Source organism: Tahibacter sp. (assembly GCF_032229445.1).
Taxonomy (GTDB): Bacteria; Pseudomonadota; Gammaproteobacteria; order Xanthomonadales; family Rhodanobacteraceae; genus Tahibacter.
Genome location: NZ_JAVTWC010000101.1, coordinates 119,064 through 175,558 on the forward strand (window position 1 = coordinate 119,064; position 56,495 = coordinate 175,558).

The 56,495-nt window shown below is 68.7% G+C and carries 51 protein-coding genes (1 of these 51 only partly in view); 23 read left to right on the plus strand and 28 right to left on the minus strand.

The genetic code is table 11. The features are described 5' to 3' along the window. From RUU78_RS17440 to RUU78_RS17460, 5 genes are all read right to left on the minus strand, one after another. Positions 1-957, minus strand: a 957-nt coding sequence (locus RUU78_RS17440) for a tetratricopeptide repeat protein (RefSeq protein ID WP_313918739.1), incomplete at its 3' end; no start/stop codon positions are given. A 123-nt stretch (positions 958-1,080) separates the two neighbouring features. Further along, positions 1,081-2,079, minus strand: a complete 999-nt coding sequence (locus tag RUU78_RS17445; RefSeq protein ID WP_313918811.1) for an alpha/beta fold hydrolase — start codon at positions 2,077-2,079, stop codon at positions 1,081-1,083. Positions 2,080-2,104: 25 nt separating this feature from the next. Further along, positions 2,105-2,920: a lysophospholipid acyltransferase family protein gene (locus tag RUU78_RS17450; RefSeq protein ID WP_313918740.1), complete on the minus strand. Its 816-nt coding sequence runs from the start codon at positions 2,918-2,920 to the stop codon at positions 2,105-2,107. An 80-nt stretch (positions 2,921-3,000) separates the two neighbouring features. After that, on the minus strand, positions 3,001-3,948 hold the full coding sequence (locus tag RUU78_RS17455; RefSeq protein WP_313918741.1) for a serine/threonine protein kinase: 948 nt from the start codon (positions 3,946-3,948) through the stop codon (positions 3,001-3,003). Further along, positions 3,945-4,382 carry a hotdog fold thioesterase gene (locus RUU78_RS17460; protein ID WP_313918742.1) on the minus strand — a complete coding sequence of 146 codons (438 nt, stop codon included), beginning with the start codon at positions 4,380-4,382 and terminating at the stop codon, positions 3,945-3,947. The genes RUU78_RS17455 and RUU78_RS17460 overlap by 4 nt, the downstream gene beginning before the upstream one ends. A 161-nt stretch (positions 4,383-4,543) precedes the next feature. On the opposite strand from RUU78_RS17460, the gene RUU78_RS17465 reads away from it, so the two are divergent. Next, positions 4,544-5,596, plus strand: coding sequence for a CDP-6-deoxy-delta-3,4-glucoseen reductase (locus tag RUU78_RS17465; protein ID WP_313918743.1), 1,053 nt, complete (start codon positions 4,544-4,546; stop codon positions 5,594-5,596). Beyond that, entirely contained in the window at positions 5,593-6,156 is a 564-nt protein-coding gene (locus RUU78_RS17470) for a DUF2845 domain-containing protein (protein ID WP_313918744.1), read from the plus strand. The genes RUU78_RS17465 and RUU78_RS17470 overlap by 4 nt, the downstream gene beginning before the upstream one ends. 55 nt (positions 6,157-6,211) lie before the next feature. Here RUU78_RS17470 and RUU78_RS17475 read toward each other — a convergent pair whose 3' ends face one another. The 3 genes from RUU78_RS17475 to RUU78_RS17485 form a co-directional block, all read right to left on the minus strand. Continuing rightward, positions 6,212-7,474: a heme biosynthesis HemY N-terminal domain-containing protein gene (locus RUU78_RS17475; protein WP_313918745.1), complete on the minus strand. Its 1,263-nt coding sequence runs from the start codon at positions 7,472-7,474 to the stop codon at positions 6,212-6,214. Then, positions 7,471-8,556 carry a uroporphyrinogen-III C-methyltransferase gene (locus RUU78_RS17480; protein WP_313918746.1) on the minus strand — a complete coding sequence of 362 codons (1,086 nt, stop codon included), beginning with the start codon at positions 8,554-8,556 and terminating at the stop codon, positions 7,471-7,473. The genes RUU78_RS17475 and RUU78_RS17480 overlap by 4 nt, the downstream gene beginning before the upstream one ends. Before the next feature lie 68 nt (positions 8,557-8,624). Then, on the minus strand, positions 8,625-9,404 hold the full coding sequence (locus tag RUU78_RS17485; RefSeq protein ID WP_313918747.1) for a uroporphyrinogen-III synthase: 780 nt from the start codon (positions 9,402-9,404) through the stop codon (positions 8,625-8,627). A 106-nt stretch (positions 9,405-9,510) separates the two neighbouring features. Between RUU78_RS17485 and RUU78_RS17490 the strand changes: the two genes are divergently transcribed. From RUU78_RS17490 to RUU78_RS17505, 4 genes are all read left to right on the plus strand, one after another. Next, a complete protein-coding gene (locus tag RUU78_RS17490; RefSeq protein WP_313918748.1) occupies positions 9,511-9,987 on the plus strand; it encodes a YiiD C-terminal domain-containing protein in 477 nt (158 codons plus the stop codon). Positions 9,988-10,145: 158 nt separating this feature from the next. Next, positions 10,146-10,562 carry a hypothetical protein gene (locus RUU78_RS17495; protein WP_313918749.1) on the plus strand — a complete coding sequence of 139 codons (417 nt, stop codon included), beginning with the start codon at positions 10,146-10,148 and terminating at the stop codon, positions 10,560-10,562. 403 nt (positions 10,563-10,965) lie between these two features. Next, on the plus strand, positions 10,966-11,409 hold the full coding sequence (locus tag RUU78_RS17500) for a rhodanese-like domain-containing protein (RefSeq protein WP_313918750.1): 444 nt from the start codon (positions 10,966-10,968) through the stop codon (positions 11,407-11,409). A gap of 103 nt (positions 11,410-11,512) precedes the next feature. Then, positions 11,513-12,343 (plus strand): ABC transporter six-transmembrane domain-containing protein, encoded by an 831-nt coding sequence (locus RUU78_RS17505; protein ID WP_313918751.1) that lies wholly within the window; start codon positions 11,513-11,515, stop codon positions 12,341-12,343. Between the two features lie 24 nt (positions 12,344-12,367). Here the strand turns inward: RUU78_RS17505 and RUU78_RS17510 are convergent, their stop codons facing one another. The 8 genes from RUU78_RS17510 to RUU78_RS17545 form a co-directional block, all read right to left on the minus strand. Further along, positions 12,368-12,709: a high-potential iron-sulfur protein gene (locus RUU78_RS17510; protein WP_313918752.1), complete on the minus strand. Its 342-nt coding sequence runs from the start codon at positions 12,707-12,709 to the stop codon at positions 12,368-12,370. Positions 12,710-12,728: 19 nt separating this feature from the next. After that, complete coding sequence (locus RUU78_RS17515) at positions 12,729-13,388, minus strand: c-type cytochrome (protein WP_313918753.1); 660 nt, start codon at positions 13,386-13,388, stop codon at positions 12,729-12,731. 58 nt (positions 13,389-13,446) lie between these two features. Then, positions 13,447-13,836 (minus strand): plastocyanin/azurin family copper-binding protein, encoded by a 390-nt coding sequence (locus RUU78_RS17520; protein ID WP_313918754.1) that lies wholly within the window; start codon positions 13,834-13,836, stop codon positions 13,447-13,449. Between the two features lie 88 nt (positions 13,837-13,924). Next, the gene (locus tag RUU78_RS17525; RefSeq protein WP_313918755.1) at positions 13,925-16,480 is read right to left on the minus strand and encodes an MtrB/PioB family outer membrane beta-barrel protein; all 2,556 of its coding nucleotides are present in this window, start codon (positions 16,478-16,480) and stop codon (positions 13,925-13,927) included. A gap of 16 nt (positions 16,481-16,496) precedes the next feature. Next, positions 16,497-17,561 carry a DmsE family decaheme c-type cytochrome gene (locus RUU78_RS17530; RefSeq protein WP_313918756.1) on the minus strand — a complete coding sequence of 355 codons (1,065 nt, stop codon included), beginning with the start codon at positions 17,559-17,561 and terminating at the stop codon, positions 16,497-16,499. A gap of 2 nt (positions 17,562-17,563) precedes the next feature. Then, positions 17,564-18,925 (minus strand): S8 family serine peptidase, encoded by a 1,362-nt coding sequence (locus RUU78_RS17535; protein WP_313918757.1) that lies wholly within the window; start codon positions 18,923-18,925, stop codon positions 17,564-17,566. Between the two features lie 4 nt (positions 18,926-18,929). Then, positions 18,930-19,613: an anti-sigma factor gene (locus RUU78_RS17540; protein WP_313918758.1), complete on the minus strand. Its 684-nt coding sequence runs from the start codon at positions 19,611-19,613 to the stop codon at positions 18,930-18,932. Positions 19,614-19,617: 4 nt separating this feature from the next. Beyond that, a complete protein-coding gene (locus tag RUU78_RS17545; protein WP_313918759.1) occupies positions 19,618-20,244 on the minus strand; it encodes a sigma-70 family RNA polymerase sigma factor in 627 nt (208 codons plus the stop codon). A 163-nt stretch (positions 20,245-20,407) separates the two neighbouring features. Here RUU78_RS17545 and RUU78_RS17550 point away from each other — a divergent pair, with 163 nt between their 5' ends. Next, positions 20,408-21,184: a hypothetical protein gene (locus tag RUU78_RS17550; protein ID WP_313918760.1), complete on the plus strand. Its 777-nt coding sequence runs from the start codon at positions 20,408-20,410 to the stop codon at positions 21,182-21,184. 256 nt (positions 21,185-21,440) lie between these two features. After that, positions 21,441-22,214, plus strand: coding sequence for a plastocyanin/azurin family copper-binding protein (locus RUU78_RS17555; RefSeq protein WP_313918761.1), 774 nt, complete (start codon positions 21,441-21,443; stop codon positions 22,212-22,214). 2 nt (positions 22,215-22,216) lie between these two features. On the opposite strand, the gene RUU78_RS17560 is transcribed toward RUU78_RS17555, so the two are convergent. Beyond that, on the minus strand, positions 22,217-22,411 hold the full coding sequence (locus tag RUU78_RS17560; RefSeq protein ID WP_313918762.1) for a hypothetical protein: 195 nt from the start codon (positions 22,409-22,411) through the stop codon (positions 22,217-22,219). Positions 22,412-22,551: 140 nt separating this feature from the next. Between RUU78_RS17560 and RUU78_RS17565 the strand changes: the two genes are divergently transcribed. From RUU78_RS17565 to RUU78_RS17585, 5 genes are all read left to right on the plus strand, one after another. Then, on the plus strand, positions 22,552-23,772 hold the full coding sequence (locus RUU78_RS17565) for a hypothetical protein (RefSeq protein ID WP_313918763.1): 1,221 nt from the start codon (positions 22,552-22,554) through the stop codon (positions 23,770-23,772). Between the two features lie 17 nt (positions 23,773-23,789). Continuing rightward, the gene (locus RUU78_RS17570) at positions 23,790-26,330 is read left to right on the plus strand and encodes an Ig domain-containing protein (RefSeq protein WP_313918764.1); all 2,541 of its coding nucleotides are present in this window, start codon (positions 23,790-23,792) and stop codon (positions 26,328-26,330) included. Between the two features lie 114 nt (positions 26,331-26,444). Next, positions 26,445-27,872 carry a VCBS repeat-containing protein gene (locus RUU78_RS17575; protein ID WP_313918765.1) on the plus strand — a complete coding sequence of 476 codons (1,428 nt, stop codon included), beginning with the start codon at positions 26,445-26,447 and terminating at the stop codon, positions 27,870-27,872. Further along, on the plus strand, positions 27,872-29,236 hold the full coding sequence (locus tag RUU78_RS17580; RefSeq protein WP_313918766.1) for an O-antigen ligase family protein: 1,365 nt from the start codon (positions 27,872-27,874) through the stop codon (positions 29,234-29,236). Before RUU78_RS17575 ends, RUU78_RS17580 begins: the two co-directional genes overlap by 1 nt. Further along, positions 29,233-29,799: a hypothetical protein gene (locus RUU78_RS17585; protein ID WP_313918767.1), complete on the plus strand. Its 567-nt coding sequence runs from the start codon at positions 29,233-29,235 to the stop codon at positions 29,797-29,799. The genes RUU78_RS17580 and RUU78_RS17585 overlap by 4 nt, the downstream gene beginning before the upstream one ends. 77 nt (positions 29,800-29,876) lie before the next feature. On the opposite strand, the gene RUU78_RS17590 is transcribed toward RUU78_RS17585, so the two are convergent. Further along, positions 29,877-31,046 (minus strand): glycosyltransferase family 4 protein, encoded by a 1,170-nt coding sequence (locus tag RUU78_RS17590; RefSeq protein WP_313918768.1) that lies wholly within the window; start codon positions 31,044-31,046, stop codon positions 29,877-29,879. A 163-nt stretch (positions 31,047-31,209) separates the two neighbouring features. On the opposite strand from RUU78_RS17590, the gene RUU78_RS17595 reads away from it, so the two are divergent. After that, positions 31,210-32,373: a glycosyltransferase family 4 protein gene (locus tag RUU78_RS17595; RefSeq protein ID WP_313918769.1), complete on the plus strand. Its 1,164-nt coding sequence runs from the start codon at positions 31,210-31,212 to the stop codon at positions 32,371-32,373. A gap of 40 nt (positions 32,374-32,413) precedes the next feature. Here the strand turns inward: RUU78_RS17595 and RUU78_RS17600 are convergent, their stop codons facing one another. Then, positions 32,414-33,325 carry an AEC family transporter gene (locus RUU78_RS17600; protein WP_313918770.1) on the minus strand — a complete coding sequence of 304 codons (912 nt, stop codon included), beginning with the start codon at positions 33,323-33,325 and terminating at the stop codon, positions 32,414-32,416. A 109-nt stretch (positions 33,326-33,434) separates the two neighbouring features. Then, the gene (gene speE, locus RUU78_RS17605; protein WP_313918771.1) at positions 33,435-34,286 is read right to left on the minus strand and encodes a polyamine aminopropyltransferase; all 852 of its coding nucleotides are present in this window, start codon (positions 34,284-34,286) and stop codon (positions 33,435-33,437) included. 243 nt (positions 34,287-34,529) lie between these two features. Here speE and speA point away from each other — a divergent pair, with 243 nt between their 5' ends. The 5 genes from speA (at position 34,530) to RUU78_RS17630 (ending at position 40,393) form a co-directional block, all read left to right on the plus strand. Continuing rightward, positions 34,530-36,419, plus strand: a complete 1,890-nt coding sequence (speA, locus tag RUU78_RS17610) for an arginine decarboxylase (RefSeq protein WP_313918772.1) — start codon at positions 34,530-34,532, stop codon at positions 36,417-36,419. A 142-nt stretch (positions 36,420-36,561) separates the two neighbouring features. After that, on the plus strand, positions 36,562-37,572 hold the full coding sequence (locus RUU78_RS17615; RefSeq protein ID WP_313918773.1) for an NAD-dependent epimerase/dehydratase family protein: 1,011 nt from the start codon (positions 36,562-36,564) through the stop codon (positions 37,570-37,572). 90 nt (positions 37,573-37,662) lie between these two features. Next, positions 37,663-38,646 (plus strand): glycosyltransferase family 2 protein, encoded by a 984-nt coding sequence (locus RUU78_RS17620; protein WP_313918774.1) that lies wholly within the window; start codon positions 37,663-37,665, stop codon positions 38,644-38,646. Between the two features lie 2 nt (positions 38,647-38,648). Beyond that, positions 38,649-39,767 (plus strand): mannosyltransferase family protein, encoded by a 1,119-nt coding sequence (locus tag RUU78_RS17625; RefSeq protein ID WP_313918812.1) that lies wholly within the window; start codon positions 38,649-38,651, stop codon positions 39,765-39,767. After that, the gene (locus RUU78_RS17630) at positions 39,764-40,393 is read left to right on the plus strand and encodes a hypothetical protein (protein ID WP_313918775.1); all 630 of its coding nucleotides are present in this window, start codon (positions 39,764-39,766) and stop codon (positions 40,391-40,393) included. Before RUU78_RS17625 ends, RUU78_RS17630 begins: the two co-directional genes overlap by 4 nt. Here RUU78_RS17630 and RUU78_RS17635 read toward each other — a convergent pair. Next, on the minus strand, positions 40,390-41,025 hold the full coding sequence (locus tag RUU78_RS17635) for a LysE family translocator (protein WP_313918776.1): 636 nt from the start codon (positions 41,023-41,025) through the stop codon (positions 40,390-40,392). The two genes, RUU78_RS17630 and RUU78_RS17635, sit on opposite strands and share 4 nt — an antisense overlap. A gap of 329 nt (positions 41,026-41,354) precedes the next feature. On the opposite strand from RUU78_RS17635, the gene RUU78_RS17640 reads away from it, so the two are divergent. From RUU78_RS17640 to ubiB, 3 genes are read left to right on the plus strand one after another with little or no spacing between them, the layout of a single operon-like run. Continuing rightward, positions 41,355-42,338 (plus strand): YafY family protein, encoded by a 984-nt coding sequence (locus tag RUU78_RS17640; RefSeq protein WP_313918777.1) that lies wholly within the window; start codon positions 41,355-41,357, stop codon positions 42,336-42,338. Between the two features lie 12 nt (positions 42,339-42,350). Then, positions 42,351-42,992, plus strand: coding sequence for an SCP2 sterol-binding domain-containing protein (locus tag RUU78_RS17645; RefSeq protein ID WP_313918778.1), 642 nt, complete (start codon positions 42,351-42,353; stop codon positions 42,990-42,992). Beyond that, positions 42,989-44,650, plus strand: coding sequence for a ubiquinone biosynthesis regulatory protein kinase UbiB (gene ubiB, locus RUU78_RS17650; protein WP_313918779.1), 1,662 nt, complete (start codon positions 42,989-42,991; stop codon positions 44,648-44,650). The genes RUU78_RS17645 and ubiB overlap by 4 nt, the downstream gene beginning before the upstream one ends. 6 nt (positions 44,651-44,656) lie before the next feature. On the opposite strand, the gene RUU78_RS17655 is transcribed toward ubiB, so the two are convergent. The 3 genes from RUU78_RS17655 to RUU78_RS17665 form a co-directional block, all read right to left on the minus strand. Beyond that, a complete protein-coding gene (locus tag RUU78_RS17655; RefSeq protein ID WP_313918780.1) occupies positions 44,657-46,153 on the minus strand; it encodes a hypothetical protein in 1,497 nt (498 codons plus the stop codon). 159 nt (positions 46,154-46,312) lie between these two features. After that, a complete protein-coding gene (locus RUU78_RS17660) occupies positions 46,313-47,749 on the minus strand; it encodes an MATE family efflux transporter (RefSeq protein ID WP_313918781.1) in 1,437 nt (478 codons plus the stop codon). Positions 47,750-47,906: 157 nt separating this feature from the next. Then, complete coding sequence (locus RUU78_RS17665) at positions 47,907-49,433, minus strand: hypothetical protein (protein WP_313918782.1); 1,527 nt, start codon at positions 49,431-49,433, stop codon at positions 47,907-47,909. Between the two features lie 188 nt (positions 49,434-49,621). Here RUU78_RS17665 and RUU78_RS17670 point away from each other — a divergent pair, with 188 nt between their 5' ends. Beyond that, positions 49,622-50,314, plus strand: coding sequence for a phospholipase D-like domain-containing protein (locus RUU78_RS17670; RefSeq protein ID WP_313918783.1), 693 nt, complete (start codon positions 49,622-49,624; stop codon positions 50,312-50,314). A gap of 26 nt (positions 50,315-50,340) precedes the next feature. Here RUU78_RS17670 and RUU78_RS17675 read toward each other — a convergent pair whose 3' ends face one another. The 4 genes from RUU78_RS17675 to RUU78_RS17690 all read right to left on the minus strand — a co-directional run. Further along, complete coding sequence (locus tag RUU78_RS17675; protein ID WP_313918784.1) at positions 50,341-50,556, minus strand: hypothetical protein; 216 nt, start codon at positions 50,554-50,556, stop codon at positions 50,341-50,343. Between the two features lie 197 nt (positions 50,557-50,753). After that, positions 50,754-53,459, minus strand: a complete 2,706-nt coding sequence (locus tag RUU78_RS17680) for a serine/threonine-protein kinase (protein ID WP_313918785.1) — start codon at positions 53,457-53,459, stop codon at positions 50,754-50,756. Positions 53,460-53,542: 83 nt separating this feature from the next. Beyond that, positions 53,543-56,284, minus strand: a complete 2,742-nt coding sequence (locus RUU78_RS17685) for a serine/threonine-protein kinase (RefSeq protein WP_313918786.1) — start codon at positions 56,282-56,284, stop codon at positions 53,543-53,545. Between the two features lie 86 nt (positions 56,285-56,370). After that, a protein-coding gene (locus RUU78_RS17690) for an ADYC domain-containing protein (RefSeq protein WP_313918787.1) crosses the window boundary here: on the minus strand, positions 56,371-56,495 show its final stretch. Its footprint extends 655 nt past the window's final position; 125 of the gene's 780 nt are visible here — the last part of the coding sequence; the start codon falls outside the window, past its right edge; the stop codon is at positions 56,371-56,373.

The following is a 56,495-nucleotide window of genomic DNA, read 5'->3' on the forward strand; positions in this document are numbered from 1 at the left end:
GTCGCCGAGCTGGCCGAGCAGTTCGCCCAGTGCCGCCTCGATTGCCACTGTTTCCGGGTGACGCTGCAGGAATTCGCCGTAGAGCTGCAGCGCTTCGTCCTCGCGTGCGGCGGAAACCAGGCAGCTGCCGAGCAGCTGCACCGCGCGCACCTGATCGGGCTGCAGAGCCAGGCCCGCGCGATAGTGTTCGATGGCCTGATCGAGACGGCGCTGGTGGCGCGCCACGTCGCCGAGACCGAAGCGGGCGATGCCCTGGAAGCCGGGTGCTTCGCTGAGCACCGCGAACGTCGCCTGGGCCTCTTCGATCTTGCCGTCTTCGAGCAGCACCTGGCCGAGCAGGTACCGCGCACCGTGCAGTTCGGGCGCCAGGGCCAGCGCATTGCGCGCGGCCTGTTCGCCGAATGCGCGGTTGCCGCGCAGGACCAGGGCGCGGGCCAGCGCGAACTGCATGCCGGCATCCTTGGGCGCGAGTTCGGTCGCGCGGCTCAGGTAGGCCAGCGCCTTGTCGACGTCCCCGTTATCGAGCAGCAGCCGGCCCAGGCCAGAGATCGCGTGGGCGTCGTTCTCGTCGGAACGCAGCGCGGTGCGGAACAGGGATTCGGCCTTGGCCAGGTCGTTGTCGACGATGGCGATGCGCGCAAGGAGGGTGTGTGCGCCGGGCTGGTTGGGATTGCGCCGGATGGTGTCTTCGATCAATGCACGCGCGCCGACACGATCTTGCTCGAGGAAATACAGGCCGGCCAGCTCGAGCGCGACATCGCCGCGGTCCGGTGCGAGGCGGCGCGCATGGTCCAGCAGGCGGCGCGCCTCGGCCAGGTCCTGGCGCTGGCGCCGCAGCAGGCCGAGCAGGTGCAGCGCATCGACATTGTCCGGCTCGCTGGCGAGCACGGCGCGGTAGCCGGATTCAGCCTCGTCAAGACGGCCTTCGGAGTGCAGTCGGGCAAGTTCTTGCAGCATGGGGATCCACTTCGGGGAGAACGGGCGCGCGGGCGCGAGCCGACAATTATGCCGCAGCCGCCGTACTGACGCCCTCGCCTAGGCGCACCTTGCCAACTTCGGCAACGCGCTTGAATCGCCCGGTCAGGCCACGAGCCGGCCCAGCCGCTCGGCGATGAAATCCTCGGTCCAGCTGCGCAGGCTGAAGTCGCGGATGAAGCCGCAATGTCCGCCGGCCGGGGCGATTTCGAGCTCGGTGCTCACGGACAGCTTGAGCTCATGGAAGCCGTCCACCGGGATGATGGGATCGTCCGAGGCGGTCAGGATCGTCGCCGGCACAGCCAGATCGGCGAGCCGGTCACCGGCGATGGAATAGCCGTCCAGGTAAGCGTCCAGGGTGCCGAAGTCGGTGTGCCGCGCGACCATGGTCGCGGTCAGCTGGCGCATCGAGGCACCGAGTTCGGAGCGGCTGAAGCGCGCGGCCTCGGGAAACAGGCGCTGCTTGCGGCGCAGGGATTCGCGCCACTTGAGCATGAAATACGCATGGTAGAACCAGGGCGCGCGCTCGATCGCGCTGAGGATGTCGGGCGGATGCACGGCCGGACAGACCGCGAGCGCGTAGCTCAGCGGCAGCGCGACGGCCGGCGCGCGCAGCGCAACGCGCAGCGCGAAGTTGCCGCCAAGCGAGAATCCGACGAGGGCCAGTTTCTGCGGCGCATAACGGCGCGCGATGTCCTGCAGCGCGCCGATGACTTCGTCGAGGCGGCAGGAATGGAACATCTCCGGATTCAGGTGATGCGTCTGGCCGTGATCGCGGAAGTTGAGCCGGAAAACGTCCCAACCTTCGGCGAGCACCCGCGCGGCGGTATGCAGCAGGTAGCTCGACTGCACGCTGCCTTCCCAGCCGTGCAGCAGCACGACCAGGCCGCGCGCCTGTTCGCGCGCCTGCTGCGGCGAGTGGAAGCCCTGCAGGCGCACGCCGTCGCCGCAATCGAGGATCAGCTCGGTCGACTGCGCCTCGAGTAGCGCGCCCCGCTTGCGGAACAGCCAGCGGCGCATGCCGCTGGAGGCCAGCACGGACTGTATGTGCGCATTGCGCAGCAGGCGGTGAGGGCGGAAATCGGTGGCGCGCACGGGTGGGATGGGCTCGCGGTCGGCAGTGATGGAATCAGTCCTCGGCGGCGCTGCCGCTACGCTCGTTCGTATCGGGCAGGCCGAGTGCGACGCAAATTTCGCTGCGCGCGCGTTCCGCGATCCGGCGGCGGCCTTCGTCGCCGCTGATCGGTATCGGCGTACAGAAATGCACTTCGGCCGTCATGCCGCGGCCGCCGAGCACGCGCAGGAAATTACCGACGAAACTCTCGCCCGGACCGAACGGCACGGCGGGATCCTGGCGGCCGTCGTTGCCGTAGCGCAGCGCAACCGGCTGGACCGGGACCTGTGCGTCGACGGCGACCTGGAAGATGCGCGCATGGAACGTGCGCACGCGGTCGCCCGCGCCCGTGCCGCCCTCGGGGAACACGCCGACCGGCAGGCCTTCGCGCAGCCGCTCGACCACGCGCTGCATGACCGCGGCCAGCGAATGACCGCTGCCGCGCTGGTGGTAGATGGTGCCGGCGCGCGCCGCGAGCCAGCCGATCAGCGGCCAGCGGCCGATCTCGGCCTTGGCCACGAAGCACAGGAAAGCCTGGCTGTGGAGCAGTTCGATGTCGAGCCAGGACACGTGATTGGCGACGAACAGTACCGCGCCCGGATGGGGTTCGCCGAAGCGGCGTATGCGAAATCCGAAGAAGCGTACGAGCCAGCGCGACCACCACGAGGTCATCCAGTGATCGAGGCGCTGGCCGCCGATGCGCAGGCGCGCGCCCAGCGGGTTGATCACGATCAGGGCGAGCGGCAACGCGATCAGCAGATGAACCAGCAGTACCGGAGAGCGCCACAGGTACCGCAACGGGCGCAGGCGATCGGGGCGGGCAGCGGTCACTACGGTATCGGCTGTGGCATTCATCGGCGCAAGGGTAACCAAGCGCGCCAGACTGCGCCAATGAAAGCGCTCTGGCTTCTCTATTCCTGCATCTGCAACGCCGCCTCGTTCAGATCGGCGATGTGCTGTTCCCACCAGCGCGCCTCGCCGACGAAGGCGAAGGCCTGCGGAAAAGCCGGGTCGTGCCAGCGCTGCGCGATCCAGCCGGCCCAGTGCACCTGCCGCAGCGTGCGCAGCGGCTCGACCAGGGTGAGTTCGGCCGGATTGAAATCGCGGAACTCGGCATAGCCTTCGAGCAGGAGGTCGAGGGCGCGCGCATCGGTTGCGAGCATCCACAGATCCTGCACCGCCGGACCCAGGCGCGCATCGTCCAGGTCGACGAAGTGCGGGCCGTGATCGGTCCACAGCACGTTGCCCGGATGGCAGTCGCCATGCAGGCGCAGGCACTGCGGCTGGACCGCGTCGAAGCGCTGCTGCAGCGGCGCGTCCAGCGCGGCGATGGCGCTGCGATAACGTGCCGCCGAGGTCGTCGGCAGCAGCGGAGAGGCCAGCACGGCCGCGGCCGGCGCATGCAGGAACGTGGCGAGGTCGATCGCGCCGCGGGCGGCAAAGCGCTGCCGCGCACCGATGCCGTGGATGCGCGCGATGAGCCGGCCCATCCACTGCAGGTGCTCGGCCGATTCCAGCTGCGGTGCGCGACCGCCGCGGCGCGGATACAGCGCAAGCCGATGCGCGCCGGTCGTGTGCAGGCTGCGGCCGTCGATCAGCAGGGGCGCGACCACCGGTAGCTCGGCCGCAGCCAGCTCGGCCGCGAATGCGTGCTCCTCGGCGATGGCCGCGTCAGACCAGCGCCCGGGCCGATAGAACTTGGCCACGACCGGCGCCGCGTCCTCGATGCCGACCTGGTAGACGCGATTCTCATAGCTGTTGAGTGCGAGCAGCCGGCCGTCGGTGTAAAGGCCCAGCGCCTCGACCGCGGCCAGTACGCGCTCGGGATTCAGGTCCGCATACGGGGCGAGCGCGCTCACGCGCGCCGGTCGCGACGCGGCACGACCGCCATGGTCAGGCGTGCGATGCAGCACAGGTCGTTCACGTCGGTGACGATGCGGATCTCCCAGACCTGGGTCGTGCGGCCGATGTGCAGCGGCGAGGCGGTGCCGGTGACTTCGCCGGACTGCACGGCGCGCAGGTGGTTGGCGTTGATGTCGAGGCCCACCGCCAGTTCCGCCGCCGGATCCAGGCAGAGATTCGCCGCGAGGCTGCCTAGCGTTTCGGCCAGCAGCACCGACGCGCCGCCATGCAGCAGGCCGAACGGCTGGCGAGTGCGCGCGTCGACCGGCATCGTGCCACGCAGGAAGTCCGGGCCGATCTCGGTGAAGCGGATGCCGAGCGACTGTCCTGCCGTGCCTTCGTTCCAGCTGTTCATGGTGGCGAGGTCGGTCTGCTGCTTCCAGAGGCTCATGGTGGGCTCGCGTAGGGAACGAAGCGGCGATTAGACCGGTTCGCAGCGCGCGCCGGAAGGGCAGGGGCCGCCGCTGGCGGAAGCGGCCCGGTCAGGACCTGAGTACCCGCCGGTCACGGCGACGCATGCGACAATCGCGCGTCATTCCGGCGGATCGCTGCGTGAGCCATACCGTTACCCTGCAGGCCAGCGGCAAGCGCTTCGACGTGCAGCCCGGCGAAAGTGTGCTCGAAGCCGCGCAGCGCGCCGGCCTGGCGCTGCCGTATTCCTGTCTCGCCGGCGTCTGTGGCAGTTGCAAGGCCAGCCTGGTCGCCGGCGATGTCACCTACCCGCGCAATCCGCCGGCGGGGCTCAACGCCAGCGAACAGGCGAAGCACCAGGTCTTGCTGTGCCAGGCCTTGCCGACGAGCGACCTGATCCTGCTCGCGCGCGAGGTCGCCTCCGTCGCCGACATGCCACGGCGCGTGCTGGCGCTGACCGTCGGGCACAAGCAGCTGCTCGCCGCCGACGTGATGCAGCTGATCCTGCATCCGCCGCACGGCGAACGGCTGAACCGGCTCGCCGGTCAGTATCTCGACGTGCTGCTGGCCGACGGCAAGCGCCGCGCGTTCTCGATCGCCAACGCACCCGAAGGCGATGCGCGCATCGAACTGCATATCCGCCATGTCGCCGGCGGCGGCTTCACCGGCCATGTCTTCGACGCGCTGCAGCCTGGTGACGTACTGCGCGTCGAAGGACCACTGGGCACGTTCGTGCCGCGCGAGGACTCCGAACGGCCGATGCTGTTCGTCGCTGGCGGCACCGGCTTCGCGCCAGTGAAGGCGCTGATCGAGCATTTCCTGCACCTGGGCACGCGGCGGTCACTGCAGCTGTACTGGGGCGCACGCCGCGCCGAGGACCTGTATCAGGCGCCGCTGCCGCAACAGTGGATGCGGCAGTTTTCGAACTTCCACTATGTACCGGTGGTCTCCGACCCGGAGTTCAGCAATGGCCTGCGCAGCGGCCTCGTTCACGAAGCCGTGCTTGAGGATCATGCGGACCTGTCCGGGTTCGACATCTACATGAGCGGGCCGCCGGCGATGATCGATGCGGGCCGGCGCAGCTTCGTCGCGGCGGGACTGGACGAAGACCGGCTGTACTACGACAGTTTCGACTATGCGCCGGACGTCCTGGCGCACATCCTCAGCAACCGCGCCGGGATCCACGGACTATGAAGCGACTCGCCCTGCTGTGCCTGCTGCTGCTCCTGGCTGCGCCCGCCCATGCCCTGCGCTGCGGCACGCGCGTGGTGGCCGACGGCGATCGCGACTTTGCCGTGCGCGAACGCTGTGGCGAACCGTTCTATGTCGACCAGTTCGCGAGCGTCAGCGTACGCGGCGCGAACGGCCCGCTGGAAACCCAGATCGAGGACGTCTACGACGTCTGGTACTACAACTTCGGCCCGCGCCGGCTCATGGTGCGGCTGCTGTTCCTCAACGGCCGCCTCGAGCACGAGGAAACCCTGGGCTACGGCGTGAACACGCTCGGCGACAGCTGCAATCTCGACGGGCTGACCGCCGGCACCAGCGCCGGCGAGATCGTCGCCTACTGCGGCGAGCCAGCCGGGCGGCGCAACCAGCGCCGGGCCAACGTTCGCCGCGACAACTTCGGCAACGAGCGCTATACGCCGGTACGCGTGGAAGAATGGACCTACGATCTCGGCAGCTCGCGTCTGCTGCGTGTCCTGACGCTTCAGAACGGGCGCCTGCAGAGCGTCGATACCGAGGGGCGCTGACGCGTAAAGGACTGGGAGCACGGTGGAACGGTCGCACCAACCGTTCGTTTAGAACCTAACCAACATCCGGCAAGCGCGGCACGCCGTGTTCGCTGCGCTGCTCGATGACCGCGGCCTTCGTGTCCAGCCCGAGCCGCGGCGCCATGCCGGGCAGCGGCTCGCTCGCCTCGTTGCGCGCCAGGCGCAGGGCGTTGCGGTAGCAGTGCTCCGCCAGCGCATGGCTGCCTTCGCCGGAATGGCAGTCGCCGAGCGCTTCCCAGCTCGCCGCGGTTTCGCTGATCGCGAGCGAGCGCTCGAGGTATTCGCGCGCCTTGCCCCAGAGACGTCCGGCGACACAGAGCCGCCCGAGCGAGACCAGCAGCACGACGCTGTTCGGATGCTGCCGCAGCCAGCCCTCGGCCTGGCGCAGACGCGCGCCGGTATCGGCACCAGCCAGTTCGGCGTAGGCCTGCACCGCGGGTTCGGACCAGTCCTTGCGCAGGTGAGCCTCGATCTCGCTCATGCCAGGCAGCGGATGGCCCAGTTCGGCGATGCGCCGCGCGTAGGCGGCCAGCGCCGCAGGCACGCGCCGCTGGGCACGGGTTAGCCCGGCCCACTGCTCATTGAGTCCGTCGGCGCTGCGCTGCGCGGTCAGGGCCGCGGCCAGCACGCGCGCCTCGAGCGCGGCGAAGGTGGGCGCGGACAGTGCCTGGGTCCGCGCGAGCGGCGCGAGCGCATCCATGGCCGCCTCGGCCTCACCCGTCGCGAGCGCCGCTTCGATGTATTCGACCCAGGCCGCCGGCACCAGCGTGGTGGTGCGCGCCTCGGTGGACAGCAGGCGATACGCCTCGGCGAATTCGCCGCGCTCACGCTTGAGACGTGCCCGCAAGGCCAGCGCCGCGCCCGGCGCGGTCTCGGCCGCTTCGTCGAGTGCCGCATCGGCGCGCGCGGTTTCGCCGAGGGCCAGCGCCGCGCGGGCGGTCGCCAGCATCGCCGGCGCACGCAATTCGCGGTACTGGGTGGCGCGCGCGAGTTCCTTTTCCGCGCGCAGATAGCGGCCCTCGGCCAGCGCGACGAGGCCATTGGCCAGCCGCTCGCGGCTCTTCTTGCGTACGCGGCGAAACCACAGCCGCAGCGGCCAGCGCGCCAGGCGCCAGGCCACGCCGATCAGGCCCCAGAGCAGCAGCAGCGCGACGACCGCAACGACGGCCGTGGTTTCGTAGTTGGTATTGCCCAGGCGCACGAGCACGTAGCCCGGATCGCTCGCCAGCCAGTGATAGCCCACCGCGGCTGCAAGCATGGCCGCCACCAGCAACAGCCCCGCCAGCCAGTACCTCATGGAACCGGCGTCCCATCGACGCGGGGCAGTGCCTGCTGCAGGCCCTGCGCCGTGCGCAGATTGCGCAGTTCCTTCAAGGTCGCGCCCAGCGTCGGCCGAGGCGATGCCGCAGCACTTTGCACGTCGAGGCGGCCCAGCCCGGCAAGTGCCGCGACCACGGACGGGTCATCGGCGGCGAAGCCGTCCGCCAACTGCGCGCGGGCGCGCTTGAGCGCTGCGTGCAGCGCGGCGTCGTTGCGTTCGAGCAGCGCCAGTTCGGCGGCCCGCAGTTCCAGCGCGACGAAATTGCGCAACAAGGCCGGATCGGCGACGGCGCCACCGCCCGGGCCGGTGCGCGTGACGCGCACGAACTGGCCCAGCGCGCGCCACAGCTTCGAATCGGCACCGGCCTCGCGCCGATCCAACGCGGCGGCGAGCGGCAGAGCAGCGACCTGATCGCGCAGCGCGGCGAGTTCCGCCAGCGCTGCGGCTTCGGTCGGCTGGTTCATCTGGTCCAGGCTGCGCAGCTCCACCGCGAGGGTTTCACGGGTGGTCGCGAAGACCGGATCCTGCAGCGCCGCCAGTGCGCTGTCGGCAATGCGGTAGGCGCGCGCCGCGGCGGCCGCGTCGTGAAAAAGTTCGAAGCGCTGCTGCGCGAGGAGCAGCACCATCTCCGCCTCGTTCAGCAGCAGCGCATCGTGGCCGGACAGCCGCCTGTCGGCGAGATTGGAAATCGCGTCCTCGAGGACGCGCGCACGCTCGGACACGCCGAGCACTTCCTCGCGCAAGGTCTTGTTGACGTTTTCGGCATCGGTCAGGCGCTGGCGCAACATCTCGCGCTCGCGCCGTTCGAGCTCGACCGCGCGGCGCAGGCCGTCGACATCGGTACGTGCCAGGGCAATGTCCGTCGCGATCGCATTCCCGCGGCTGCCATCGGCCGCCGTACGCCACCAGGCGACGGCGCCAATGACGACCGCCACCATTGCAAGCAGCAGGGCGATGCCGGCAAGCAGCGGGCGTGGAGCCGGCGTCGATGAAGGGAGCGGCGTCACGGGCGCGGGCGACGACGCCGGCGCAGAGATATCGGGCGTATCCATGTCCATGGGTTCAATCGTACCGAAGATCGGTGCCCGGCGGTCGGCAGACCAACGTCGCGCGCATGACGGCCAGGTTACAAGCGGTGTCGCGCGAGGGCGCGATCGCACGCCCCGGTGAGATCCGCGGCCAGCGCCGATTCAGCAACATGTATACGTGTGAAGCCGTGTTCGCGCGCGAGTCCCGCAAGGCGGTCGCTGCTCACGATGAGCTCGGCAGCACGCAGCGTAAGCACCAGCCCGGCAGGCAGGGCCGTGGCGAGCTGAGCCAGGGCGTAGGCGCTGGTGACCACGACCAGCAACGGCCGCGGTACGGTTTCCAGGCGCGCATGGTGCAGCCGCGTCCAGCGGGGTGGCAGGCGCTGGTAGACCTCGACCAACGCGACTTTCGCGCCGCGCCGACGCAGCGTAGAAGGCAGGCTGTCGCGCCCGCCCGCGGCGCCGATCGAGGCCCAGTGCTGGCCGCGCACGCGCCGCAGGGCCTCTTCGGCGAGAAGACCTTCGCTGTCCTGGCGCCCCTGCGGCTGGATCACCGCGACGACGCCACGACGGCGCAGCGCCGCAGCGGTCGCGCTGCCAACGGCACAGACCCGCAGGCGTTGTGGCAGGCGCAGTGTCGGCAGCAGTTTCCAGGCGAAACGCACCGCGGCCGGACTGACGAAGACCACGCCGTCTCCACGCTGCGCCGCGCGCAGTTCGGCGCGCGCGCGCGCGGCATCGGCGGCGATCCGCAGGCGCTGACCCGGAAGCGAGACGGTTTCCGCGCCGAGGCGGCGCAGCCGGCGGCTCAGGCCGTCGGCACTGCCTGCCGGGCGCGTATTGACCACGCCAGCACCGCGCAGGGGACCAACCAGCACGGCCCCGTTCTGCCCAGGGTTGCCCGGACGGGGCTTATGCGCCTTGCCGCTGGCGACCGCTCGTGGCACCGTGCGCGCCCTGTTCGTCCTGTCTGCTGCGTTGTCCATGACCGATGCCCTGATCCACGCGCTGGAGCGCGAAATCCTCGCCGATATTCCGCTGGCTCGCGCGATGCAGCTGCAGATCGCCGCGTACCAGCCCGATGGCCTGACCTTGCTGGCGCCGCTGGCGCCGAACATCAATGACAAAGGCTGCGCTTTCGGCGGAAGTTTGGCCAGCCTGCTGACCCTGTCGTGCTGGGCGCTGGTCGTACTGCGCCTGCGCGCGGCGGGCGAAGACTGCGACGTGTATGTGCAGGATTCTCAGCTGCGCTATCTCGCGCCAGTCTGGGGTGAGATCCGCGCCGAATCGCGGCTGGCGGAGGGCGAGAGCTGGAACGATTTCTTCGACATGCTCGGCTCCCGCAACAAGGGCCGGTTGCGCATCCTGGCCGGCGTGGCCGACAGTTCGGGCAAGCTCGCGACCACGCTGGATGCGCGTTTCGTCGCGCTGCGCCGCGAGGCCAAGTCCAGCGCGGCATGAAAGCAGTGGAGAGAGGAGAGGAGTGAGAGAAGATCGAGAACCCGCGCTCTCTGTTTTCTCGATCCTCTAACCTTTTTCCTGCCCGTTCCGCTCTTCTTACCTGTTTCCTGAACCTGCTTGCGTCACAATCCGGCGCGACTACGCTACGGGAGAGCTGCATGCGTCGCTGGCTGTTGCTACCGCTGTTACTGCTGTGCCTGTCCGCCGGCACCGCCGAGGCCCGCAGCAAGAAGGACAAGGCCATGGACCAGGTCCTGCTCGACTACGCCGCGACCCTGCGCTGGGGCGGCTTCGAGCAGGCCATCGCCTTCATCGATCCGGCGGTGCGCGAGGCCAAGCCGATACCCCCGCTGGACCTGAACCGCTACCGCCAGGTGCGGGTGAGCTTCTATCACCAGCAGTCGCCGGTGCAGGTCAGCAAGACCGAGATCCAGGTGCTCGCGGAAGTCGGCATCATCAACAACCACAGCCAGAGCGAGCGCACGGTCAAGGACCGGCAGACCTGGCGCTGGGACGAAAAAGAAAAGCGCTGGTGGCTCATGAGCGGGTTGCCGGTGATCGTTGGTCAGGACTGAGGAAGTTCCAGCTCGCCTGCTTCTGTGTCGCGTATCCGATCTGCGTCGTCCAGCACCGCAGCAACTGGAAACGATGCCGCCCATCGGCCGTGCACCAGATCCACAACCACGGCCAACGCTGCGCGCTGGTCTGTCCGGCCCGTTGGGCGTTCAGACAGATCAGAACCTGTGGTTCTGAGCGATCGCTCTTCACCCGGCCCGCTGGGCGTTCAGAACGATCAGAACCTGTGGTTCTGAGCGATCGCTCTTCACCCCCCCTCAACATATTAAGGGGGGCTGCAGAGGCGGTGCGCGGCGCCGGCGCCGCGGACGATTCATGAGCCTTCGATGACGGTGGCCTATGCGCCGAAGGCCGGGTCGCCGATAATCGCGCCCCCCACTGCGTACCGGCTCCGGCCTCTCCATGTCTGAATTCCTGCACCGCCTGCCCGAGTTCATGGGCAACCATCCCATTCTGTCGATGGCGTTCTTCGGCGTCCTCATCGCCGTTATCGCCAACGAATCCACCCGCTGGTTCCGCGGCTACAAGGAACTTACGCCGGCCGAGCTGACCCGGCTCATCAATGCCGAGAACGCGCTCGTCGTCGACGTCTCGGCACCGCCGGATTTCGAGAAAGGCCACATCACGAGCGCGAAGAACGTCGCGATGTCGCAGTTCGATCCCGAGCACAAGGATCTGGGCAAGGTGAAGGAAAAGCCGGTCGCAGTGGTCTGCCGCAACGGCCAGACCTCGGCCCGCGCCGCGTCGCGGCTGACCAAGGCCGGCTTCAAGCGCGTCTACACCCTGTCCGGCGGCGTCGCCGCATGGACCGCGGCCGACCTGCCGTTGATCAAGGGCAAGAAGTAGCCGGCCAGCGTGCTCGATCGGGGGCGGCCGCACTGCCGCGACGATCCTGCCACGCTGCCGCCGCCGATGGCGCCGACCGCTCGACCGGCAACGGAGTCATCGCGTGATCCTTGCTTTCGTCAAGTCACACCTCGGCCGGCTCTCGACCGCGCATGCCGTGTCGACGGCCGGGAGTCTTGCCGGCCAGCTGTATCCGATCGCGACCGCGCTCGCGATCAACGGCGTGCTGGAGCAGCGCTACGCGGCGATAGTCTGGCTCGTCGCCTGCCATGTTGCCGCGCTCGTGCTCGAAGTCAGCGCCAGGATGCTGGACACGCGCGTGTTCGCGCGCCTCTATGCCGACATTGCCGGCACCTTCGTGCGCCGCGCGCACGACGAAGGCGTGGATCCGTCGATCATCGCCGGGCGCAGTGCGCTGTCGCGCGAGTACGTGACCTTCCTCGAACGCGACGTGCCCGCCGTACTGTTCGCCGTCGTCGGGCTTACCGTCTCGCTCTGCACGCTGTTCTGGCTGGACACGGCTATCGGCGCTGCCTGTCTCGTACTGGTGCTGCCGCTGCTGGCGATCAATCGCTGGCTCGCGCGCCGCTCGCTGGCGTTGAACCGGGGTCTCAATGACCGTCTCGAACGTGAAATCGACGTGCTGCGGCGCGGCCGACCCGACGCGGTACGGCGACATTTCCGCGCGCTCGGCGGGTGGCGCGTGCGCCTGTCGGATGTGGAGGCCAAGGCCTTCGGCGCCATGGAGATCGCCGTGATCGCGCTGTTCGTCGTCGCGCTGACGCGGCTGGCGCAGGGCGACGCGGTACGCGCCGGCGATGTCTACGCGATCTTTGCCTACCTGTGGAAGTTCGTGATGGCGCTGGACCAGGTGCCGCAACTGGTCCAGCAGATGGCCAAGTTGCGTGACCTCAACGAACGCCTCGCCCGCTGACGCGCCGCCGTCGCCGTCGCCGAATCAGGCTTTCACCACATAGGCCGAGCACCAGCCCTTGGCAGCGACCGACTTGCCCGGGAACAGCTGGCAAGGCCCGGTCGCGCCAGTGCCCTGGAAGAAATTGCAGTTGGCGCAAAGCTGCTGCGGCGTGTGTTTCGGAAACTTCGTGGTGTCGACCTGGCTGCCGTCGGCCTTGTAGCCCAGCGCCTGCGCGGTCGGGTCGGTTTCCGACAGAGGCACCAGATCGGCCATGGCCGGCCCTGCGATCGCCGCGGTGCCGCACGCGGCGAGCAGCACCAGAAATCGACGGCGTTGCGGCGCGACGCCCGGGTCTTGCTGCGGAGCATTGCCTGTGATGTTCATCGGTAGTCTCCAGTGAAGTTCAGCGTGGTGTCGCGGCGAGCCATGCGGCCAACTCGGCGATTGCTGCATCGTCGAGGTGACGCGCCACGCCGCGCATGAGGAGCGCGTTGCTGGTGTCGCCCGGGCCGCCGTCGCGATACTGGCGCAGACGAGCGACGAGATAGTCGGGCTGCTGCGCGGCCAGCGCCGGGTAGTAATCATAGTGCGCCATTTCCGCGCGCAGCGGATGACCTTGCGCAGCCGGGCCGTGGCAACCCTGGCACGGCGCGATGCCGCGCGACGGATCGCCTTCGCGGAACAGGCGCGCGCCGGCACTGTCGCCCGATGCCGCCCCCGATGCCGGCGTACGCGAGCGCGACGCGAAATAGGCCGCGATGTCGCGCAGGTCCGCGTCACTGAGGTGCTGCACCTGCGGCGTCATCGGCGAGGCCGGATCGGCCCGGCGGCGGAAGCCGTCGAGACTCTGGTACAGATACCCCGCGTGCTGGCCGGCCAGGGCCGGGAACGCGGGAACGACCGCGTTGCCGTCGGGCCCATGGCAGGCGACGCAGACCGCGACCTTGGCCGCACCGGCGACCGCGTCGCCGCGGATCGCGGTGGCGCGTCGCAGGTCGACGAACTCGCCCGCGACCGCGCCCCAGGAGGCCAGCAACAGGGTGAAGGCGCACAGGCGTTTCATCGGCATGCTCCGCACGACACGGGCCGCACCGCGGGATCAGCCGCGGTGCGGCAGCCGGTCAGTCGATTTCGAAGGACTGCAGCGTGACCGGCACCGGGTTCACCACGATCGTGCCGGACATGCTCTGTCCGTGCACATCGCAGAAATAGCCGATGGTGCCGGCATCCGGGAACGTGACGGTCTGCTGCCAGGTGCCGCCACCCGGCTCACCGTTTCCGCCGCCGACGCCGTCGCAGCCGTTCGGGCCGCAACGGAACGCCGTGATCGCGCCCGGATTCGACGCGACGTTGTGGAAACCGCCGACCTGGCGAAACGTCACCGTGTCGCCGACCGAGATCGTGACCGTGCCGGGCACGTAGGCGTTGCCGCCCTGCCCGACCAGGACTTCGTGATCGGCCGCTGCCGCGGTGAACGGCAGCGCCGCGGCGAGTGCCAGCAAGGTGTTCATGATTCGCATCGTCTCTATCTCCTTTTTTCACTAAAAAACATTTGCACTGACGTGTCTGCACCTGCCACGACTTGCCCTCCGGGTGGCGCTACAAGCGCACGTCGAGCAGCACGCCGATCAGGTTGGTGGCATAGCCCTGCGGACCGCCGTCGCTGTAGACGCGGTGGTCGATGACGCGGGCCGTATCCAGGCCGAGGTAATGCCAGTCGTCCACGCGACCGCGTTCGTAATAGTCGAACAGGCGCACGGAGAACCGCGGCGACAATGCGAAGCTCAATCCCAGGGTCAGGCTGTCGACGCGATAGCGCATGAGCGGAAAACTGCCGCTGCGCGCGCCGTCGAGGCCGTCCTCGAAGTACGCCAGGGCGACCGGCGAATCGAAGCGATAGCTGGTCAGGCCACGCGCGTCGACGAGGTTCCAGCCCGCATCGACGCGTACCGGGCCGAAACGGTGGTCGAGCGTCGCGCCCGCCGTGCGATTGCGCTGCTTGTCGTAAGCCCACCAGCGCGCGTTGAGCGGATAGTCTGGCCCGCCGAGGCTGCCGTCGGGACCGAATACGACGTCGGCGACATTGGCCATGCGCAGGCGCGCGCGATCGGCACCGTAGTGGACGCTGGCACGGGTCAGCGGCGACGGCTGCCATTCCCACTGCAGGTGAAAGCCGGTGCGGTCGTGCGCCTGGCGGCCGATCTGCGCACCGTAGTCGTTCCAGTCGCCGCGCAGGCCGGTGCTCAGGGTCATGTCGTCGGCCAGCGCCACGGTCGCCATGAGATCGACCTTGTGCTCGCGCCGGTCGGACAGGTCGTACTTGCGCATCGCATCGACCGTGAACGCGGGTACGCCGCCGATCGGCGCGACGAAGCCCGGCAGGCTGGTCGAGTATGCCGACCCATACGGATTGGGCACGTAGCGGTCGCCGTGCTGATCGAGCCAGATGTAGTTCGCGCGCAAGGTCAGCCAGTCCAGGCTGCGGTCGACAAAGCTCAGCTTCGCGCTGTCCTCGACGACGCGGCGACGCTCGCGATGCGTGGGCTCGTTGCGCTGCGTGACGAGGCTCAGGCCCAGCGTGCGCCGCTCGGCCAGGCGCCAGTCGGCGCCGAGTTCGGCCGCGTGCGTTGCCTGGTCGAGCGGCAGGCTGCGTACGCGCGTGATGACCGATGGCGACGTCAGCGGGTTCCAGGTCCCCAGCGCACCGGCCTGGATGCTCGCCTGCGCGCCGTTCTCGGTGATGTAGCCGTAGTCGCCGGTCAGCGGGTTGTAGGCGAGGTAGGTGTTGCGGTAGTCCTCGCGGTTGAAACGCACGCCGCCGCGCAGGTCGAGCCGCGACGATGGCTGCAGCGTGAAGCGGCTGTCGAAGGAATAGGTGTCGATGCGCAGGTCTGCGCTGTCGCGAGACAGCGAGGCCGGCGTATTCCAGTCCGAGCAATTGTGCAGAAAGCGATTCGTCGCGCTCGGGATGCCGCTGCCGTCGATGTCCACGCCGAACGTGCCGCTGCAGTCGATCGGCGCGATCAGGCCGTCGTCCTGGCTCATGCGGCCGGCCGCCGCGCTGACGCTGAGTTCGCCGTTCCACGGCAGGCGCCGCGTGAAGCTGCTGCGGACGTTGTGATAGTCGTTGTCGGGTTCGAGCGCGAACTGGCCCTGGTAGATAGTCGCGGATGTGGCTCCCGGTCGCGTCGGGGTCAGCGCGAACGGGCTTTCGAAACGGAAGCGCCGGTACGCATCGCGGTAGAACGATCCGTCATAGGCCACGTCCATGCGCCAGCGCGCACCGGCGAAGCGAAGGCCGCCGTTGAAATTCAGCGTGCTGTCCTCAACCGGACGCAGCGTCTCCAGCGCGCCGGCGTTTCCGGGAAAAAGAAAATTGTAGAAAAACGCGCCGCCGAAAGGCCGCGCGCCCGAACGCTGTTCGTTGCTCAGCTTGGCATACGCCGTCCAGCGCGGCGTGAGGTAGGCGTCGAAGCCGAGGCCCGTCTTGCTGCGCACGACCTGCAGGCGCTGCGGCGCGACACCGGCCGCGGCCGCGGCGACCTGCCCGCTGCTGCTCGCGCCGGGCGCCAGACCCGGCAACAGGGTGAGTTCGTTGCTGCCCACGCCGTTCCAGATCGAGATCGCCGAATCGCTCGTGGCATTCGGCAGTTCGCGCAGGAAGGCCTGCACCTTGTAGCTGCCGGCACGGCCGAATGCGGCCTCGAAGAAGGCGTCGTCGCTGCTCAGGCGGCTCGCGCGCACTGCGGCGTAGCTGCCGTCGGCCGCGCGGCGCAGGGCGAGGTCGAGCAGGCCGAGGACCAGGCCGCTGTCCCAGCGCACGTAGCGGTTCCACAGCGCGTTGTCGTCGTCGCCGTAGGTGCCGATCCAGCCGAGCTGCACGCGCGCGTCGAGGTCCCACCCACCGATCTCCTGCAGCGTCGGCGATTCCAGCGGACAGGAATACAGATGGCCGCCGGGCGAACGGCGCTGGCCCGGGCGCAGCCAGCTCGTGCCGCGCGCGTCCGGCGTCGCGTTCACGCCGCCGGTGCGCGTCAGCAGCGCGTTGCCGAATTCCGTGTCGACGCCGCCGCCGCTGTCCGCGCGGCTGCCCGTGGACAGGACCATCAGCACGGCCAGCGGCAATGCTGCGCGCGCGAATGACTGTGATGGCATTGCCGTCCTCCCCGCCCTACTCGTGGAACTTCGGCCCGGAGGGCGCGTTGGAGCCGTGGATCTGGGCGTGGCAGGTCAGGCACGCACGACCCATCAGGCGCTCATCGGGATGAGCGCCGTTGGCGAGCGACGCAGGCGTCAGCAGATCGTTGGGATGACCGAGCTGGCTGTGGCACTGCTGGCACAGGAACGGCACCGGCGCGACCAGCAGCGCATGCTGGTTGGATCCGTGCGGCGTATGGCAGGTGAGGCAGTTCTGCCGCACCGGCGCATGCTCGAACAGGAACGGGCCGCGCTTTTCGGCGTGGCACTGGTAGCAGGTCTCGTTGACGGTCGTGGTCTTGAGCAGCGGCGCGGTCAGCGAGCCGTGCGGGTTATGGCAGTCGACACAGCTCATCTGCCCTTCCGCCAACGGCATATGCGAGCGGCGGCCGAACTCCATCCGCACATCGTTGTGGCATTGCGCGCAGGTGTCGTTGATCGAGCGCCTGGCCAGCAGGCCGTCGCCGGAGAACCTCGCCATCGGGTTGTGGCAGTCGCTGCACGACAGATCGTTGCGCTGGTGGATGGAACCGGCCCAGTGGTCTCGCGCGCCGCCTTCGTGGCAGGTCAGGCAGGTCCGGGTCTGCTGCGCGACCGGCGTGGCCGAGCCGCGCGTGAAGCCGAGGATCAGGCCCTTGCCGGCCGGGTCCTGGGCATGCGCAGAACCCGGCCCGTGGCAGGTTTCGCAGACCGGTATCGCCGGATCGACCTTGGCCGCCGCGTGCAGACCCAGCGCATGCAGGGTGTGCGTGAAGTGCTCGCTCTCGAGCTGATGGCAGGCGATGCAGACCTTCTCGCCGACCGGCGTGGCTGTGGCAGCGAGCGGGTTGTCGGCGACGCGGGCCAGCGCGAAACCCGGCGCGGCGAGGAACTGCCGCGCACTTTGCTGCGCCTGTGCGCCGGACAGATCCGACCCGGGCAGCTGGCGCGCCAGGTCTTCGCGCGTCTGCTGCGCGTGGACCGACGGCAGTGTCAACACCGCGAGCAGCGCGAGGCGGCCTGCCCAGGTCCCGGCGAGCGTGACCGCACGCGTCATCATGCCTAGCCCCCCTTCGTGGCTGCGGGTACGGCCGCACGCAGGCCGCAGGCCGTCGTCGCGCCGCTCAGCCCCGCGACGGCGCTGCAGATGTCGATGGACGCGCCGGCCTCGCCCTGGCTGCGCCGCAGCAGCGCAGCGAGTTCCGCGGCCGATTCGCCGGGTTTCAACGCGAGCAGCAACGCCAGCGCACCGGTCACATGGGCGGTCGCGAGCGAGCTGCCCGAGGCATAGTCATAGTGACCGCCGGGTTCCAGCGTAAGAATGTCGCGCCCGGGCGCGCGCAGCACACCGGCCGCCGCGGTAGCGCCCTCGGCCTGCACATCTTCGGCCGACGCGACCGCGATCACGCCGGGCACACCGACCGGAAAGCCGTCGAGGCGCCGGTCCGGCGGCACCGCGCCGACGACGATGGTGCCGCGGGCGAGCGCATACGCGAGCAGTTCCTCGAGCAGCGGGTCGGCGGGGCCGCCGAGGCTCAGATTGATGATGTGCGCATCGGAGGCCAGCGCCGCGCCGAGCGCGAGTGCCAATGTATACGAATTGCAGCGCGCGCTGGCAGGCTGCGCCGGCAGGGTCCAGCACGCGCGGTAGGCGAGCAGCTGTGCCGCGGGCGCGATGCCGACGATGCCGAGCTTGTTGTTGGCCACCGCCGCGATCACGCCGGCGACTTCGGTGCCATGCCGCTCGGCAACGTTCTGCGGTGCGGTGCCGACGAAGTCGCGCTGCTGCGCGATGCGGCCGTCGAGATCCGGATGGGTCGTGTCCACACCCGCGTCGATCAGCGCGATGCGCACGCCGTCGCCGCGCGTCGTGCGCTGCGCGCCGGCCGCGGCGATGATGGAGAAATTATGCTGCAGGCCGACGTAGGGATCGTTGTAGACCGCATCGGCTGCGCCCGCTGCGGGCAGTGCAGGGCCGCCGGCGCCACCCGCGCCGTCGCCGAAGGTTTCGAACTCCTGCAGCGGCTGCGCGATGCGTACGCGCCGGTCGCCCTTGAGCTGCGCGATTACGGCCGCCCGGTCGGCCGACGGCGGCAGTGCAAACACCATGCAGCGCAGGCGCAGCGGCGCTATCACCCAGGCGGACACTTCGCGCAGGTGGTAGTCGCTCGACAGGTTGGCCGCGGTCACGACCGCGCGGTCGCCGCCGGCATAGTTCGGCAGCGCGTCATAGCCGCGCGGCGTGGCGCCGGCGGATGGCTGCGGATCCGGCTTGTTGGCCACGGCGACGACGATCATCTGCGCGGCGTCGTAGCCCGCCGCCCAGTCCGGATCGTCGGCCGCGACCGGCCCGGCGCCGAGACCCAGGGCGAGCAGCAGCGCCGCGCTGCGCAGAACTCCACGTGCTGGCAGGAAGGCTGGCACGGGATCAGCGCCCCGTGCCGGGCGGACGGGCGATGGGCTCGGCGAGCAGTACCCCGGGCTGGTCGCGCAGCCACGCGACGGAACGCGCAGTCCGGTCTTCGCTGGTGGACAAGGAAACATCGATCGGCGCCAGACCGAACGCGACGTTGTCGGCGGTGCTTTCGACGATCTGCAGCCGCGCCTCGCCGAGCAGGCGGCGCAGCGCGGCCAGGGAGGTATCCGGACCGACGACCAGACGGATCGTTGCGCCACGTTGCGCGGTCGCGCTGGTCAGGGTGCGGTAGCCCGTATCCGCCACCGGCTGTGCTGCAAGTTCCGGCGCGGGCCTGCCCCACATCATCCCGACTAGCAGGGCCAGGCCGACGGCCTGCACGATCACGGCCGCGGCCAGCCACGGGGTCCAGCGCCCGCCGCGCATCGATGCCGGACGGCCGCTGTCCAGGACGGACGACTCGGCATCGATGCGCGCTAACAGCCGCTGCAATCCCGGCTGCGGATCGTACGCGCCGGTCGCAGCGGCCTGCATGCCGCTCTTGAACTGCTGCTGCTGTGCGAGTTCGTCGCGGCAGTCGGCGCATTCGCGCAGATGCTGCTCGACGCTGTCGCATTGCGCCGCGGTAGCGGTGCCGTTGACGATCCAGGGGATCAGGTCCCAGGTTTCGCGGTGCGGATTCGGTTCGTGGTTCATGCGTTCATTTCCTTACGGGTGCATTGGCGGCAACGTCGCCGCCGAGTGCGGGCAGCGAGTTGCGCAGGCGCAGGCGCGCATGGAACAGGCGCGCCTTCACCGTGCCGTTGGCGCAATTCATGATGCTGGCGATCTCGTCGCAGGACTGGCCGAGGTAATAGGCCAGCTCCAGGGTCATGCGCTGCTCCGGCGACAGCAGATCCAGGCCGCGGCGTACCCAGTCGCTGAGTTCGCGCTGCTCGGCTTCCCCGGATTCGGTGCCAGCCAGTTCGAACCCTTCGTCGATGTCCTGCTCGACCGACTGCACGTTCTGGCGCAGCGCCTTGAGCATGCAGCGGTAGGCGATGCCGATGATCCAGGTCGCGACCTTGGACTCGCCGCGGAATTCCGCCGCCTTGCGCCAGACCACCCAGAACGCGTCGTTGATGATCTCGTCGATCAGGTCGCGCCGCGCCGTATGCCGTGCGATGAAGCGAGCAAGCAGCGCGTGTTGGCGCAGGTACAGGCGCTCGAACGCGACGCGGTCGCCGCGCCCGACGGCCGCCAGCAGCAGCTGCTCGACCGCGTCGCCGTCGGCATCGCTCGCCACGTCGGCGTTGCGCGGGTTCCTGTCGTCGGTGATAGATTTCATCGGCTCCGCATCGTTGCGTCCTGGAACCTGAGTGTCGCCCCGGCGCAAAAAGGTTGTGCCCGTGGCGGCCTCGCGGCACCGGGCGTGATCCTGGCCGCAGCCAGTGCCGCCTCGCGCGGTGTAAGTTCGCGTACCCACCCACTTTTCAGGTCGATTCTGCGCCATGGCAGGCACCCGCGACGATCGCCCTCTCCGCCGCGCAACCGGTTGTCTGCTGCTGTGGCTCGTGGCGCTGCCGCAGCCGGCACCTGCCCAGGGATGGGGCGGCGCGCTCGGCTACGGCACCGACAATGTCTACCGCGGCGTGAGCCTGAGTTCGGGTCAGCCGGCCTGGCTGGCCGATCTGCACTATGGATTCGGCACCGCCTGGGTCGCCGGCATCGGCGCGTCGCAGGAGCGGCCGGCGTTCCAGTCCAGCGGCGCGCAGTTCACGCTGTATCTCGATCGGCGCTGGCAACTGGGCGAGGACTGGTCGGCGAAGCTTGGTGTCGTCCACTACGAGTCCCCGTGGAATGTCTGGCGCGACGAGCTCGATTACAACGAATTGACCGCCGCCGTCGGCTGGCGCGGCCGCTGGCGCCTGAGCCTGGCGCTGTCGCCGGACACGCCGGGCGTCTTCACGGCCAACGGCGCGGGTACCGATGTCGCTGCCGCCGCGGAGCTCAGCTACCACCAGCCGATCCGCGGCCGCCTCGCCGCCGATGTCGGCATCGGCTACACGCGGATCAGGAACGCGCTCGAGCTGGCCTATCCGGGTGATCCGCGGCGCACGCAGAGCGCCGACCTCAGCTACGGTTACGGCAGCGTCGGCCTGGGCTACGGGGTCGGCGATGTCCACATGTACTCGGCGCTGCTGTGGGCAACGCCTGCGGCGCTGCAATACAGCATCGGCTCGAAGGAGCGCACACGCTGGGTGACCACGCTGGTGTGGAGTTTCTAGCCCGGCGGTCGAAGACGACCTGCCAGAGCGATCGAGGGTGGGTTGGCCGAGTCGATCGCGTAGGCGGCCGACTCGGGAAATGTGAGATCGCTCGCGCAAGCTGATTGCTGCGCGCCGGACGTGGGCGAGCTCCGCAGGCGCCGGTCGACCAGTCTGAACCCCGTTCACCCATCGCTACAACCATTCCTCGCGCAGCCCGCACTCACGGCCTACGTACCGCGCAATCGGCGCGGCGTTTTCGCTAGGAGGCAGGCTCATGAAGCGGCGATTTGTTCACATGGCGGCAGGCATCTGCCTGTTGCTCGGCTCCACCCTGGCCAGCGCGGCCAATCACGTTGTCACCGTCGGTGGCATCGGCAACGGCTTCACGCCGTCGAACCTGACGATCCAGGCCGGTGACACGGTCACGTTCCGCAACCAGAGCGGTTTCCACAATGTCGTCGCCGACGACGATTCGTTCCGCTGCTCGACGAACTGCGCCAGCGCGGCCAATCCCAATGGCGGCGCGCCCAGCTCCAGCGAGTGGTCGCAGACCATCACCTTCAACACGGCCGGCGAGATCGGCTATTACTGCACCGCGCACGGCGGTCCCGGCGGCATCGGCATGTCCGGCAAGATCAAGGTCGAAGGCGGCGGTCCGGTCTTCTCGATCGGCAGCGCGGTCAGCGGCAACTGGTTCAATCCGGCGCAGAGCGGCCACGGCTTTCAGCTCGAGAAGGTCAACGACACGACCGTCACGGCGTTCTGGTTCACCTTCGACGCGAACGGCAACCAGGTCTGGATCCTCGGCGTGGGCCAGATCGTCGACAACCGCATCGAGATGCAGGCCGTCAAGAGTCGTGGCGGCCGCTTCCCGCCGAATTTCGACCCGACCCAGATCACCAATCCGCCCTGGGGCACGCTGACCTTCACCTTTACCGGCTGCAACGCCGGCAGCGTGGCCTGGACCTCGACCGATCCGGCCTTCACCGCGTCGGGCACACTCGCGCTGGAACGCGTGACCTCGGTGGTGGGCACGACCTGCCCGTAGACCTAGGCAAAAAGCCAGTACCTGCTGCGCTGACGCAGCCGGCACCGGCGTAGACCACCGAGCCGCACGTCTGCCTTGTAGGCGGCGTGCGGTTTTTTGTTGCGGCAGTCGTCGCCGGTGACACCGATAGCGTGTCGCTTAAATTGCACCCTCGATTTCACAACGATGAACAGCACGGCGCAAAACAGGTGCTGCATGACAGCCTTGCGACGATGCGACCCGCATGGGGAAATTCCCGGGGATCACAGGCTTATTGCCGGTGCTATGCTCGCGCCGTGCAGCCTCCGTTCATGGATGCCTGCCAGGGGAAATTCAAATCGTTGCTACGGGGGTAGTCATGCTGGCCCGTCTTCTCGCGCTTGTCGCGCTGTCGTTTTATTCGCTGACCGCCACGGCGGTCATCGGCACCATCGATCCGGTGCCCGGATCCACTCTGCTGTTCCCGCATTTCGAGGTCGATACCAGCTCGCCGCAGGGCGTCAACACCGTGCTGACGGTGCAGAACGCGAGCGCCTCGGCGACCATGGTCAACGTGGTGCTCTGGACCGACTACGGTCTGCCCACGGCGAATTTCAACGTCTACCTGACCGGCTATGACCAGCAGGTCATTGACCTCGGCCTGGTGTTCCGCCGCCGGCTGCCCAGAACGGCCAGCGACGGGCAGGATCCGACCGACTCGATCAGTCCGCAGGGCCCGATCTCGCAGGACATCAACTTCGCGAGCTGCAACAACTACCTCAATGGCCAGGAAAGCGGCAGCATCCTGAGCCGCGATCTCGTCGGCGCACACAGCGGCCAGCCCAATGCCGACTATTTCGGCGGCCAGTGCGGTTCGATGAACTACAGCGACGGCATTGCGCGCGGCTACGTGACCGTCGACGTGACCAACCAGTGCACCGGGGACGTGCCGGGCTCTCCCGGCTATTTCTCGGCGGGCGGCGGCGGCGTTGCCGGCAACCGCAACATCATCCGCGGCGACTACGCGATCATCGATGCAGCGAACCGGCGCAACCTCATCGACGATGCAGTCTCCATCGAAGCCAACGGAGTTGATCCGCTGACCTCAGCTGGCCCGAACAAGCAGAGCTTCTACGGTCGACTGGTCGGCCACGGCGCGATCGACAATCGCGAGCCGCTACCGACCGCCTGGGCCGGCACCGTCACGCTCAATCGCACCGATATCGACTACTGGCGCGACCCGGGCGTACCGCTCGCGCCGTTTGCCTGCGGCACCGGCCCCGCCGGCCTGCCGGCCGGCCAGCAACAGCTGGCCCAGTTCAATATCACCGGCAACATCACCGCCACACCGGCGGGCAATCCGTTCGCGTTCGTCTCGGGCACCGCGGCCGGCGCGACCTTGCCGATCACGGAGCCGCTCGGCTGGCTGTTCGCCAACCTCAACCTGAGCGCACCCAGCGGGCCCTACGGCGCCATCCGCCAGTCGTGGCTGAGCTTCCGCTCGGCACCCCAGGCCATCCCGGCGAACGGCCCGCGCTATCTGGTGCCGGGCATACAGCTCGGCAACGCGGCGACCGCCGGCAATCCGTCCGTTCCCTGAGCCTGGAGCACAGAATCATGAAAAAGTGCACTTCCCTGCTCGGCCTGGGCGCGGCCCTGTTGCTGAGCGCCCTCGCGCCGGCCCACGCCACCATCACAGCGCTGGACAACGTTCCCGCAGCGACGCTGCTGCTGCCGTATTTCGAGGTCGACGCGGCCAATCCGACAGGCACGCGGACCGTGCTCAACGTCGGTAATCGCGCGGCGACCGAAACGCTCGCCCATGTCACGCTGTGGAGCGATCGCGGCGTTCCGACCTACAACTTCGACGTCCGCATCGACGGCTACGGCATCACCGAGATCGACCTGAGCCAGCTGTTCGCGACCGGCACGCTGCCCGCGTCGACGCCTGGCGGTTTCGCGACCTGCGCCGCGACGCTGCCGCCGGCAGCGCTGAACGCCACACAGCTCAGCGGCCTGATCGCCGCGCATCAGGGCCAGCCGTCGAGCCTGCTCGGGGGCCAGTGCGCCAGTACGCCGCACGGTGACACGCTGTCGCGCGGCTACGTCACCATCGACGTGGTCGGCTCGTGCTCCACCCTGGTCCCTGGCGACGCGGGCTACTTCGTCGCCGGCGGCACGGGAATCGCGCGCAACGACAATGTGCTCTGGGGCCAGTCCTCGGTGTCCAACGTAGCCCAGTCGTTCGCCTACGGCGATGCACTGGTGCATATCGAAGCCAGCGCCACCGACGCGGCCACCAACGGCGCCGGCGACTACACCTTCTACGCCCGCCGCATCGGCACCAGCGGCGCGGACAACCGCGAAGGGCTGCCCACGGGCTGGGAAGGCCGCTACTCGTTTACCGACGTGCTGTTCCGCACGACGGCACAGGTCTGGCGCGATCCGGGCAACGTGGCGCCGTTCGCCTGCGGCTCGCCGCCGCCCGCCATACCGAGCGGCGGCATCCTCGCGTTCGACGAGCAGGAACAGGTCTCGGTCGCCGGGTATGCCACGCGGCTGCCACTGGCAACCCAGTCGATCCGTCTGGACGACCCGACGCAGACCAGCATCCCGTACGTCCGGGGCTTCGTCAGCTACAACCTGTCGCTGACCGGCGATGGTCAGACTGCGCCGAATCATTCCTTCGTCAGCCACATTTCCACGTCGCTGTACGGGGACCTGGCCCAGGCTGCCGCCTGGCCGCACGCGAAAAACGAAACCTTCAACCTGCCGATCACCCCGATCGAATGCAGCGACGGCCTCGACAACGACGGCGACGGCCTGATCGACTTTCCGGCCGATCCGGGCTGTCGCAGCGCCGACGACGCGCTCGAAGCACCTCAATGCAGCGACGGTGTCGACAATGACGGCGACACCTTCATCGACTTCCCGACCGACCCGGAGTGCTCGACCCCGCACGACCAGTCCGAGGGCTTCATCGCCGCCTGCGACGACGCGGTCGACAACGACGGCGACGGCCTGATCGACTTCCCCGCCGATCCGCAGTGCTTCTTCCCGAACGACAACACCGAGAACTTCGGCCAGTGCGACGACGGCGTCGACAACGACGGCGACGGCCTGATCGACTTCCCGGCCGACCCGGGCTGCACCGCACCCAACGACGGCAACGAAACCGACCCGCAGTGCCGTGACGGCATCGATAACGACGGCGACAGCCTCATCGACTTTCCGGCCGATTCGGGCTGTACCGATCTGAACGACAACAGCGAAGCCAGCCCGCAGTGCAGTGACGGCATCGACAACGACGGCGACGGCCAGATCGACTTCCCGGCCGACAACAGCTGTCTCAATGCCCAGTCGAATAGTGAGAACACGCAGTGCAGCGACGGTTTCGACAATGACGGCGACAGCCTGATCGATTTCCCGGCCGATCCGGGCTGCACCGGGTTCCCCGATACCAGCGAAACCAACCCGGCGCAGTGCAGCGACGGCATCGACAACGACGCCGACGGCCTGATCGATTTCCCGGCCGCACCGACCTGCACCGCGGCCAACGACAATTTCGAAGGCCCGGACTGCTCGGACACTCTGGACAACGACTTCGACGGCCTCGCCGATGCGGCCGACCCGGGTTGTGCCAGCCCGGCCGATCTCAACGAACTGTCCAACGCGCCGACGCGCGCCTGCAGCGACGGTATCGACAATGACGGCGACGGCTTCATCGACTTCCCGGCCGACACGAGCTGCGCCAGTGCCTGGGACGACGTCGAGTTCTCGCCGACCGGCGTGGGCGTCACCATCGTCGTCAATCCGCCCACGCTGCCCAACGGCACGGTCGGCCAGCTCTACTCGGCCAACGTCAGCGCGTCGGGCGGCCTGTCGCCGTACACCTTCGCGGTCAGCGTGGGTGCGTTGCCGCCGGGCCTGAGCCTGAGCGCGAGTGGCGTGATCAGCGGTACGCCGACGGCGAGTGGCCTGTACAACTTCACGGTCACGGCGACCGACGCGAACGGGTTCACCGGCAACCGCGCCTACCCGCTCACGATTAACGGGGCGGTGTCCATCGTGCCGGTGCCGGCCTTGTCGACCTGGAGCCTGCTGCTGTTGCTGCTGGTGCTGGGCAGCTGCGCCGGGTACGCCTTGCGACGCGCCTGATCGTTATGTGTTCCTGAAAAACCCCGGCGCTGCCGGGGTTTTTTTTGCTACGGCACCGCGCGCCACGGATGCAGAGCTGCGGTTACCATCGATACTTTGACGGTGGACGACGGCGTGAATCAGGCAGGCAATCCGGGCCGTCATGGCCCTTCGAGCCAACACCGACCCGGATCGGCCGGTACGCTGCGCGCAACCTACGCCGGCGGCGCCCTGATCATCTGCCTGCTGGCGGCGGCGTGCAGCTCACAGCCGCCGCGGACCGCGCTGCCGCCCGAAGCGGCGGCGCGCGCACGGGACGCCCAGTCCGCGTGCGGCCCGGTAAAGCTGCGCCCGACGCAGCGCTTCGCCGCGACCGCCATCGACACCGGCCTGCCTGCCAGCGGTCAGTGGCGCGACGGCTTCGGCTTGGCCGACATGAACGGCGATGGCCGGCTGGATCTGCTGTCCGGCCCGGCGCGCAAGGGACGCGCGCAACCCGTCATCTTCCTCGGCGACGGACAGGGCCGCTTCCAGGAGTGGAAAGAGGCACATTTCCCACCGTTGCCGTACGACTACGGCGACGCAAAGGCCGCCGACTTCAACCGCGACGGCCGCCTGGACATCGCCCTGAGCGCGCATCTGCGCGGGCTGACTGTGCTGATCAATGAAGGCGGCGGCCACTACGCGCCGTGGAACCGGGGCCTGCTGCTGCGCCTGCCGGCAGAATCGGTGCTCGAACCGGTCTTCACCTCGCGCGCGCTGGCCGTGACCGACTGGAATCGCGACGGCAAGCCCGATCTGCTCGCGCTCAACGAAGGCCCGTCCCGCCTTGGCGGCGGCGGCGTCACGACCGCGCTCGGCCTGTGGTTCAACCGCGATGGCCTGTGGGACCTCGCCAAGCCCGAGCAGGCACTCAACAGCTTCGGCGACGCGATCGCCGTGGGCGACATCGACGGCGACGGCAATCCCGACGCGCTGCTCGGCACCAGTGTCGCCGGCAACCGGCTGCTGCTTCAAAAGGGCGACGGCAACCTGTATCGGGCGCGTGAACTGCGCTCGGTGCCGCTCGCTGCGGCGGTGACCGCGGTCGCGCTGCATGATTTCGACGGCGACGGCAGCGACGAGGCCGTCGCCGCCGCGCGCGCCGTGGAAAACACGCAGTTCTGTATTTTGCTGCAGATGGTGCGCGAGGCAGGCGGCGCCAAGGAGATCCCGCTCGCGCTGTGGAGCGCGGTGTCGCGCAACAGCATCGTCGCCCTGGCCATCGGCGACATCAACCGTGACGCCCGCGATGATCTCGTCGCCGTGCGCGAAGACGGCGAGGTCCTGACCTTCGCCGGCGCACGCCGCGGCTTCAGCCGCGACCTGAGCCTGGCGCCGCTCGAGGCGATGCAGGGCTGCAAGGCTTTCGACGCGCAGCTCGCCGACATCGACGCCGACGGCAACCTGGAATTGATCGTCGCCTACGCGGGCGAAGGCAGCATCGGCGATACGGCGCCCTGCCGCGGCAATGGCGGTTTCCGCGCATGGCGCCTGCGGCCCGCGGGCGCGGAACCGCGCTGATGTTCAGCCGGGCGGCGCAGGCCCATGCGCTCGACGACCGCGCCGCGGCGCTGCCGCGCGGTCGCGAACGCGTCATCGTTGCCAGTTTGATCGTCGCGCTGCTCGGCACGGCGTGGCTCGTGGATCCGTTTGCTCAGGCCGGATTCGACGCCCCCAAACGCCTGATTGCACTGGCCGCCGTGGCCGTGGCGGCTGCGGCGCTGCTGTGGCATGCCGATTTCGCTGCGCTAGCCAACCTGGTACGCCGCCGCCACACGCCGACACGCACCCCGCGTCTGGCCTTGCTCGCGGCGCTGGCGGCGCTGGCCGGACTGCTGCTCGCGACGCTCATGGCGCAACTGCCCGCCGCCAGCGCATCGACCCTGCGCGTGCAGCTGCTGTTCGCCCTGTTCGTGCCGCTCGGCGCGTCGTGCGCGCTCGATGGCGACGGCGGCCGGCGCGTGCTGACGGCTGTACTGGTGGCCGCGGCGGTCAATGCGGCGATTTCCCTGCTGCAGTGGGCGGGCCTGGATCTGCCGTTGGCGGCCAGCCAGCCCGGCGGCCGCTATCCGACCGGCGCGCTGCTTGGCAACGAGGCCTATGTCGCGCTGAGTTGCGCGCTGATGGCGGCGGCTGGTCTCGCGCTGGGGCTGTCGGCCTCGACCGCGCGCGGCCGCTGGGCCGGCTGGGCGTTGCTCGCACTCGGACTCGTGGTGATATTGGCGAACCGGCAGCGGACGAGTCTGGTCGCGGTGTTCGCCGCGGCGACGGTGCTGGCCAGCCTGCGCTGGCGTACGCTGCGCTGGTTGCCTCCAGCCGGTGCGGCGCTCGCGCTGCTGCTGGGCGTCTGCGCCGCCGTACCGGCGCTGCGCACGCAGACCTGGGCGCGCGTGCCGGTCGGTGTCGAGACCTGGCAGCAACTGACCACCTACCGCCTCGGCGCCTGGGCCGCGGCCGTGGAAATGATCGCGACGAAACCCTGGACCGGCTACGGACCGGGCAGCTACGCCAAACAGTCGCAGGTGCAGCGCTTCTCCGCGGAAATCGAGTTGCGGCGGCGTCTTCCGCCGCCGCAACCGGCCACCACATTCGTGCAGGCGCACCAGGAATACCTGCAGATGGCGGCCGAGGCAGGCTTGCCGGCGCTCTTGGCGATACTGGCCGCGCTGGGCTGGCTGTTGAGCGGCCTGCTGCGCCTCGCGCGCGATGGCACTCCAGCACGTACAAGGGTGGAAGCACAGATGATGCTCGCGGTAATCGTGGCCGGTGCGGTCGCTGCGCTGGCCTGGTTTCCACTGCAGATCCCGTTCACCGCGATCGTGCTGCTGCTGGCCTGCGGCCGCGCGTGGCGACTGCTCGCGACCACCCCGGCGGACGCCGCATGAAGGTTCTCAGGCGCCTGTTCGTCGTCGAGTTGCTTTCACTGGCGCTGTGGCCCGAGTTTCCGCGCTACCAGGCCGAGTGGCGGTTGAACGACGCAAACTTCCGCATTGATCAGGCACTGCGCATGAGCCAATCGGCCGCGCGCTCCGGTGTGGCGGGCACCGACAGTGCCGCGCTGCGCCAGGTCGCCCTGGCCGAAACGCTGGCCGCCCAAGCCGCCACCGCGCTGCCCGGCGATCCACGCGCCGTACTGACGCAGTCGATCGCGCTGATCATGACCCGCCGCGGCGCGAACGCCGTGACCCTGCTCGACGCCGCGATCGCCGCCGGAGAACGCCCCGAATTCACGATCAATCTCGGCCGTGCCCGCACCACGCTCGGCGACGAAGCCGGCGCGAACGCGGCCTACCTGCGCACGGCCTGGGCCAGCCCGCAGGCGATAGCGACCCTGCCCAAGGCTATGCGCGACGACTTCCAGCGCCAGGTCGAGCAGCTCGACGCGCAACTGCGTGCGGGACAGCTCAGCGCGCCGCCGCCGCTGGGTGCGACCCGTTCGACAAAGTAGCTTTTTCATTCGGGCGAAACGGTTCCTTTCGGGGGCAGCCACGGCAAAGCCCGTTGCCGCCCCGCCGTCCGTGCGGGTCAGCGGGTCGCGACCGCCTGCCATACCGATTCCAGCTCCTGGGCCGAACGCAACCAGGAGAATTCCGTCTCGACATGTCGCCGCGCTTCCCGCGACAGCGCCTGTGCCAGTGCCGGCGACGACAGCAGGCGCAGCAGCGCGGCGCTCATCGCCGCCGCGTCGTCGGCCACCAGCAGGTGTCGGCCGTCGATCGCCTGGATGCTCTGCGCCGACAGGCGCGAGCTGACCACCGGCGTGCCCGCAGCCATCGCCTCGAGCAGCTTGAACTGCTGACCGGAGCCCGCGCGCAGCGGCACGACGGCGGCCGCCGCGCGAGCCAGATGCGGCTGCATCCGCGGCACCTCCCCGATGAGGTCGACGTTCGGCTGCGTCCGCGCCAGACGCCGCAGCACTGCTGCCGGCCGCGCACCGACCAGGCGCAGGCGCAGCTGGGGCATTTCGCGCAGCAGCAGCGGCATCACCTCGGTGGCGAACCAGCATGCCGCGTCCACATTGGGAAAATAGCCAAGATTGCCGGCGAAGACGATTTCCGGCGCGCGCTCCTGTCCTGCCGTGAACGCGAATTCGTCGAGGTCCACGCCGTTGCGCACGAGCCGCGGCGCGAACGCATCCTCACGGATCGCGGCCCGGTCGGCCGCGGAACACACGACGGTCGCGTGCCGCGTGCACAGTTCACGCTCGCAGGCGGCGAGGCGGCGCGCTTCCAGCGCCGCGATCCAGCGCAGCGGTGTACGGTCCCACTGCGCGCGCCGCGCCATGTTCAGCGACAGCGCGTCGACGAAATCCACGACGCACGGCAGCGGTGCCAGCGCAGGCAGCAGTCCGGCGAGACGCACGAGCTGCACATGAGCCAGGTCAAAGCCCAAATCGCACAGCGCGGCCAGGTCCAGGCCCGCAGCGATGCCGTCGTTCATCGCGACCTGCAGCGGCCGCGAGCCGGCCAACGCCGCGATCGCGCGCAAGCCGCTGCGCAGGCGCGCGCGCGGCGCGACGATGACGTGCTCGCAATACGGCGCCAGCGCGGCGCGGCCGGCCGCATCGGCGGCATCGAAACTCAGCGAGGTGATCGCATGGCGCGCCGACAGCGCGCGGATCTGCGCGAATGCGCGGCACTGGTCGCCGCGCGCGGCGTGCGCCGGCAGCCGCTGGGAGATGAACAGGACGCGCATGAGGCAGGCATTCTGCGGTCGCGGCCCGGTGCCTGTCGACGCCAGCCGCGCGCGATCAGGCTCTACACTGGTGTCCGGTCCCACCATTGCCATCAAATAATCCCGGCGTCTTGACCACCCGGAATTTCTTAAACGCAATGACGAGACAGGACACTCGGCGCGCATGAAAATCCTCGTGGTCGCGACCAAGCCGCCCTGGCCACCACACGACGGCGGACGCCTCGTGCTGTGGCTGACGCTGCAGGCCCTGGCCACGGCCGGCCACGCGCTGCACCTGATCGCGCCGGTGGATGCCGCCGCCGCAGACCCTGAGGCCCTCGCCCACTTGCGGACGGTCTGCACGCCACAGCTGATCCCGCTGCGTCCGCGCGGCTGGGCCGCGGCGGCGTGGCGCGCCGCGCGCGAGGGCTCGGCGCTGAGCCTCGCGCGGCACCGCCATGCGGCGATCGCCACAGCGGTGGCCGTACGCATCGCCGAGTGGCGCCCGGACATCGTGCACGCCGAGCAGTTGCAGGCGCTCGGCAACTGCGACGCCGCGTTCAACACAGGGACGCGCGTCGTGTTGCGTATGCAAAATGTGGAATCGTCGCTATGGCAGCAGCTCGCGCGAGCACGTCCACTGCTGCCGCTGTTGGCGTTCGAGTCACGCCGCCTGCGCGCGGCCGAGGCGCGGCTGCTGCGGCGCGTCGCCGCCACGCTGACGCTGACCGACGACGACGCCGCGGCGCTGCGCACGATCGCGCCTCAGGCCGCGGCGAACATCAGCGCCGTCGCTCCGCCGTATCCGTCGCAACTTCCGGCGGGGCCGAGCGTCGCCGGCGAACCCGCGCTGGTCCTTGCCGGCAGCACAGGCTGGTGGCCGAACCGGCAGGGACTGGACTGGTTCCTCGCCAGCGTCGCCCCACGTCTGCGCGGCAACGCCGGCGTGCGCCTGCATGTCTTCGGCGGAGGAATTCCATCGCGGCGCGACGTCGTCGCGCACGCCGCACCGGCGGACTCCGCTGCCGCGTTTCCCGAAGGCGCGATCGCCGCGGTGCCGTTGCTTACCGGCTCAGGCATCCGCATGCGCATCCTCGAAGCCTGGGCGCGCGGGCTGCCGGTCGTCGCCACGCGCGTGGCCGCGGCGGGGCTCGTCGTCGCATCCGGCCGCGAACTGCTGATCGCCGACAACGCCGAAGCCTTCGTCGAGGCAGTGCGAAGCCTCCAGGCCGACGCGGCGCTGCGCGCGCAGCTCGTCGCCAACGGCCGCGCCTATCTGCGGCGCCATCATGATCCGGCCGCCTGTGCCGCAGCGCTCACCCGGCAATACCGCGCGGCGCTGACCTGATCGCGTTTCCACACTGCGCCGCCCGCCAGGCGCGCTGCACTCAATAGCCCAGCCACCAGCGCCAGAAAGGCAGGCTCAGCATCGACAGCACGACGCCGTAGCCGACCAGGGCCGAGCCCAGCTCCGGCGCCAGACGCGCCATCGCCGCGAGTGCGGCGGCCGTGATCATCGGCGGCATCGCCGCTTCGAGCACGACGGCGGAGCGCGCGGCCGGTTCGAAATCCAGCAGCAGGCACAGTGCCCAGGCCAGCGCCGGCATCAGCACAAGCTTGCCGGCGAGGCCCAGTCCCAGCGGCAGCAGTTGCGCACGCGGCAGGCGCAGCCGCAGTTGCATACCCAGTGCGATGCCGACCATCGGCAGCATCGCAGAGGCCAGCTGCTGCAGCACGTCGGCGATTTCGCGCGGCGGTTCGGCCGGCATGAGGGTCAGCGCGAACACCAGCGCGAGGAACGGCGGAAAACTCACGACGCGCCGGAGCACCACGGCCGGCGTCGGTCGCGCGCCGCCGGAGTAGATCGCGATCACGGTCAGTCCGAACGTGGACAGGATCAGGAAACTGCCGAACTGATCGAACAGCACGGCAAACGGCATCGCCTCCGGGCTGGCGAGCACGGGAATCAGCGCATAGCCGAGGAACGAGGTATTGCCAAGCGGCACTTCGAGCAGCAGCACTGCCGTGTCCGGCCGTTGCAGGTTCAGCAGGCGCGCGGCGCCGAGTACGAGCAGCGTGCTCGCTGCCAGCAGCATCCAGGGCACCAGCGCCACGCCGAGCGTTGCGCCGGTGAGCTGCAGCTTGGGCACCTGCAGCAGTATCGCCGCCGGCATGTAGACATAGAGCACGACGATGTTGAGCGCATCCGGCGCGCTGTCGGGCACGAGCCGGCGCCAGGACAGCAGGCGGCCCAGCGCCATCAGCAGCAGAACAAACGCAAAGGCGGCGAAGACGCTCACGGCTTGACGAAGAAACAGTGGAGAGGAGTGAGAACACAGTGAGAGCAGCGGTGCGGCCGATCGCTCACTCGTTTCCCACTCCTCTCCACCCTTTTCTGATCTTCCCTGGCTATTCGCCTAGCGCTTCGCGCACGAATTCCGGCAGGGCCAGTGCGGCACGATGCATGTCGGCGTTGTAGTAGCGCGTGGGGAACTGCTTGCTCGCCGCACCGCGTTCGCGGAACCCGGCGAGGTCGGCACCCTTGCGTACCATGGTGCAGCTCCACCAGCCGGTCGGATAGCACGGCTGCGGGAAGCTCAGGGTCTTGGCGGCCTGGAAGCCGGCGCTCTTCATCGCCATACGCATCGACTTGATCAGGTCCAGATGCACCAGCGGCGATTCGGACTGCTGCACGAGGATGCCGCCGTGGCGCAGCGCCTTGTAGCAGCTGGAATAGAACGCCGCGTTGAACAGGCCTTCGGCCGGCCCGACCGGATCGGTGGAATCGACGATGACGAGATCCAGCGAATCCGGCTCGCACTCGGCCATGTACTTGATGCCGTCGATGAACAGCAGCTCGGCGCGCGGATCGCCGTTGGCTTCGCACAGTTCCGGGAAGTACTTTTCGGCGAGGCGCGTGACGCGCTCGTCGATCTCGACCTGCACGGCCTTCTCGACTTCGTCGTGGCGCAGCACTTCACGCAGGGTGCCGCAGTCGCCGCCGCCGATGATGACGACGCGCTTGGCGCGCGCATGCGTGAACAGCGCCGGGTGCGACATCATCTCGTGGTAAAGGAAATTGTCGCGGCTGGTCACCATCATGCAGCCGTCGATGACCATCAGGTTGCCCCAGTCGGTCGTCTCGTAGATCTCGATGGTCTGGAACGGCGTCTTTTCCGAATGCAGCTTCTGTTTCACGCGGAAACCGATGGACGAGCCGGAATGCTCGTGCTGCTCGGTGAACCAGGAGGTTTCGGACATGGCGCGGTTCTCGGGAGAGGTCGGATCGGGGCGCGCGATTGTACCGGTTCCCCGGTGGGTTTGGTCGCGCCCCCCGCCATCCGCCGCGGTCATGGACCCTGGACCTTTGGCCGGTACAATGCCCGGCCCGACGGCCCCGCGGCGTGCGAGGCTTCCGGCCGTCGGCAAGGTGGCACACACCATAGTTTTTCGTCCAGGCCCGCCGCTGCGACGTCGCTTTCGGACAGTCGAGGAACCGCGTCAATGACGAATGCGTGGAACGTAGAACAGGCGCGCCAGCGCTACGCCGTGCCCTATTGGGGCGAGAACTATTTCGATGTCGATGCGCAGGGCCGCATCACCGCACAGCCGCAAGGACCCGACGGACCGGCGCTGGCGCTGGACGAGGTCGTCGCGCAAGCGCAGTCGCACGGATCGCGCCTGCCGCTGCTGGTGCGCTTCTCCGACATCCTCCATCACCGTCGCGCCCGCCTGCAGGCGGCCTTCGCCACGGTCATGGCGGACTGGGACTACACCGGTGGCTATACGGCCGTGTTCCCGATCAAGACCAACCAGCAGCGGGGCGTCGCCGGCGAACTCGCCGCACAGGGCGACCGCGGTTTCGGACTCGAAGCGGGCTCCAAGCCCGAACTCATGGCCGTGCTCGCGCTGGCCAAGCCCGGCAGCACCGTGATCTGCAACGGCTACAAGGATCGTGAATACATCCGCCTCGCCCTGATCGGCCGCCGCCTCGGGCTGGAGATCTTCATCGTCATCGAGAAGCCGTCGGAACTCGGCCACGTCATCGAGGAGTCGCGCGCGCTCGGCGTCGAGCCGCTACTCGGCGTGCGCATGCGTCTGGCCACACTCGGTGCCGGCAAATGGCAGAACACCGGCGGCGACAAGGCCAAGTTCGGCCTGACCCCGCGCCAGGTGCTGGACCTCGTCGAGGAGCTGCGCACGCACAAGCTCGACCATACGCTCAAGCTGCTGCACTTCCACATGGGCTCGCAGCTTTCCAACGTGCGCGACATCGCCGCTGGCATGCGCGAGGCCGTACGATATTTTGTGGAACTGTCCAAGATGGGACTGCCGATCGCCACAATGGACGTCGGCGGCGGCCTCGGCGTCGACTACGAGGGCTCGCGCTCGCGTTCGTTCTGCTCGATCAACTACGGCCTGGAGCAGTACGCCGCCACGATCGTGCAGCCGCTGGCGGAAGCCTGCACCGAGCACGGCCTCAAGGCACCGCACGTGATCACCGAGGCGGGCCGCGCGATGACGGCGCACCACGCCGTGCTCATCGTCAACGTCAGCGAAGTCGAACAGGCGCCCGTCGGCGCGATTCCGCCGGAACGCGCGAACGAACCGGCCGTGCTGCGCCACCTGCGCGAGATCCACGCCGAACTCGACGAGCGCCCGCTGCTGGAGCTCTACCAGGAAGCCCAGCACCACGTCGCCGAAGGGCAGACCCTGTACGCGCTGGGCCAGCTCTCGCTGGCCGACCGCGCGCGGCTCGACGACCTGTTCTACGCCATCGTCAACGTCGTGCGCGCGCGCCTCAAGCCGGAGGAACGCGCGCACCGCCAGGCCATCGACGAACTCGATCTGCGCCTCGTCGACAAGTATTTCGTCAACTTCTCGGTGTTCGAGTCGATTCCCGACGTCTGGGCCATCGATCAGGTCTTCCCGATCGTGCCGCTGACGCGGCTGGACGAGGAACCCACGCGCCGCGGCGTGATCGGCGACCTGACCTGCGACTCGGACGGCCGCATCGACCAGTACGTGGAAGAGGACGGCCTCGACGTGAGCCTGCCGCTGCATGAACTGCGTGCCGGCGAGTCTTACCGCCTCGGCATCTTCATGGTCGGCGCGTACCAGGAGACACTTGGCGACATCCACAACCTGTTCGGCGATACCGACGCGGTCAGCGTGCACGTCGGCGCCGACGGCACGGCGCAGCTGTCGCAATTCAAGCGCGGCGACTCCTGCGACATCATGCTCGATTATGTCGGCTACGACCTTGGCGTGCTGCGCCAGGCCTATCGCGACAAGATTGCCGCGGCTGGCCTCAGCGACGAAACGGCGCAGCGGTTCGAGGCAGTGCTGGAGGCCGGGCTGACGGGGTACACGTATCTCGCCGAGGTGCCCTGAGCACGGCACTGCAGTACAACGCGACTCGCACAGGCGGGCCTGCGTCACAACGCGGGCCCGCCAGGATTTCGCGGCGGCGGCATCCGGGCTACGGTAGTCGTTCGCGGCCTGACCGCCACAGCATCGATTCGGGGATGGCAGCATGAAAATACTCGTAACCGGCGGCGGCGGCTTCCTTGGCAAGGCGATCTGCAAGCAGCTCGTCGCGCGCAACCATGAAGTGCGCGCGTTCAACCGCGGCGAGTATCCCGAGCTCAAGGCGCTCGGCGTCGAGCAGCACCTGGGCGACCTGCGCAACCTCGATCTCATCGCCGCCGCGGCCGAAGGCTGCGACGCGATCGTGCACACGGCGGCCAAGGCCGGCGCCTGGGGTTCGCTGACCGAGTACTACGAGATCAACGTGCGCGGTACCGACAATGTACTCGCCGCCTGCGAGATCCACCGCATCCCACGTCTGGTCTACACCTCGAGCCCCAGCGTCGTGCACAGCGGCCAGGACCTCAACGGCGTCAACGAGTCGGTGCCTTACGCGACGCATTTCCTCGCGCCGTATCCGCAGACCAAGGCACGCGCGGAACAGCGTGTGATCGCGGCGAATTCGGCGCAGCTCGCGACCGTCGCGCTGCGACCGCACCTGATCTGGGGCCCCGGGGACCCGCACCTGCTGCCACGCATCCTCGATCGCGCCGGCAAGGGCCGCCTGCGCCATATCGGCGATACGCCGAAGAAGATCGACACCGTCTATGTGGACAACGCCGCCGAAGCGCACGTGCTGGCGCTGGAAAAGCTGGAGATCGGCTCGGCCATCGCTGGCAAGGCGTATTTCATCACCCAGGGCGAGCCGGTCAACCAGGACGCGATGATCAACGCCTTGCTCAAGGCTGCCGGCCTTCCCGCAGAGACACGCCGCATCTCGGTCGATTTCGCGCGCTTCGCCGGCACCTGGATGGAACGCGTCTGGACATTGCTGCGCCTGAAGTCCGAGCCGCCGCTGACGCGCTTCATCGTCGAGCAATTGTCCACCGCGCACTGGTTCAACATCGCCGCCGCGCGGCGCGACCTCGGCTACGCGCCGCGGGTCAGCACGAACGAAGGGCTTGCGCGCGTCGGCGAGCAGCTCGCACGCCAGCGCATGCAACAGCGCAAAGGCTGAGGCGAAACGCGCCAGGGCGCGGCGTAGAGTCGCCAGACCGGCACGGCTGCGACACAATACGAAGCCATTCGCAGGCAATCCCGGGACTCCATGATCGCGACCGACCTGCCCCGCGATGACCGCCCGCGCCCCCGCGTCAGCGTCGTCGTGCCGTGTTTCAACGAGGAAGAGGTACTGGCCGAGACCGTGCGCCGGCTCACCGGCGCGTGTACCGCAGCGGTCGGCACGGACTACGAGATCGTCTTCGTCGACGACGGTTCGCGCGACCGGACCTGGCCTTTGCTGCAGGCCTTTGCCGCGGCCGATGGGCATCTGGTCGCGGTGTCGCTGTCGCGCAATTTCGGCCATCAGCTCGCGCTGAGCGCGGGGCTGCAGCTGTGCCGTGGCGAGCGGATCCTCATGATCGACGCGGACCTGCAGGATCCGCCGGAACTGCTGGCGCCGATGCTGGCGGTGATGGACCAGGGCGCGGACGTGGTCTACGGCCAGCGCACCGAACGCCAAGGCGAGACCGCGTTCAAGACCGGCAGCGCAAGCCTGTTCTATCGCCTGCTCAACACACTCACCGATGTCGACATTCCGGAGAATGTCGGCGATTTCCGCCTGGTCACGCGGCCGGTGCTGGACGCGCTGCTCGCCCTGCCCGAACAGCACCGCTTCGTACGCGGGCTGGTCGCCTGGCTCGGCTTCCGTCAGGTCGCGTTCCCGTATGCGCGCGCCGAGCGCTTCGCCGGTGTCACCAAGTATCCGTTGCGTAAAATGCTGCGTCTGGCCGTGGATGCGATCACGGGCTTCTCGGTCGTGCCACTGCGCATCAGCATGTGGGCAGCGCTACTGTGCTTCGGCATCGCGCTCGGCACGATGGGCTACGGGCTCGTGTCGTGGCTGTTTTTCGACGTGGTGCGCGGCTGGGCCAGCCTCATCGTGCTGGTCGCGCTGTTCGCCGGCGTGCAGCTGCTGTGCCTGGGTATACTCGGCGAATACGTCGGCCGCATGTTCATGGAGGCCAAGCGACGCCCGCTGTACATCGTGCGCGAGATCGTCACCGCGCCGCGGCCCGACGCGACATCGTGACCATGGTTGCGCCGCCGGAAAAATTCTGGCGCACCGCGCTCGCGATCCTCGCGCTGTACCTGGCATCCCGGCTGATGCTCGTCGTAGTGGGTGTAATGGCACGGCAGACCGTCGGCGACGGTGTCGCCGAACCGCTCGCGCGCATGTTCTGCCGCTGGGATTGCGACTGGTACCTGTCGCTCGTCACCCAGGGCTATACGACGGGCAGCGCCGACGGCGCGTCCGGCAAGACCAGCTATGCGTTCTTCCCGGTGTTTCCGCTGCTCGCGCGCGCCCTGACCGGGTTGGGCCTGAGTCCTGTCGGCGCGCTGGTCTGGCTGGCCAACCTGTGCTTCCTCGCAGCACTGTTCTACGTGCAACGCTATGCGCGCCTGCTCGGCCTGTCGACGGGCGCGAGCCTGATCGCCGTCGCACTGCTCTGTTTCGTGCCGCAGGGCTTCGTGTTCTCGGCCGGCTACACCGAAAGCCTGTTCCTGCTGCTGCTGGCCGCCGCCATGTATCACATGCGGCGGGAGCAGTATCTGGCCGCCGGCATCGCCGCAGCCGCGCTGTCGGGCGTGCGCGCGAACGGCGTGTTCTTTCTCGTGTTCGCGCTGGCCCTGATCCTGCGCCAGTTCGGCTGGCGCGCGCTGGTCCAGCCGTGGCAGCGGCCCGAAATGTTCGTGCCCGTCGTGCTGGCGCCGCTGGGTCTCTTCGCGTTCTGGGCCTGGTGCTACTACAGCACGGGCGATGCATTCGCACAGATGAGCAGCGTCGAACAGGGCTGGCAGTGGCGCTCGGCGGCGCCGTGGAAGAACCTCGCACGACATCTCGACGGCAATGCCCTGGCACGCTTCTGGGCAATCAGCAGCCTGAGTGTCGGCGCACTGTCGCTGTTGCTGCTGCGCCGGCGCCAGTACGAGGAATTCTTTCTGGTCGCGGCTATCCTCTGCCTGCTCTGGAGCGGCCAGATCCCCAATTCGCTGCTGCGCTACTGCATCGTGCTGTTCCCGGTCTGGATCGCGCTCGCGCGCGAACTCGAACACCGGCCGCTGGCGCTGGCGACCACGGTCGGCTGCTTCGCGCTGCTCAACGGGTGGCTCATGGTGAGCTGGATCCTCGGGGCGCTGGTCAGCATATGAAGACGACTCCCGCCTGGCGTCGCTGGCTGCTGCTGTCTGCGTTGTTTTCTTTGGGACTTCTGTACATTGGCGCCTTCATCGTGTTCCGCCGCGACAGCCGCAATTTCCTCGATGCGGTGGAGGAAGCGCGGGCGCTCGACCATGCCGCTGCGCACCCGATCTCCACGTTGCCGCAGCGCATGGTCTTTCACACCGGCAACGCGGAATGCGGCTATCTCGGCGCCGGCTGGTGGCCGGCGGGTCCAGATGGCGCCTCGCTCGTGCGATCGCCGGCGCAGCTGCTGCTGCCGGTCGTGACACGGCGCGACCTGCGCCTGGATTTCACGCTCGATGCCTACGTGCCGGCCCCGGGCGCGAGCGTCACGCTGACATCGCGCGGCGTGACGCTGGCTCACTGGCGCGTCGGCGACCAGCCGCGGCTGACACACACGCGCGTCGTGTTGCCGGCCGCGCTGCAGCGTGACGGGATGGTCGCGCTGGAACTGCACTTGCAGGGTCCGCGCAAGGCCTGGAAAGGCGCGCGCGCGGCCAAGCCGGGCATTGAGATCTGGCTGCTGCTGCGTGATCTGACAATCAGCGCGGCCGACGCGCGGGCAAGCGCACCGGACCCCGAAAGAGAGACCTAGCCCGCACGCCAGCCCGCCGCGGCGGTCCACAGCGCCGTCAGCAGCAGTACCGCACCCACGCCGCGATTGAGCATCAGCCCCGCCGTCGGTCGCCGGGCGAGCCACTGCCGCGCGCCGGCGGCGGCCAGTGCAAGCGGTCCGTACACCGCCATCTGGGTGACCGCGATGATCAGCCACAGCACCAGCGCCTGCAGCCACACCGGCCCGCGCTGCGGATCGATGAACTGCGGAAAGATCGCGAGCATGAACAGGTAGGCCTTGGGATTGAGCAGCGAGGTCAGCGCGCCGCGCAGCACCGCCTCGGCCGGCGACAGCGCCGGCGCATTGGCCTGCAGCGCCGCGGCGCTGCGGCTGCGCAGCAGCGACCACGCGATCCAGCCGAGGTAGCCCGCACCAGCCAGCAGCACCGCATTGAACAGGCCGGGCACGAGCTGCAGCAGCAGGCCCACGCCGAGCGCCGCAGCCAGCACATGGAACACGCCACCGGCAACGATGCCACTCAGGGCGAGCAGGCCCTGACGGCGTCCGCCGGCCAGCGAGCTGCCGGCCACATAGGCCATGTCCATGCCCGGCAGCAGCACCACGGCGAACACGACGAGGAAGAACAGCCACAGCTGGCTCAGCGTCTGCATGGGAAGTCCGTATCGGCCGTCACGGAGTCGGAATCCGGCGCGGCCGCGCGCAATACATGAGACGGCCACGGCCGCGCCGACCGCGTCACGCCGCCGCTGCGTTCGCGCGCTGCGCCCGTGCGCAGCCGCCGGTATCCGGCATCCGGCATTGGGGCCGGACCATCGCGCACATCGCTTTCCTGTTCCAGCACGACGGCCGTCGCCGCCGCCGTCCCGGTCGCCCCTGCCATCGTTCGGATCGCCATTGCCATTCCCTTTGCCGTTGAACCCGCGCAGCCTGGAATCGAATGAGGGCGGTTCCCGCCCTCATTCGAACTATCCTTGGGCGCATGAGCCATCCCGCCTCCCGCGTGCTGACCGTGCTGGAACTGCTGCAGGTGCACGGCCGCCTGAGCGGCAGCGAACTGGCGCAGCGGCTGCAGGTCGACGTGCGCACGACACGGCGCTACATCCGCGTACTGGAAGACATCGGTATTCCGATCACGGCCGAACGCGGCCGCTACGGCGCGTATTCGCTGGTGCCGGGCTTCAAGCTGCCGCCGCTGATGTTCGGCGACGACGAGGCCCTGGCCCTGTCGCTGGGCCTGCTCGCTGCGCGCAGCCTCGGCCTGGCCGATGCGGCGCCGGCGGTGGCCAGCGCACTGGCCAAGATCGAACGCGTGATGCCAGCCGCGCTGCAGCGCCGCGTGCGTGCCGTGGCCGAGACCGTGACACTGGACCTGAGCCATGCGCCGACCGTCACCGACGGCGAGGCCCTGCTGCAGCTGAGCGCAGCCGCGCAGAGCCAGCGCCGCGTGCGCCTGGACTATCGCGCCGCGGACGGCGCCACGAGCCGGCGCGATTTCGACGCCTACGGCCTGACCTGGCGCAGCGGCCGCTGGTATGTGCTGGGCCACTGCCACCTGCGCCGCGACCTGCGCTCGTTCCGCCTGGATCGCATCGTCGAGGTCACGCCGCTGGACCAGAGCTTTGGCCGTCCGGCGAATTTCGACGCCGCCGCGCAGCTGGAACTCAGCCTCGCCAGCCTGCCGCGCGCCATCGCCGTCGAGGTGCTGTTGCGCACCGATCTCGCCGGCGTGCAGGCCGAACAGCTCAGCTGCATCGGCGTGTTCGAGGCGCGCAGCGACGGTGTGCTGCTGCGCACGCGCACCGACAGCCTGGACTGGTTCGCACGGCAGCTCGCGCGCCTGCCGTTCGAGTTCGACATCGTGCTGCCGGACGAACTGCGTAGCGCGCTGGCCGCCCACATCGAGCGGCTGCAGCGCGCTATTGCCGCACCGGGCGCCAGCGCGGGGGCCGACAGGCTCACGTAGAATCGCTCCCCGATGAATACCCCGCGCACACCCAACCCGTTGTTGTCCCTGCTCGGCCGCCTGCTCCAGGCGGCGCTGAACCGCGCCCTCGCGCTGGATGCGGACACGCGCAGCCAGCTCAGGCGCCTCGACGGCCGCGCGCTCAGCATCGAATTCAGGAACACGCCGCTCGCGCTGCGTCTGATCGTCAGCGGCGAGACACTGGAAGTCGGACCGGCCTTCGTCGGCGACAGTGCGCTTCGCGTGGCGGCCACGCCGGGCAGCCTGGTCGCGATGCTGCTGCGCCGCGGCGACGACACCGCACTCGCGCCGGGCAAGGTCGAGATCGCCGGCGACGCGGAACTCGCGCGGCGGCTGGAAAAAATCGCCAGCGGCTATCGTCCCGATTTCGAAGAAGCCTTCACGCGCGTGTTCGGCGACGTGCTCGGCGTGAAGATCGCGCAGGGTTTCGCCACCGGCCTGCGCTTCGCGCGCGAACGCGGTGAGGCGCTCGTGCGCGACGGCGCCGACTACCTGCGCGAAGAAAGCCGCGACCTCATCGCCCCGGGTGAAATGGACGAATTCCTCGATGACGTCGACGCGCTGCGCGAGCGCGGCGAGCGCCTCGAAGCGCGCATCGCACGGCTCGCCACCGCGGCGGGCAAGCGCGCATGACGCCGCTGACCAGTGTCCCGCGCCTGATCGGCATCGCCCGCGTACTGCTGCGCTACCGCCTCGACGAGCTCGTCGAGGCGGTACACCTGTTCCGGCCGCTGAAATGGGTACGCGGCCTGTTCGGCCGGCCGCACGCCGACATCGGGACATTGAGCCGCGGCGCACGCCTGCGCATGGCGCTGGCGGAGCTCGGACCGATCTTCGTGAAGTTCGGTCAGATCCTGTCGACGCGGCGCGATCTGCTGCCGACCGACATCGCCGACGAACTCACGCTGCTGCAGGATCAGGTTCCGCCGTTTCCCGGCAGCGAGGCCCGTGCCGCGGTCGAACGCGCACTCGGTGCGCCGATCGCGCAGCTGTACGCGGCCTTCGACGAAACGCCGCTGGCTTCGGCCTCGATCGCACAGGTGCACGCGGCGCTGCTGCATGACGGCCGCGAGGTCGTGGTCAAGGTGCTGCGCCCCGATGTGCGCAGGCGCATCGCCGGCGACATGTCGCTGCTGCGCGATTTTGCGCGCCTGGCCGAACGCTTTCATCCGAACGCCGACAAGATCCGGCCGCGCGAAGTCGTGGCCGAGATCGAGATGACCCTCTTCAACGAACTGGACCTGCAGCGCGAAGGTGCCAACGCCTGCCTGCTGCGGCGCAATTTCCGCGACTCGCCCGACCTCTACGTGCCCGAAGTGCACTGGAGCCACTCGCGCGAAACCGTGCTGACGCTCGAACGCGTGCGTGGCATCCCGGCCGACGACATCGCCGCACTCGACGCCGCCGGCATCGATCGCGTCAAGGTCGCGCAGAAGGGCGTGCAGCTGTTCTACACCCAGGTGTTCCGCGACAATTTCTTCCACGCCGACGCACATGCCGGCAACATCTGGATCGATCCGACCCGGCCGTCCGAACCGCGCTTCATCGCGATCGACTTCGGCATCATGGGTTCGCTGCCGGAAGCCGACCAGTATTGGCTCGCCGAGAACTTCATCGCGCTGTTCAACCAGGACTATCGGCGCATCGCGCAGCTGCATGTGCAGGCGGGCTGGATGCCGGCGACGACACGGCTCGATGAGCTCGAAGCCGCGACGCGTGCCGTGTGCGAACCGTATTTCACGCGACCCTTGAGCGAAATCTCGCTGGCCGAGGTGCTGATCAAGCTGTTCCAGACCGCGCGCCGCTATGAGCTGACGCTGCAGCCACAGCTGATCCTGCTGCAGAAGACCCTGCTCAACATCGAAGGCATCGGCCGCCAGCTCGACCCGAAGATCGACATCTGGGCCGTGGCCAAGCCCGTGCTGGAGCGGCTGTGGCGAGACCGCACCGGCCCGGCCGCATTGTGGAAAGCGCTGCGCCGGCGCGTACCCGAATGGCTGGCCGCTGCGCCGGACATGCCGCAGCTGCTGCACGATTATCTGCAGAAAGCCAGCCGCGGCGGCATCGAGATGCGCGTGCATTCCGAAGACCTGCGCAACCTGCACGCGGATGCCAGCGCCAGTCGCTCGCAGATCGTGCCGCTGGCACTCGGTGCCACGCTGATACTGTCGGCGGTACTGCTGTACGCGCTCGACACCGCCGCGGCGCGACTGTTCGGCGTGCCGGCGACGGCATGGTTCGCGCTGATCGCCGGCACGATCTGCTTCTGGAGTGCGAACCGGCGCTCGTAGCGGTGCTCAGCCGGAGAAGCCGTCGTCGAAAATCGCATCGTCGTTGATGCGCATGACGAAGAAGTCCCAGTTGTCGCTATCGGGACTCTGGCGCCGGCTGCCGGCAATGACGAGACGGCCCTGGTTGTCGAGATCGACCGCGCTCGGCATGACTTCCGCACCGCCGAGGCTGTAGCGGCGCCAGCCCGTACCGCCGCCGAAAGTGGTGTCGAGCGTCAGGTCGGCGAACGTGAAGCGGGCGACCGCGATTTCACGGAATTCGTCCGGACCCGGGAACGGACGCAGGGCCATGACCACCCACAGCGTGCCGCCATTGCGGTAGTCGTCAACCGCACGCGGGTAGTGAAACGACAGCGACGCCGACGGGCTGGTTGCATCGCTCAGCGAGAAGGTCTGCTGCTGGGCCGGACGACTGGTCGCGATCCCATTCCACTCGACGTTGTAGTACGGCGGCCGGGCGATAGTCAGCACCGTGCGGTCGCTACCGACGCCGGGACTGGACTGCGCCTGCGACTCGATCAGACCCGTAACCGTGGTGATCCCGCTGATCTTGACGCTGTGCAGCACATCGTCGAGGTGTCCGCCGATATTGGGCTGGAACACGGCGCAGTTGTCATACGTGCTCGGGTAGTACTGTCCTGCGCCCGGATTGCAGAGAATCGCATCCTGGTTTGTGATGCCGGATACCGTGCGGATAAGGCGCCGCGAATAGATCACCGGGAAGTTCCAGCTGGAATAGTGCGGCGCCACGCCGAGAGCGCCGATCGTGCCGGTCGGAAAACCCGGTAGCGAATCCGATACGGTCTGCGTCTTGTTCACGCCGCCAGACAGGTCGCAGGCTGCCGGTAGATACGCGCCATCCGAACTGCGCCTTACATAGCCCGCCAGAGTGGCCACATCGTTGCGCATCCGCAGACCGAGCGCGTGGAAGTCACGCGCCGCGCCTCCGGCGTGAAGTTCGCAGATGCCGAGGCCGCCGGTGATCGTCCTACCGCGGGACGTCACGCTGAAGTACTTGGCTTGGTTGACGAGGGTAGCCGTTCCCACGCGCCCCGATCCCGAAAAAACAATATCGGGTTCGGCGGACGCATCGAAGATTGGCGCCGCATGGACCTGATCATCCAGATGCGACCACGTGATGCGGCCGGTAAGTGCGCCGCCGCGCAGATCTGCGGCGCTGGACCAGTTGCTGTTCGCCGAGCCATTGGTGTTCAGGCTCACGGCAGCGAGCAGTCCGCTGTTTCCCGCGGCGCTGTCGCGCCCGGCAAGGCCTGCGATGATCATCGTGCCGTCGCTTCGCGTAAACATCGACATCGCCGCGTCGTGCGCGCTACGTCCAGGGTGATCGAACGGAATCGTCGCCCAGCCCGGCCCGCCGCTCCAGTAGTGGTCCGCGTTGAAGCTGCGGTCCAGAGGGCTTTCCTGCGCCATCAGCGGCAGCGAAAACGCAGCACTGCAGCAAAACAGAACACGGCCGGTAGTTGCAAACAGCGGACTGGACATGGCTCTTCCCCGAAGTCGCGGCCGATGGCACTGATGCCAACGGCCGATAGCCGTTGTATCGCAATGGCAGCTGCATGTCTCCTGACTCCGATTCCCTGTCATTGTTGTCGCAAAGTGAACATGACCCGTTTCGGTCGCGGCTCAACGAGAGGCCACAGTTCAGACCTTCGCCGTCTTCCATCCCCCACGGCTGAACAGCCACAAGGTGAACAGGCCTACCGCGGTTTCGGAGACGAAAGTTGCCCAGAACACGCCGCTGTGCTGCCAACCCAGATGCAGCGCGAGCAGCCACGCCAGGGGGATCTGGATGGCCCAGAAAAAGACGACATTGATCCGGGTCGGGGTCAGCGTGTCGCCGGCGCCGTTGAAGGCCTGTACGGCGACCATCCACCAGCCGTAGACGAACAGCGAATACGACAGTATGCGCAGCCATTCGGCGCCTATGGCGATGACCTGGGCGTCGTCGGTGAAGAATCCGACCAGCGCCTGCGGGAACACGAAGAAGACCACCGACACCGCGACGAGGTAGGCCATGTTGTACCAGCCTATCTGCCACACGGCGGCCTCTGCGCGGTCCGCCGCGTTGGCACCCAGGCTCTGGCCGACCAGGGTCGCAGCGGCATTGGACATGCCCCAGGCGGGCATCAGCACGAACATCAGGATGCGGATCGCGATCGTGGCGCCGGCCACGGCCTCATTGCCGATGCTGGCCAGAATGCGCATGAGGAAGATCCACGACGTCATCGCGATGATCATCTGGCCGATGCCGCCGAGCGAGGTGCGCAGGATGTGCCAGAGCAATGCGCCGCGCCAGACGAGCTGGCTTGCCAGCACACGGATGTGCTTGCCGCCGCGCAACAGCATCCAGAGCTGATACGCCACGCCCGCGCCGCGACCGATGGTGGTCGCGATGGCCGCGCCTTCGATGCCCAGCGCCGGAATCGGCCCCAGGCCGTAGATCAGCAGCGGGCAGAGCAGGATGTTCAGGCCGTTCGCCAGCCACAGTACGCGCATGGCGATCGCCGCATCGCCGGCGCCGCGGAAGATCGCGTTGATCACGAACAGCAACATGATCACCGCGTTGCTGCCCAGCATCCACTGTGTATAGCGGTAGCCGTGCTCCAGGCTCCAGGCATCCGCACCCATCAGCCGCAGCAGATCCTGCGCGTAAACCACGCCGAAGACCGCCGGCGGCACCGATACCAGGACCGCAACCAGAATCGCCTGTACCGCAGTGACGGCCGCCTCGTCGCGCCGGCCCTCGCCGATGCGACGTGCCACGATTGCGGTGACGCCCATGGCCAGCCCCATGGCGACCGCGTACAGCAGGAACAGAAAGCTCTCGGTCAGCCCCACCGTCGCCACCGCCGATGGCCCGAGCTTGGCCACGAAATAGATGTCGACGACGGCGAACGTCGACTCCAGCACCAGTTCCAGCACCATGGGCACGGCGAGGAGGAATACCGCGCGCCGTAGCGGAATCCGGGTGTAGTCCGCGTCGGAGCCGCGGATCGCCTGGCGCAGCTCGGTCCACAGCGACGCCGGGCCGGTTTTGGCGTCGTCAGATGACCGCTGCGCGACGGGTTCGAGCTGCATGCGTCTTGCTCCTGTTCACGGCTCCGACGCCGGTCGGGCTGGTATCGATACGCGTCGAATGACAGGGTGACGGATCGACAGCGCAAAGCAACGGGGGGGTCAGGTTCACTTTTCCTCGAAGTGAACCCGCCCCCCCGTTCAGACGGCGCGGACGCGTTCAGTCGCCGAAACTGTCCTCGAACAGCACATCGTCGTTGATGCGCATGACGAAGAAGTCCCAGTCGTCGGTGTCGGGGCTGTAGCGCCGCGTGCCGGCGATGACTAGGCGGCCCTGGTTGTCGAGCACGACGGCATTGGGCATCACTTCGGCGCCGCCAAGGCTGTAGCGGCGCCAGCCCGTGCCGTTGTTGAAGCGCGTATCGAGCGTCAGGTCGTAGTACTTGAACCGCGCCACCGCGATTTCCCGGAACTCGTTGGCGCCGGGGAACGGCCGCACGGCCATGACTACCCAGAGCGTCGTGCCGTTGCGGCCGTCGATGACGCCGATCGGCGAATGGAACGAAAGCGACGAGGCCGGGCTCGTCGCATCACCGAGCTGGTAACTGCGTTGCTGCGAATCGCGTTCGTACACGTCACCCGTCGCATTGACGCCGTAGACGCGCGGCCGCGCGATGGTCAGCACGCGGCGGTCGTCGCCGACGCCGGGACTGGATTCCGCCTGCGACTCGATCAGGCCAGTAGTGAAGCTGCCGTAGGTCGGTACCACGCTGAACAGCAGATCGTCGAGATGGCCACCGACATTCGGCTGGAATACGCTGCAGTTCGTGTACGGCGTCGGCGGCGTGACCGTGTAGTTGTAGCCGGGCTCGCACAATTCCACATCGTTGTCCGCGGCGCTGTTGAAATTGCGAAACAGGCGGCGCGAATAGACCGTAGCGTCGGCAGTGACGTAGTGCGGCATCACGCTGACGGCGCCGATCACGCCGGCCGGTGTGCCCGGCAAGGTGTTCGGCACGGTTTGCGTCTTGACCTGGTTGCGCGATAGCTCGCAGTTGGCTTCAAGGTACGCCTGGTCGCCATAGCGACGCACATAGCCGGCGATCACCGCCGAATCGTAGTAACGCGTGCTCGCGCCGAGTGCGTAGAAATTGCGTAGCGCACCGCCCGCATACAGCTCGCAGGTACCCAGGCCGCCGTTGAGCGTGGTACCGGACGGCGACACGCTGAAATATTTCGCCTTGTTGAAATTGGTGCCCGTGGTCACGCGGCCCGATCCGGCGAAGCCGATGCCTTCATTGCCGCCGGTGTTCATGCCGGCCGGCGTCGCGGTGAAGTAATCGTACATGTACGGCCAGGTGATGCGCCCGGGAAGCGCGCCGCCGCGCAGGTCTTCGGGACTGGCCCAGAAACTGCTCGGCGTGCCGTCGGTATTGAGGCGCACCGCCGCAAGCAGGCCGTTGTTGTCCTCGAAAGGCTCGCGCCCGGCCAGCCCGCCGATGATCATCGATCCGTCCAGCAGCAGTCTCACGCTCAGCGCCGTATCGCGCCTCGTACGGCCGGGATGATCGAACGGAATCGTGGCCCAGCCCGGAGCGCCGTTCCAGCTCGGCGCCCGGTTGAAGCTGCGGTCGAAATTGCCGTCCTGCGGGTCCGCGGCACCGAGCGGCAGCGACAACGCAAAGCCGAGGCACAGCAGGAAGGGCGCGGCGCGGCGGCCAAGTAAACGGAAGACGCGGTTCGGCATGACGGTTCTCTCGCAGTAGCGGCCCGGATACGGCTGCACCGATGTGGCGCGGCCAGGGCTCGCTTGCTACCTACGCCGTTCCGAGGAGCGACTGACACGCTGCCCGGGGCCGACCCGGACAGGCCGCGCGCGATTGACGCAACCGCCGCGGCTGCCACAATCCGGGCCGGACTGCGCGCGAGGCTTCGATGGACTTTGAGCAGCTGGACCAGACCTTGCGCGCGGCCGCGGCGGACTTCCGCCTCGACAACGAGGAACGCTTCGAGCTGCGCGAGATCGGCGCGCAATCGGAGATCGAACAGATCCGCCGCCTGCGCAACACGGCCTTCGCCATCGCCCGCGAGCAGATCCAGGCGCAGCCGGCTCAGGCGCTCACCGTGCTGCGCTGGCTTGAACAGGTCGTCAAGACGCTGGACCTGTCCGCGACGGCGGCCGCGGCGGGGCACAGTGCATTCTTCGCGCCCGGCGACAGCTGTGTGCGCAAGCTGCGCGAACTGTGTGCCAACTCGCGGCGGCAGCTCGACATCTGCGTATTCACGCTGGCCGACGACCGCCTTTCCGACGCGGTGATCGAGGCGCATCGCCGCGGTGTGCAGGTGCGCATCATTACCGACAACGACAAGCGCTTCGACAATGGCAGCGACGTCGAGCGGCTCGCGCACGCGGGCATCGAGATCCGGCTCGATACGGGTCCGGCGCACATGCACCACAAGTTCGCGTTGTTCGACGCGCGCCTGCTCGCCAACGGCAGCTTCAACTGGACCCGCAGCGCGAGCCACGTCAATGACGAGAACCTCGTCGTCAGTGAGGACGCCTACCTCGTGCGGTGTTTTGGCGGCCAGTTCGATCTGCTGTGGAACCGGTACGCGCGCCCGGCCTGAAACCGGGCGGCGGGACTGTCACCGGACTATTGCGGCTCCTGGACGCCGCACGAATCGACTTCGCTAGGAATGCAGTTCTGGGTGGCTTCGTGTCCACCCCAGCGCGCGAACAGCGCGACGATCTGCTGCCAGTAGCTGCCGGCCGGCACCTCTTGCGCGTGAACGGCGGAAGGCACCGCGGTGGCAAGGATCAGGCAGGCGAGCAGGACTTTCGGCGCGGCGGCGCGGAAACGGTTCGGCATGATTCGTTCCTTTGTGGCTCTGTAAACCCATGGATATCGACAACACCGTGCGCAGCGTGCGGCTGACGCATCGGCGCGGCCAGCCACGAAGCGCAGCGCGAGTCTGCCAGAAGACCGTAGCGCGGCGAGCCTGACCGGCGCGTGGTGGCGCAGGCGCCTGTGCTGCCGCCCCTGAAGCAACGCACGACATCAACGCCCTAGGTCTCGAACTGCGCCAGCCAGCGCAGCCGCGCGTCCTGCGCCGGCAGCCGCGCGCGCAGGGCCGCGGCGGATTCGCGCAGTGCCTGCGCGGCACTCGCGTCGCCGCCGCGCAGGCGGCAGGCGCTGGCGGCGGCGCGGCCGAACTGCGCGAGCAGCGGCGTGGTGCCGAGGTCGCGTGCGACATCGTCGGCCGCACTGGCAACGGCAGTGCAGTCGTAATCCGGAACATTCGGCAGTTCGGCGACGGTGCGTTCGAGCGTCAACGTCGCGGCGCGCCAAGTGCCGCCCGGCATGGCGTCGAAGCCGAGCGCTGCGCGATCGAAATCGGCCCGGCCGGCCTCGGCCTGTCCCAGGCGATACCGCACATGGCCGCGCAGGGCGATGGCCCAGGCCACCGACAGCGGCGGCTTGGGCTGGCCCTTGTCGCGCAGCCCGATCGCTTCGTCGAGCAGCGGCAGCGCAAGCGCGGGATCGCCGCTGCGCAGGCGCACGGTCGCGACACTCACGAGCGTGTGGTAGACGCTGCCGGGGTTCTCCGCTGCGGTGGCGCGGCGGATCGCGAGCGCTTTCTCGCCCCATTGCAGCGCCTCGGCGTACTCGCCGACCTCGATCAGCTGATCGGCGAGGTTGCCCATGCGCAGGGCGGTATGCGTGGACGTATCGCCGTAGGCCAGGCGTTCCTGTTCCAGCGCCTCGCGGCTGTAGCGCAGGTGCTGCCAGGGATCGTCGTGGCGCCAGCCGGCGCCGAGTGCATCGAGCGCACCGGCGAGTTCGGTCGCACGCTGCGGACCGCCCCTGCGCAGCGCGTCGACGATTGGCTGCACCGCTTCGCGACCGCGCGCGAACTGGTCGGTGTTGAGCAGGGCGCGCACCCAGCGGATGCCGGTCTCCTGGGTTTGCGGATCGGCGTCGCCGAGCAGGCGCCGGCGTTGCGCGTAGGCGTCGCCGAACGCCTGTTCGGCCTCGACCACGCGGCCCAGGCTCATGAGCGCGTTGGCGCGGCGGCTTTGCAGCTCGATGCGCGTCTTCGTCGCTTCGGTACCGCTGCCGAGATTCAGCGCGGCGGCTTCGTCGAGCGATTTCAGTGCGTCGTCGTGCCTGCCGAGATCCTGCTGCGAGGCCGAGCGCAGACCCAGTGCGCGCGCCAGCAGCAGCGGATCGTCCATGCCACGGCGCAGTTGCACGGCTTCGTCGGTCAGCGGCAGTGTGTCCACGGCGTTGCTGATGCCGCGGTAGGCGCGCGTCATCGCGAGCAGCAGTTCGCTGCGCGGCGCCGAATCCTTGACGTCGGTGCGGATGCGTTCGCGCGCCTGATCGAGCAGCTCCATTGCGGTGATCGCCTTGCCGCCGGTCTTGCCTGTGTCGGCACTCGTGAATACGCCGATCATGAAGTCCAGTACCTGACGCGATTTCTGCGCCTCGCGCCGCACGTTCTGCGCCTGGTACAGCACGAGCGCCAACCCGACGCACAGCGCCGACACCAACAGCGCGGCAAGACCCACTGCGAGCGCATGCCGGCGCACGAAACGCGCAGCACGGTAGCGCCAGCCGCCGCGGCGCGCGAGCACGGGGCGACGCTGCAGGTGGCGCTGCACGTCGGCGGCGAACTCCGAGGCATTCGCGTAGCGCAGCGCCGGCTCCTTGCGCAGCGCCTTGAGCACGATGGCGTCGAGATCACCGCGCAGCTCGCGGCGCAGGCGTTCCGGCGTCAGGTGGCGTTTCGCGGCGATGGCCTGGGCCTGGCTCGCATCGCGCGTGACGATGAGGCTAGGCCGTGTCGGCTCCTGGTCGAGGATCGCGCGCTCGTAGGCGGCCGGCGTGGAGTGTTCCACTTTGTACGGCCGCTGCCCGCTGAGCAGTTCGTACAGCAGCAATCCCAGCGCGTAGATGTCGACCGCGGTGGTGACGATCTCGCCGCGCACCTGTTCGGGCGCGGCGTATTCCGGCGTGAAGATCCGCGTTGCGCTGACCGCGGCGGTATCCGCATCGAGCAGCTTGGCGATGCCGAAATCCAGCAGCTTCACGACGCCGTCGTGGCTGACGAGGAGGTTGGACGGCTTGAGGTCGCGGTGTACGACGAGGCGCTGGTGCGCGTGCTGCACCGCTTCGCAGACGGTCAGGAACAGCTGCAGGCGCTGGCGCAGATCGAGCTGCTGCGCGTCGCACCAGGCGCGCAGGTCGACGCCGTCGACGTATTCCAGCGCGAGCCATGGCCGGCCATCCGCAGTGACGCCGCCGTCGATGAGGTGGGCGATGTTCGGGTGCTGCAGACCGGCGAGGATCTGCCGCTCGGCGCGGAAGCGCTGCTGCGTTTCATCGGCATCCCAGCCGCCGCGGATCAGCTTGATCGCGACCTGCTGGCGGAATTCCCCGTCGGCGCGTTCGGCCAGCCATACCGCACCCATGCCGCCGCGGCCGATTTCGCGCAGCAGGCGGAACGCGCCCAGCACGAGGCCGGGGCGAGCGCCGGCGCCGGCCTCATCGAGCTGTTCGGCCAGTCGGGCGACGACATCGGGCGCTCGCGCGCGCATTTCGGTACGCCCGCTCGCGGCGGCATCGGCGCGCAGCAGCGCGAGCACGTCGGCACGCAGCGCCTCGTCGTCGGCGCATTGCTGTGCCAGCGCGGCCTCCCACTGTGCCTCAGGCAGCTCGATCGTGTGGTCGAACAGCTCGCGTACGCGGCGCCAGCGTTGCGCGTCCATGAGAACCCCCCCGTCCGGCCGATCGCCCAGTCACGTTAGCGCAGCATCGCCGCGCGCGCCGCGTCTCAACGTGACGAATGGTTTCAGCGTGCCCGCCACGCGCCGAGCAGGGCCTGGGCCATGCGCGCACGGTAATCGTGCGCGCGGCGGTCGAGGCCTGCGATCAGAGCGTCGCGTGCGCGCTCGCCCTCGACCCGGTTTTCCCCGGCGGCGCACAGCCCGACCAGAAACTCGGCGAACTTGGCGTCCGCGCCGTCGCGCTGGGCCGATTGCGCGAAACCGGCCTGTATCGCGGCGGCCTCGGCACAGGATTCCCGGGTGGGCGCGGCCGGCGCGTGCGCGCGCCACTGCGCCGCCACACCGACACTGCCGATACGCAGCATGAGGTCGGACGTGGGTACATGCGTCGGCGCCAGCACGTCGCGCGCGCGCGCGGCATCCTGCCGGGCAGTCGCCGCGTCGCCGCCGATCAGCGCCGCGCTCGCGCGCCAGAGCAGGCAGCGGCCCAGTTCGCCGACGATGCCGGAGCGATGCGCCACCGCGACCGCTTCGTCGAGATGCGCGCGCGCCTCGGCATCGCGTCCGCTACCGAGCAGCACGGCGCCGAGATTGCACAGGCCGCTGGCCAGCTCGTGCGTCCCCTCCTCGCCGCGGCTGCGATCCAGCGCGACGGTGCGCTCCAGCAGCGGCAGTGCCTCGTCACTGCGCCCGGCCGAGTTGAGCGCGACGGCGAGTCCGTTGAGCTGGTGGGTGATCGTCGGATCATTCGCGCCGTACAGCGCTTCCATCACGGTCAGCGCTTCGCGGCGCAGCCCTACCGCTTCCTCATGGCGACCTTGCCGGGCGACGGCGGATGCGAGCGTACCCAGTACGTCGGCCAGCAGCACGCGTTCGGCGGTCGCGTCGCCACGCAAGCCATCCAGCAACGGACGCAGCACAGCCTCGGCCTCCGACGCCCGGTCCTGCTTGCTCAACGCATACGCGAGATGGCCGCTGAGCTGCACGCGCAGAAACCGGTGCTCGGGCGAGTCGCCGAGCAGGGACAGGCCGCGCCGCATGGCCGCCGCGATATCCTCGAACCGGTTGTCCAGCTCCAGGCCGTAGACGCGCAGGGCGAGCGAATAGGCGATGAGCTGCGCCTGTTCCGGATCGCGCGCATCGAGCAGGCTTTCGGCACGGTCGAGCAGTGCCGGACAGCCGCTGGAATCGTTGCCGAGATCCAGCCCGCGGCACTGCTGGATCAGGGCGGACGCTTCGAGCACGCGGTCGCCGCGTGCCCGCGCGATCACGAGCGCCTCGTCGACCAGCGGCGCGGCGGGTTCGGGCTGGCCGAGTCCGAGGTAGGCCGACGCCATGGTCACGAGCAGCCGCGCGCGCGCGAGGTCCTGCCCGGCGAGCGCGCCGCGCATGTTCTGCACACCGGCGTCGAGCAGGTCGCGCACGCTGAGCAGCTCGCCCTTGCGCCGCGCCGGATCAGCATTGTCGAACAGGGTGGTCATGAAGCCCAGCGCCTGGCGTGCCGCGTCGCGTTCGCTGCGCGCGACCTGCGCCTGCCACAGCGCGGTGCCCAGGCCAGCGACCAGCGCAAGCAGCGCGACGGCGCCGAACACGGCCGCCGCCGCGTGGCGCTGCAGAAAGCGCGCTGCCGAATAGCGCCAGCTGCCACGACGCGCCTGTACCGGCTCGCGGCGCAGATAGCGTTGCAGGTCGGCGACGAATTCGCCGACGCTGGCATAGCGCAGCGCCGGCTCCTTGCGCAGCGCCTTGAGCACGATCGCGTCGAGATCACCGCGCAGCTCGCGGCGCAGGCGTTCCGGCGTCAGGTGGCGTTTCGCGGCGATGGCGTGGGCCTGGCTCGCATCGCGCGTGACGATGAGGCTAGGCCGCGTCGGCTCCTGGTCGAGGATCGCGCGCTCGTAGGCGGCCGGCGTGGAGTTTTCCACTTTGTACGGCCGCTGTCCGCTGAGCAGTTCGTACAGCAGCAATCCCAGCGCGTAGACGTCGACGCCCGTCGTCACGGGCTCACCGCGCACCTGCTCCGGCGCGGCGTATTCCGGCGTGAAGATGCGCGTCGCGCTGGCAGCGGTGTTTTCCGTGTCGAGCAGCTTGGCGATGCCGAAATCGAGCAGTTTCACGGCACCGGCTTCGCTGACCAGAATATTCGACGGCTTCAGGTCGCGGTGCACGATGAGACGCTGGTGCGCGTGCTGCACGGCATCGCAGACAGTCAGGAACAGTGCCAGGCGCTCGCGCAGGTCGAGCTGGCGCGTATCGCACCACTGGCGCAGATCGGTCCCCGCGACATATTCCAGTGCAAGCCATGGTCGTCCGTCCGCGGTGACCCCACCGTCGACGAGATGGGCGATGTTCGGGTGCTGCAGGCCGGCGAGGATCTGCCGTTCGGCGCGGAAACGCTGCTGCGTGTCGGCCGCGTCCCAGCCGCCGCGGATCAGCTTGATCGCGACCTGCTGGCGGAATTCGCCGTCGACGCGCTCGGCCAGCCAGACCGCACCCATACCGCCGCGGCCGATCTCGCGCATGAGGCGGAACGGGCCGAGCCGGACGCCTGCCCAAACAGGGCCGCTGCCGGCGGAGCCGCGACCGGTCAGTTCCTGCGCGAGCCCGGCGACGATATCGGGTGCCTGCTCCAGCATGGCGGTCGCGCTCGCCGCCGCCGCATCGGCCTGCAACAGGGCAAGCACATCGGCACGCAGTGCGGCATCGGCAGGGCAGCGCTGCCGCAGCTGGTCTTCCCACAGCTCGGACGGTGCGTCGACCACGGCCTCGAACAATTCACGCGCGAGGCTCCAGCGTTGTGCATCCATCGGTTTCCGGGCTCGTCGGCGGGCGGGCAATCTTCGCTTCTTATCCGACGTACGGGAAAGTGCGCGATGCGGGATCAGCGCGCCGCTCAGCGCGAGCGGTTGAACACGATGGCGCCGCTCGCCTCGGCCGCGGCCTCGTCGCAGCGCTGGCCCAGCGCGTCCTTGAGTCGTGGGCAGCGTGCCGCGAGATCGTCGAGGGTGAGGTTGTCGG

What these genes read in the sequence shown, in the direction of transcription:
- RUU78_RS17460 (WP_313918742.1), bottom strand. Translation starts at nt 4,382, where the DNA reads ATGAGCCTCTGGAAGCAGCAGACCGACCTCGCCACCATGAACAGCTGG.
- RUU78_RS17470 (WP_313918744.1), top strand. Translation starts at nt 5,593, where the DNA reads ATGAAGCGACTCGCCCTGCTGTGCCTGCTGCTGCTCCTGGCTGCGCCC.
- RUU78_RS17475 (WP_313918745.1), bottom strand. Translation starts at nt 7,474, where the DNA reads ATGAGGTACTGGCTGGCGGGGCTGTTGCTGGTGGCGGCCATGCTTGCA.
- RUU78_RS17480 (WP_313918746.1), bottom strand. Translation starts at nt 8,556, where the DNA reads ATGGACATGGATACGCCCGATATCTCTGCGCCGGCGTCGTCGCCCGCG.
- RUU78_RS17490 (WP_313918748.1), top strand. Translation starts at nt 9,511, where the DNA reads ATGACCGATGCCCTGATCCACGCGCTGGAGCGCGAAATCCTCGCCGAT.
- RUU78_RS17495 (WP_313918749.1), top strand. Translation starts at nt 10,146, where the DNA reads ATGCGTCGCTGGCTGTTGCTACCGCTGTTACTGCTGTGCCTGTCCGCC.
- RUU78_RS17500 (WP_313918750.1), top strand. Translation starts at nt 10,966, where the DNA reads ATGTCTGAATTCCTGCACCGCCTGCCCGAGTTCATGGGCAACCATCCC.
- RUU78_RS17510 (WP_313918752.1), bottom strand. Translation starts at nt 12,709, where the DNA reads ATGAACATCACAGGCAATGCTCCGCAGCAAGACCCGGGCGTCGCGCCG.
- RUU78_RS17515 (WP_313918753.1), bottom strand. Translation starts at nt 13,388, where the DNA reads ATGAAACGCCTGTGCGCCTTCACCCTGTTGCTGGCCTCCTGGGGCGCG.
- RUU78_RS17520 (WP_313918754.1), bottom strand. Translation starts at nt 13,836, where the DNA reads ATGAACACCTTGCTGGCACTCGCCGCGGCGCTGCCGTTCACCGCGGCA.
- RUU78_RS17525 (WP_313918755.1), bottom strand. Translation starts at nt 16,480, where the DNA reads ATGCCATCACAGTCATTCGCGCGCGCAGCATTGCCGCTGGCCGTGCTG.
- RUU78_RS17530 (WP_313918756.1), bottom strand. Translation starts at nt 17,561, where the DNA reads ATGATGACGCGTGCGGTCACGCTCGCCGGGACCTGGGCAGGCCGCCTC.
- RUU78_RS17540 (WP_313918758.1), bottom strand. Translation starts at nt 19,613, where the DNA reads ATGAACCACGAACCGAATCCGCACCGCGAAACCTGGGACCTGATCCCC.
- RUU78_RS17545 (WP_313918759.1), bottom strand. Translation starts at nt 20,244, where the DNA reads ATGAAATCTATCACCGACGACAGGAACCCGCGCAACGCCGACGTGGCG.
- RUU78_RS17550 (WP_313918760.1), top strand. Translation starts at nt 20,408, where the DNA reads ATGGCAGGCACCCGCGACGATCGCCCTCTCCGCCGCGCAACCGGTTGT.
- RUU78_RS17555 (WP_313918761.1), top strand. Translation starts at nt 21,441, where the DNA reads ATGAAGCGGCGATTTGTTCACATGGCGGCAGGCATCTGCCTGTTGCTC.
- RUU78_RS17560 (WP_313918762.1), bottom strand. Translation starts at nt 22,411, where the DNA reads ATGCAGCACCTGTTTTGCGCCGTGCTGTTCATCGTTGTGAAATCGAGG.
- RUU78_RS17565 (WP_313918763.1), top strand. Translation starts at nt 22,552, where the DNA reads ATGCTGGCCCGTCTTCTCGCGCTTGTCGCGCTGTCGTTTTATTCGCTG.
- RUU78_RS17570 (WP_313918764.1), top strand. Translation starts at nt 23,790, where the DNA reads ATGAAAAAGTGCACTTCCCTGCTCGGCCTGGGCGCGGCCCTGTTGCTG.
- RUU78_RS17580 (WP_313918766.1), top strand. Translation starts at nt 27,872, where the DNA reads ATGTTCAGCCGGGCGGCGCAGGCCCATGCGCTCGACGACCGCGCCGCG.
- RUU78_RS17585 (WP_313918767.1), top strand. Translation starts at nt 29,233, where the DNA reads ATGAAGGTTCTCAGGCGCCTGTTCGTCGTCGAGTTGCTTTCACTGGCG.
- RUU78_RS17590 (WP_313918768.1), bottom strand. Translation starts at nt 31,046, where the DNA reads ATGCGCGTCCTGTTCATCTCCCAGCGGCTGCCGGCGCACGCCGCGCGC.
- RUU78_RS17595 (WP_313918769.1), top strand. Translation starts at nt 31,210, where the DNA reads ATGAAAATCCTCGTGGTCGCGACCAAGCCGCCCTGGCCACCACACGAC.
- speE (WP_313918771.1), bottom strand. Translation starts at nt 34,286, where the DNA reads ATGTCCGAAACCTCCTGGTTCACCGAGCAGCACGAGCATTCCGGCTCG.
- speA (WP_313918772.1), top strand. Translation starts at nt 34,530, where the DNA reads ATGACGAATGCGTGGAACGTAGAACAGGCGCGCCAGCGCTACGCCGTG.
- RUU78_RS17615 (WP_313918773.1), top strand. Translation starts at nt 36,562, where the DNA reads ATGAAAATACTCGTAACCGGCGGCGGCGGCTTCCTTGGCAAGGCGATC.
- RUU78_RS17620 (WP_313918774.1), top strand. Translation starts at nt 37,663, where the DNA reads ATGATCGCGACCGACCTGCCCCGCGATGACCGCCCGCGCCCCCGCGTC.
- RUU78_RS17625 (WP_313918812.1), top strand. Translation starts at nt 38,649, where the DNA reads ATGGTTGCGCCGCCGGAAAAATTCTGGCGCACCGCGCTCGCGATCCTC.
- RUU78_RS17630 (WP_313918775.1), top strand. Translation starts at nt 39,764, where the DNA reads ATGAAGACGACTCCCGCCTGGCGTCGCTGGCTGCTGCTGTCTGCGTTG.
- RUU78_RS17635 (WP_313918776.1), bottom strand. Translation starts at nt 41,025, where the DNA reads ATGCAGACGCTGAGCCAGCTGTGGCTGTTCTTCCTCGTCGTGTTCGCC.
- RUU78_RS17640 (WP_313918777.1), top strand. Translation starts at nt 41,355, where the DNA reads ATGAGCCATCCCGCCTCCCGCGTGCTGACCGTGCTGGAACTGCTGCAG.
- RUU78_RS17645 (WP_313918778.1), top strand. Translation starts at nt 42,351, where the DNA reads ATGAATACCCCGCGCACACCCAACCCGTTGTTGTCCCTGCTCGGCCGC.
- ubiB (WP_313918779.1), top strand. Translation starts at nt 42,989, where the DNA reads ATGACGCCGCTGACCAGTGTCCCGCGCCTGATCGGCATCGCCCGCGTA.
- RUU78_RS17655 (WP_313918780.1), bottom strand. Translation starts at nt 46,153, where the DNA reads ATGTCCAGTCCGCTGTTTGCAACTACCGGCCGTGTTCTGTTTTGCTGC.
- RUU78_RS17660 (WP_313918781.1), bottom strand. Translation starts at nt 47,749, where the DNA reads ATGCAGCTCGAACCCGTCGCGCAGCGGTCATCTGACGACGCCAAAACC.
- RUU78_RS17665 (WP_313918782.1), bottom strand. Translation starts at nt 49,433, where the DNA reads ATGCCGAACCGCGTCTTCCGTTTACTTGGCCGCCGCGCCGCGCCCTTC.
- RUU78_RS17670 (WP_313918783.1), top strand. Translation starts at nt 49,622, where the DNA reads ATGGACTTTGAGCAGCTGGACCAGACCTTGCGCGCGGCCGCGGCGGAC.
- RUU78_RS17675 (WP_313918784.1), bottom strand. Translation starts at nt 50,556, where the DNA reads ATGCCGAACCGTTTCCGCGCCGCCGCGCCGAAAGTCCTGCTCGCCTGC.
- RUU78_RS17680 (WP_313918785.1), bottom strand. Translation starts at nt 53,459, where the DNA reads ATGGACGCGCAACGCTGGCGCCGCGTACGCGAGCTGTTCGACCACACG.
- RUU78_RS17685 (WP_313918786.1), bottom strand. Translation starts at nt 56,284, where the DNA reads ATGGATGCACAACGCTGGAGCCTCGCGCGTGAATTGTTCGAGGCCGTG.